Origin of the sequence: Leifsonia shinshuensis (genome assembly GCF_014217625.1) — a bacterium.
Classification (GTDB): domain Bacteria; phylum Actinomycetota; class Actinomycetes; order Actinomycetales; family Microbacteriaceae; genus Leifsonia; species Leifsonia shinshuensis_A.
In genome coordinates this window covers 2,365,787-2,419,984 of the sequence record NZ_CP043641.1, presented here as the reverse complement: position 1 = coordinate 2,419,984, position 54,198 = coordinate 2,365,787, and the positions used below count along the sequence as shown (strand labels likewise).

Sequence of the window (54,198 nt, the reverse complement as noted above, 5' to 3'; positions counted from 1 at the left end):
GAGACGCCCCCTAACTGCGTGCTCGGCGCCGGTGACCCTCCCAGCGTAACGGCAGAGTAGACGGTACAGTGGACCCCGTTTCGGCGCGCCGAATCCGCACCGCGCGAGCACAGGATTCCGGGGCTGCCCCGTGCCGCGGCCCGCTGGCTATCATGTGCGCCATGAGCACGAAGAGCAGGCAAGCACCGCACCAGGAGGAGACGCTGCACCTCGGTGCCCACCGCGGGATGTGGGGTGCGTTCGCGGGGTTGATCACAGCGGTCCTGATCGCGTACCCGCTGTCGGCGAGCGTCGCCTTCGCCACGCATCCGGCGACGCAGAAGCTGTTCGGGGAGCGGTTGGCGTCCGCGTCTCAGGCGGGGTTCCAGGCGTTCTGGTGGATCATCGCGCTCGGCTGCCTGGCCCTGCCGTTCATCGTCGGGTTCGGGATCGCGAGGATGTCGGGCCGCACCCTCGTCATCATCGGCGGCATCGTCGTCGTATTCCTCATCCTCGTGCTGGTGATGGGGCAGCTGTTCCTGTTCTGAGCGAGCCCCGCGGCGGCCTCAGAGGTCGACTTCGCCCAGGTCCTCCGCGTTGAGGTCGTCCGGGCTTCCCATGACCGCGGGCACGCACTCCGAGAACGCGTAGCGGAGCAGCACGGGCCACTCGCTGGCGTCCACCAGGTCGAAGACGTCGACCACCGCCGCGCCCCCGATGTGGGAGGGCACGCGCAGTTCGAACGGGGGCTCGCTCGTGCGCTCGAACTCGATCTCGTACGCGACGTCGCCGCGCTCGAGGACGGCCAGCACGATCTCCATGCCTTCCGTCCTACCCGTTTCGGCGCGAGGGCAGAACCCCTTCACCGGCGTGTGTCGGTCTTCGTCGTCGACGCGAAGGCCCGGCTGGCGGTGACCGTGACGCGCCCCGCTACAGGTCGAGGAGCCCCCGCCGGAACCCCTCCGCCACCGCAGCGGCCCGGTCGCCGACGCCGAGCTTCGCGTAGATGCTGAGCAGGTGCGTCTTCACCGTCGCCTCGCTGAGGTGGAGGCGTTCCCCGGCCACGCGGTTGGTGGCGCCGTCCGCGACCAGCGCCAGCACCTCCAGCTCCCGCGGCGACAGCAGGTTCGCCTCCGGTGTCCGCACCCGGCCGACGAGCCGGGACGCGACGGACGGAGCGAGCACCGCGTCTCCGACCGCCGCGGCGCGGATCGCGCGCAGCAGATCCTCCCGCGGCGCGTCCTTCAGCAGGTAGCCGGTCGCCCCGGCTTCGATCGCGGGCAGCACGTCCGAGTCGCCGTCGAAGGTGGTGAGGACGACCACGCGGCTCGGGAGGCCGAGCCTGGTCAGCTCGCGGATCGCGGTCACGCCGTCCATGCCGCGCATCCGCAGGTCCATGAGCACGACGTCCGGGAGCAGCACCCGGGCGAGCCGCACCGCCTCGGCGCCGTCGGACGCCTCGCCCACGACCTCCACGTCGGGGTCGGAGGCCACCATGCCGACGATGCCGTCCCTGACCACGGGATGGTCGTCGACGACCAGGAGGCGCACGATGCCCTGCGCCGCGTTCACGCCGGCACCTCCGCGCGGATCGCCGTGCCGTGGCCCGGCCGTGACTCGACGACGAGTCCGCCCGCCACCGACTCGATGCGCTCGCGCATGGCGAGGAGGCCGTAGCCGCCGTCCTCCGGGCGGTCCGGTGCGCCCACCCGGGCCGCCGGGTCGAAGCCGCGGCCGTCGTCCCGCACCTCCAGCCGGGTGCCGGCGCCGTCGGTCCGGAGCGTCAGCCGCACCCCGTGGGCGCCGGCATGACGCTCGACGTTGGCGAGCGCCTCCTGCGCGGTCCGCAGCAGCGCGACCTCCACATCGGTGGACAGCGCGCTCGCGTCGCCGGTCGTCGTGACCTCGGCAGGGATGCCGGTGCGCTCCGACCACGTACGCGCCAGCTGCGCGATCGCCTCCGGAAGCCGCATCGCGTCGAGGGCCGCCGGCCGCAGGGCGCGCACCGAGCGACGAGCTTCGGCGAGGCCGTCGCGGGCGAGGGCGAGGGCGGCGTCCGTGTGCCGGGTGCGGCCGGCCTCGTCGGGCGCCTGCTCAGCGGCCTGGAGCTGCGTCACGATCCCGGCGAATCCCTGCGCGAGCGTGTCGTGGATCTCGCGCGCCAGCCGCGAGCGCTCGACCTCCGTCGCCGTCAGCTTCACCTGCCGTTCGGCGAGCCGGAGCGACCAGGACAGCCCGCACATCGCGACGACGTTGAGCAGGAGGATGCCGACGGTCCCGACGATCCCCGCCGGGTCGAACCGTAGTGTCGAGCTCTGCGCCAGCCCCGCGACGACCGCGGTCGCTCCGACCGCGAGCAGCTCCCACGGCCACGGCACGATCGAATACGCGAACGTGAACGTCGCGATGGTCAGGAACCCGAACCAGCTGTCCTGGAGCACGAGCGCCAGGTTGAGCGCGATGAGCCCGGTCATGAACACCGCGACCGTGGCCGGCCGCTCGCGGAGGCGCGCCGGCAGCCGTCGGAAGACCACGATCCACACCGCCATCGCCGCGGAGAGGATGAGCGTGGGCGCGAGCGCCGCCCAGTCGCCCCACTGCACGCCGAGGGTGAAGGCGACCAGCACCGCCAGCACGACGTACGGCGTGACCGTGAGGACGGTCCTCCAGCGCGGATCGATCACGTTCAGACCCTACGCGTTCGCGGCTTTCGCGGGGAACAGCGCTCGCGTGCGCGGCAGGTTCACGATGATCGCGACCGGCAGCACGAGTGCGCCGCAGACGGCCTGCTCCAGCCGCACCCAGTCCGGCAGGAAGCCAGGGATGGACACGATGACGACGATCGCGACCAGCACGATCGGCGCGATGATCCGCACCCGCAGAAGCGCGTTGCGCGAGCCGCGGGAGGCGGAGACCCCGAACACGAGCAGCAGCACGGCGCTGGCGAGCACGAACGACCCGCGGATCCAGATGGCGATGTCGGCGCCGATCCCGGCGGCGGCGAGCACCGCGAGGAAGCCGAGCAGGGCGGCGCTGAGCGCGAGGAAGCAGCCCAGCAGGATGAGCACCGGGCGGAGGGCCGCGCGGCGGGCCGTGTCGAGCACGGCGGCGGTGAAGGTGGTGGTCTCGGTCATGTTCCCAGCCTCGTCGGGAGGGACGGGACGCTGGATCGACCGAACGGTTGCCTGCGGGCGCCGATCGGTTGGTGGCTCCGTCGGCCACCGCCGCAACGTCTACGCGCACTGAGCTCCCGAGCCGCGCCGGTTGCCTCCGCCCTCCACCGGGTGTAGACGGGGTACGACACCTCGCCGACAAGGAGGAGCAAGCATGTCTTCGATCGTGGTGCAGTCGTTCGTCACCCTCGACGGTGTCGTCCAGGGGCCGGGCGGTCCAGAGGAGGACACGGAGGGAGGGTTCCAGCACGGCGGCTGGCAGTTCGACTACGACGACGACGGCACGGTCGCCGAGTGGGAGAAGAACACCGAGGCGCTGCTGCTCGGCCGGCGGACGTACGAGCTGTTCGCGGGGTCGTGGGGCGTCTGGCCGGAGGACGCCGAGGGGTTCCAGGGCGAGCTCACCCGGCGGTACAACCGCATCCCGAAGTATGTCGCCTCGCGCTCGCTGACCGAGGTCGGCTGGAAGAACTCCTACCTGCTCGGGCCCGACGTGCCGGGCGCCGTCGAGCGGCTGCGCGGCGAGGCAGGCGGGGAGATCCGGGTGTGGGGGAGCACGGAGCTGATCCGCACGCTCGCCGAGCACGACCAGATCGACGAGTACCGGCTGCTGGTGCACCCGCTCGTGCTCGGCGTCGGCAAGAAGCTCTTCGGCGACGGGTTCCCCTACACCCGCTTCGCGCTCGAGGAGTCACGGTCCACGTCGTCCGGCATCGTCATCAACGTCTACCGCCGCGCCGCCGCCTGAGCCGGATCGCTCACAGTGCGTCGAGCGCCGCCGTCATCCGGCGGAACACGTGCGACCGCCAGCCGCCGTTCATGATCTGGAACGCGCGCGCCTGGGCCGGGTCGTCGAGGTCGAAGCCGGACTGCGTCAGCAGCAGGCGCGTGCCGTCGCCCTCCGGGACCAGCTCCCACGTCACGACGGTCTCCAGCGCCGTGCCCGCGCTGGCCCACGACATCCGCAGCCGGCGGCCGGGATCCACCTCCAGCACCTCGCAGTCCACCAGGCCGGAGAAGCCGGTCTGCGGCACCGGCTCGGTCGTGAAGGCGAACCGCGTGCCCACGACCGGCGCGAACCCGTCGTGAGGCATGAGCCAGTCGGCGAGGAGGTCGGGCTCGCTCAGCACCCGCCAGACCTTCGCGGGCGGGTGGGGGAGGAATTCGTCGAACTCGAACGTCGTCAGGTCGGTCATGGTTTGTCCGTCTCAAGGGTCTCGGAGGGGAGGTCGGAAGCATCCGGCGAGGCGTCGTCCGCGAGTGCGTCCAGCGTCGCGTGCAAACGCCGCATCCGCCCACGCCAGAACCGCTCGTGCGGCGCGAGCCAGTCGCGCAGCTCGGTCCACGGCTCGGGCGCCAGTGCGTAGAACACCTGCCGTCCGGCGGTCCGTTCGACGACGAGGCCGGCGTCGCGCAGCGCCCGCAGGTGCTCCGACACCGACGGCCGGCTCATGGCGAACCTGGCTGCGATGTCGCCCGCGCTGAGTTCGCCGTCGAGCAGGAGGTCGAGGATGTCGCGCCGGGTCGGGTTCGCGAGCGCGCCGAAGAGGCGGTCGGTCGCCGAGTCCTTCGCACGGGTGGGCATGTCAGCCCTGCTGGAGCAGCACGAACCCGTTGCCGTCCGGGTCCGCGAACTGGGACTGCACGCCCCAGCCGACCTGCTCGGGCTCGGTGACCTCCACCGAGGCGGCGCGGAGAGCGGCCACCACCCCGGCGATGTCGTCGGTGTGCAGCACGATCCCGTGCTGCCAGCCCGGCCCGGCCTGACCGGGGAACGGCAGGTGCAGGGTGAAGTCGACGCTGCTGCCGGCCGGCGCGACCGAGAGCCAGCGGGCGCCCCCGTACGCGGCGTCGGCGCGAACTTCGAAGCCGAGCACGTCGCGGTAGAAGGCCAGGGAGCGCTCCTGGTCGGCGACGGGGATGGTGACGGTCTGGATGCGGACGGCGGGGATCGAAGCGGTCATGCCACGAGTATACGTAGGAAAAAACCTACAGATCAAGCGACGGCATCCGATCCGGCTCGGAGTGCGGTCCTAAGCTGACCGCATGGCCGGTGGAGCCCAGGACGACCGCAGTGTCGCAGAGCGCGTGTTCGCGATCGCCGACGCCTTCGAGCGCGGCGACGAGCTGACCCTCAGCGAGATCGCCCGCCGGGCCGGCCTCCCGGTGTCGACCACGCACCGGCTCCTGGCCGAGTGGGCGTCGTGGGGCGGGTTGGTCCGCGGGGACGACGGCCGCTACCGGGTGGGCATCAAGCTCTGGCGGCTGGGAGTCAGGCAGCCCACCGCGCGCAAGCTCCGGGAGGCCGCGCGGCCGTACCTCGACGACCTCCTGGAGGCCACGGGCGAGCACGTGCATCTGGCGGTCCGTGACGGCCTGGGCGCGGTGTATTTGGAGCGGCTGTCCGGGCCGGGGGCCGTGCGGATCATCAGCGATGTCGGCTCGCGGCTGCCGCTGCACGCGACGGGCGTCGGGCTCGTCCTGCTCGCGTACGCGCCGGAGGGCACGCTCGCGGAGGTACTGGCCGAGAACCCGCGGAAGTTCCAGGCGAACACGCTCACGGGCGAGAACGAACTGCGCGCGCGGCTGGCCGGCATCCGCGCGACCGGGATCTCCCGCTCGGTCGAGGAGCTCACCCAGGGCGCGTTCTCGGTCGCGGCGCCGGTGCGCGACGCGACGGGCGAGGTGGTCGCCGCGGTGTCGATCATCGCCCACGCCGAACGGGCGGCCGAGCCGCAGTTCCCGCTCGGCGTCCGCATGGCCGCGCGCGGCATCTCCGGGGTCCTCGGGCTGGACTACGAGTAGCCGCCGGGCGGAAGCCGGGCAGGCGCCGACCCGTAAGGGTGATCCTTTGGAGGAAAACCTTCCGTCCAGTGGAAACCGCCGTCGGGCGCCCGCCCGATTCGCCCAGGATGGGACGACCTTCCCACCGAAGCGAAAGGCGGAACATGCGAACCCAGGTCGCCATCATCGGGGCCGGGCCCGCGGGCCTCCTGCTCGGGCACATCCTCCGGCGAGCCGGGGTCGGCTTCGTGATCCTGGAGCAGAAGAGCCGGGAGTACGTGCTGGGCCGCGTACGCGCCGGCGTCCTGGAGCAGGGCTCCGTCGATGTGCTGCGCGACCTCGGCCTCGGCGCCGACCTCGCCGCCCGCGGGCTGACGCACCACGGCATCTACCTGCAGTACGAGGGGGAGCGCCACCACCTCGACTTCGTCGACCTCGTCGGGCGTACCGTCACCGTGTACGGCCAGCAGGCGCTCGTCCGTCATCTGCTCGCGGAGCACGACCGTCTCGGCTCCGACGTCCGGTTCGAGGTGGAGGGCGTCGCGCCGCACGCCATCGACACGGACGCTCCGTACCTCACGCACAGCGGCGGGGAGCGCGTCGACTGCGACATCGTCGTCGGCGCCGACGGCTACCACGGCGTCAGTCGCCCGGCCATCCCGGGCGTGCAGGCGCTCGAACGCAGCTACCCCTACGCCTGGCTCGGCATCCTCGCCGACGTCGCGCCCTCCACCGACGACCTGATCTATGCGCTGCACCCGGACGGCTTCGCGATGCACTCGATGCGCTCGCCGGAGGTCTCCCGCCTCTACCTCCAGGTCGACCCGGGCGAGTCGGCGGACGACTGGCCGGACGAGCGGATCTGGGAGGCGCTGCAGACCCGCCTCGGCATCCCCGGCTGGACGCTGACCGAGGGCACGATCAGCGAGAAGTCGATCACGCCCATGCGCAGCTTCGTGGCCTCCACGCTCGAGCACGGGAGGCTGTTCCTCGCCGGCGACGCCGGCCACATCGTCCCGCCGACCGGCGCGAAAGGCCTCAACTCAGCGATCGCCGACGTCGCCCTCCTCGGCCGCTCGCTCGTGGCGCACTTCGCCGGCGACGACGCCCTCCTGAAGCGCTACAGCGGCGCCGCCCTCGCCCGGCAGTGGAAGGTGCAGCAGTTCTCCCAGTGGATGACCGAGATGCTCCACGTCCACCGGGAGGTCCCCGACGAGGCGGCCCGCGCCTTCCGCTACCGCAGCCAGCTCGGCCAGCTGGAGTACACCACCGGATCGCGTCACGCGCAGGCGGCCCTCGCCGAGCAGTACGCGGGCCTCCCCTTCTGAGGTATGAGATGAGCGACGACACGACACAGAACCAGATCACCGCGGAGATCGCGGCCGCGCACGCCGCTGCTGCGGCAGCGGGCCCGCTCCCGGCGCACCCGCTGCGCGACTTCGGTCCGTACCGCAGCTCCCGGCTGCGGCACCCGACCCACGAGCTGGTGCGCGCCGACCCGGAGGAGATCGAGCTGGTCTCGCCCGCGTTCGGGCACACCGACGTCGCGGCCGAGGAGAGCGACCTCACCATCCAGCACAGTGGCGAGCCGCTCGGCGAGCGGATCATCGTGACCGGTCGGGTGCTCGACGGCGAGGGCAGACCGGTGCGCAACCAGCTCGTGGAGGTCTGGCAGGCGAACTCGTCCGGTCGTTACGTGCACAAGCGCGACCAGCATCCCGCTCCGCTCGACCCCAACTTCACCGGGGTGGGCCGCGCGATCACGGGCGACGACGGCTCGTACCGGTTCGTCACGATCAAGCCCGGCCCCTACCCGTGGCGGAACCATCGCAACGCCTGGCGGCCCGCGCACATCCACTTCTCGCTGTTCGGGTCGGCGTTCACGCAGCGGCTGGTGACGCAGATGTACTTCCCGAGCGACCCGCTGTTCGCGCTCGATCCGATCTACCAGTCGATCGCCGACCCGGCCGCGCGCGAGCGGCTGATCGCCACGTACGATCACGACGTGAGCGAGCCGGAGTGGGCGCTCGGGTACCGGTGGGACATCGTGCTGACCGGTGGACAGGCGACCTGGATGGAGCCGGAGGAGGGCGAGCATGCCTGAGACGCAGAAGCAGTATCTTCAGACCCCGTCGCAGACGGTCGGGCCGTTCTTCGGCTACGCGCTGCCCTACGACGGCGGCCCCGAGGTCGCGTCGCCGTGGCAGGCGGGCACGATCCGCCTGCACGGCACGGTCTTCGACGGCGACGGCGAGCCCGTCCCCGACGCGATCCTGGAGGTCTGGGGCGCCGACGCCGACGGAACGCCCATCGCCCGGCAGGGCAGCCTCCAGCGCGACGGGTACACGGTCACCGGTTTCGGGCGAGCGGCCGTCGACCGGGCAGGGCACTACTCGTTCACGACGGTCCGCCCCGGGGCGGCGCCGGGGCGCGCGCCGTACCTGCTGGTGACCGTGTTCGCGCGCGGCCTCCTGCACCACCTCTTCACGCGCGCCTACCTCGAAGACGGCGACCCGTTCCTGGCCTCCGTGCCGGAGGACCGCCGGAGCACGCTGCTCGCCACCCCGGACGGCGACGACAGCTTCCGCTTCGACATCCGCCTCCAGGGCGACGGCGAGACCGTCTTCCTCGACTTCGTGGGGGACGGGCGTGGCTGAACCCTTCGACTGGGGTCTCCTCGAGCCGGCCGGTGCAGTGGGTGTTCCGGCCGGCGATGATCGTGTGCTGGCCGCCATGGTCGCGGTCGAGGAGGCCCTGGCCGGAGCCTGGGACGAACTGGACGGGACCGCCGGCCGGCCCGGGCGCCGCGCGCTCACGTTCGACGCCGGGGCGATCGACCGGGACCGGCTGGCCGCGGGCGCGCGCAAGGCCGGAGTGCCCATCATCGCCCTCGTCGAGCAGCTTCGCGAGCAGGCGGGCGAGGATGCGGGACGGGTGCATCGCGGCGCGACCAGTCAGGACATCGTGGACTCGGCGCTCGTGCTGGTGTCCCGGGACTGCCTGTCGCGCGCGCGAGACGCACTGGCCGCCGCGGCCGCGGAGCTCGCGGACCGTGCGATCCGCTCGCGCGCGACCCCGCTGCTGGCGCGCACGCTGACCCAGCCGGCCGAGCCGACCACGCTCGGGGCGTCCGTCGCCTCCTGGCTGGACGCCGTGGTGTCGGCCCTGGAGGTCGTCGACCGCCTCGACTTCCCTGTCCAGCTCGGCGGCGCGGTCGGGACGGGAGCCGCATTCGCACGACTCGCCGATCGCGACGACGCTCCGCAGACCCTCCGCGCCGGACTCGCCGCCCGGTTGGGCCTCACCGACCCGGGTCGCGCCTGGCACACCGACCGCGGACCCGTGCTCGCGATCGCAGACGCCTCCGCGCGCGTGGCCGCGGTCGGGGGCCGGATCGGCCGCGACCTCGGCCTCGCAGCGCGGGACGGTGTGCTCCTCCCCGCGACCGGCGGCGGCTCCTCCGCGATGCCGCACAAGCAGAACCCGGTGGACGCCGTCCTCCTGACCGCGAACGGCCTCCGTGCCCCCGGGCTCCTCACCACCGTCCACGCCGCGGCGCTCAGCTCGGACGCGCGTCCGGCGGGGGAGTGGCACGCCGAATGGCAGGCCTGGCGCGGGCTGCTCCGCATCGCCGTCGAGAGCGCGGACGTGCTCGCGCACGCGGTCGCCGACCTGGTGGTGACCGACGGCGTCGGGCACGGCGTGCAGGCTGACGCCGTCGACCTGGCCGCCGCGTGGGCCGTCGTGGACGCCGCCGTCGCCCGCTACCAGGCCCATGTCGCATCCGACCGAGAGGTGAACCGATGACCATCCCGCGTCTGCGCGGCTCGATGACCGCGGCCTCCCCGTCCGCGTCCGCGCCGCGCCTCCTGGTGCTGCTGCCCTCGCTCGGCACGACCACCGAGCTGTGGGACGGCATCGTCGCGCGGTTGTCCGGTGGACACGAGTCCCCGCGGATCCTGCGCGTCGACCTCCCCGGACACGGCGCGTCGCCCGCCACGCGCGAGCCGTTCACGATCGCGGAGGTCGCCGCGGCGGTCCTGGCCCTCGTGGACGATGTCGGCGGTGGCGCGTTCGACATCGCCGGCGACTCGCTCGGCGGCGCGGTCGCGCTGGAGGTGGCCCTCGCCGCTCCCGAGCGCGTGCGCAGCCTCGCGATGTTCTGCTCCGGTGCGCGCATCGGCACGCCGGAGGGCTGGGCCGACCGCGCCGCGCAGATCCGCGCGTCCGGCACCGCCTCCGTGGTGGCCGGGAGCGCGCAGCGCTGGTTCGCGCCCGGGTACCTGGCCGCGCACCCCGACGGTCCGGGCGGCCACGCGCTGAAGACGCTGCTCGACGTGGACGACGAGTCGTACGCGCTGTGCTGCGAAGCGCTCGGCCGGTTCGACCGCCGTGACGCGCTCACGGACGTGCACGTCTCTGCGCTCCTCGCCGCCGGCGCGCACGACCAGGTGACCACCTCGGCCTTAATGGCGGAGGACGCCGCTGCGCTCCCGGACGCGCGGTTCGTGGAGCTGGCGCACGCCGCGCACCTCGTCCCGCTCGAGGACCCCGCCGAGACCGCCGCCCTGCTGACGGTGCTGCTCGCGGGCCGCGATGCCGACGCCGACGCGGCGTTCGAACGCGGCATGGCCGTGCGGAGGGCGGTGCTCGGCGACGCCCATGTCGACCGCGCCACGGCGGCGATCACCCCGGAGACCGCCGACTTCCAGGACTTCATCACCCGCTACGCGTGGGGCGAGGTCTGGGCGCGGCCGCACCTCACCCGGCCGGAGCGGTCGATCGCGACCCTGGCCAGCCTGGTGACCGGCGGCCACGAGAACGAGCTGCGCATGCACGTGCGCGCCGCCCTGCGCAACGGCCTGACCCGCACGCAGATCGCGGAGGTCATCCACCACACCGCGCTGTACGCCGGCCTGCCCGCGGCGAACGGCGCGCTCGCGATCATGCGCGAGGTCTTCGCCGAGGAGAGCACCGCCGAGACGAGCAACACCGAGGAGAACGATGGATAAGACGTACGCCACTGCCGCCGAGGCGGTCGCGGACATCCCGGACGGCGCCTCGCTCGCCGTCGGCGGGTTCGGCCTCTCCGGCGTGCCGATCGTGACGATCCGGGCGCTGCTGGCGCGCGGCGTCGGAGGCCTGGAGGTCGTCTCGAACAACTGCGGCGTCGACGGCTGGGGTCTCGGCGAACTGCTCGCCGCCGGCCGCATCCGCCGCGTGATCGCCAGCTACATCGGCGAGAACAAGGAGTTCGCCCGCCAGTACCTCGGCGGCGAGGTGGAGGTCGAGCTGACCCCGCAGGGCACACTGGCCGAGCGGCTGCGCGCCGGCGGCGTCGGCATCCCGGCCTTCTACACGGCGACCGGCGCCGGCACAGCGGTGTCGGACGGCGGCATGCCGATCCGGTACGCGGCCGACGGCTCGGTGGCGGAGGCGAGCGAGCCGAAGGAGCTGCGCCCGTTCGACGTGTTCGGCCGCAGCCGCGAGTACGTGCTGGAGACCGCGATCCGCACCGACTACGGCCTGGTGCGCGCCGCGGTCGGCGACCGGCACGGCAACCTCCGCTTCGAGAAGTCGACCCGGAACTTCAACCCGCTGGCCGGGATGGCCGGCCGCGTCACCATCGCCGAGGTGGACGAGCTGGTCGAGCCGGGCGTGCTCGGTCCCGACGACATCCACCTGCCCGGGATCTATGTGGACCGGGTGATCGCGCTGACCCCGGAGCAGTCGGCGGACCTCCCCATCGAGAAGGTCACCGTGCGCACCCGACCGGAAGGAGCCTGACCATGCCCCGCAGCCGCGACGAGATGGCCGCTCGCGCCGCCCTCGAACTGGAGGACGGCTCGTACGTGAACCTGGGCATCGGCCTCCCCACGCTCATCCCCAACCATCTGCCCGACGGGGTGCACGTGGTACTGCATTCCGAGAACGGCATATTGGGCGTCGGCCCGTACCCGTGGGAGGGCGAGCAGGACCCGAAGCTGATCAACGCGGGCAAGGAGACGGTCACCGTCCTGCCCGGCGCGAGTTACTTCGACTCGGCAGCGAGCTTCGGGATGATCCGCGGCGGCCGCATCGCCACCGCCGTGCTCGGGGCCATGCAGGTGTCGGCATCCGGCGACATCGCCAACTGGGCCGTCCCCGGCAAGATGGTCAAGGGGATGGGCGGGGCGATGGACCTCGTCAACGGCGCCGAGCGCGTCATCGTGGTGATGGAGCACGTCGCCAAGGACGGCTCCGCCAAGCTGGTCGAGCAGTGCACCCTCCCGCTGACCGGCCGCGGCTGCGTCGACCGGATCATCACCGACCTCGCCGTCCTCGACGTGACCGACGACGGGCTCGTGCTGCGAGAGGTCGCGCCGGGAGTGACCGTCGACGAGGTGGTGGCCGCGACGGGGGCCCCGCTGAGCATCCCGGCCGCGGTGACCGCGGGAACGGAGAGCGCGCATGCCTGAGCTGCGCGAGGTCGTGATCTGTTCGCCGCTCCGCACCCCGGTCGGCCGGATGGGCGGCGCGCTCGCCCCCGTGTCCGCACTGGCCCTGGCCGAGACGGTGCTGCGCGCCGTCCTCGACCGCACCGGCATCGACCCGGCCGCGGTGGAGGGCGTGATCGGGTCGCAGGGCTATCCCACGATGGAGGCCCCCGCCTTCGGCCGCGTCGCCGCGCTGAACGCCGGCTTCCCGGTCACGACGACCGGCTACCAGCTCGACCGGCGCTGCGGCTCCGGCCTCCAGGCCGTGATCAACGCCGCGATGGAGGTGCAGACCGGCGCGAGCGACGTGCTGGTCGCGCTCGGGGCCGAGTCGATGTCGAACGCTCCTCTTTATACGGAGCAGGGCCGCCGCGGCCTCCCGCCCGGCGGCCTGATGCTGCACGACGCCCTGGCGCGCGGTCGCGAGACGGTGGGCGGGCGCAACTTCCCGACCCCGGAGGGCAACGTCGGCTCGGCCGAGACGCTGCGCCGCGCATACGGCATCCCGCGCGCGGCGCAGGACGAGCTCGCGCTGCGCTCGCACCAGCGCGCCGTCGCCGCGCAGCAGGCCGGCGCGTTCGACGCCGAACTGGTCCCTGTGACCGTGCCAGGACGGAAGGGCGAGGTGGTCGTGGACCGCGACGAGCATCCACGCGCCGACACCACGCTGGAGGCACTCGCCGGCCTCCGCCCCATCCTCGGCCGCACCGACCCGGACGCGACCGTCACCGCCGGCAACTCCAGCGGTCAGAACGACGCCGCGGCCGCCGCGATCGTCACGACCCCCGAGCACGCCGCAGCCCTGGGGCTGACTCCTGTGCTGCGCTTGCGCTCGTGGGCCGTCGCCGGCAACGACCCGGCCGTGTTCGGTGTCGCGCCCGTCCCCGCTGCGGACAAAGCCTTGGAGCGCGCCGGCGTCACCTGGTCCGACATCGACCTGATCGAGCTCAACGAGGCCTTCGCCGTGCAGGTGCTCGCGTGCCTGGCCGACTGGGGCATCGACGCGGAGGACCCGCGGCTCAACCCGCGCGGCAGCGGCATCTCGATCGGGCATCCTATCGGGGCCACCGGCTTGCGGATGCTGGCGACGCTCGCCCACGAGCTCCCCGCCCTCGACGGCACGCTCGCGGTCGAGACCATGTGCATCGGCGGAGGCCAGGGGCTGGCCGCGGTCTTCGAACGGATCTGACCGACCGCCTTCGCCCCTCGACGGGGGCGGTGCGAGCGGATGCCGCGGCGCGTAGGGTGAGGTGGGCTGCGTCACTGGAGCACGACAGCCCGGGGGAGGTGCGATGACGCAGGACGATGCGGTCGCGGTGGCGATCCGTGGTCTGCACAAGCGGTTCGGGGCGAAGGCGGCGGTCGACGGGATCGACCTCGACGTGCCCTCCGGCAGCTTCTACGGGCTCGTCGGACCGAACGGAGCGGGCAAGACCACGACGCTGAACATGGTCACCGGCCTGTTGCGGCCCGACGCCGGGCAGGTGCTCATCCACGGCGTCGACATGTGGCGCGACCCGCTGGCGGGCAAGGCGCTCGTCGGCGTGCTCTCGGACGGCGTCCGGCTGTTCGACCGGCTCACCGGTGAGCAGCTGGTCGAGTACGCGGGCCTCCTGAGCGGCATGGACCGTCCCACAGCGATCGAGCGCACCCACGACCTCCTGAACCTGCTCGACCTGTCGTCCGCCGGTGGGACGCTCGTGGTCGACTACTCCGCCGGCATGACGAAGAAGATCGCGCTGGCCGCGGCGATGGTGCACGCCCCGCGCGTGCTCGTGCTGGACGAGCCCTTCGAGTCGGTCGATCCGGTGTCGGCGGCGAACATCCGCGACATCCTGCACGGCTACGTCCGGGGCGGCGGAACGGTCATCGTCTCCTCGCACGTCATGGACCTGGTCGAGCGGATGTGCGACCACGTCGCCGTGATCACCGACGGCCACGTCGTCGCATCCGGCACCGTGGACGAGGTGCGCGCCGGCTCCACGTTGGAGGACCGCTTCGTCGCGCTGGTCGGCGGCCGCCGCGTCGGGGAGGGGCCGGAGTGGTTGCGACACTCGTAAGGCTGAGGCTGCTCGTCCTCCGCAATTCGTTCCGCCGCAGCACATCGCAGCTCGTCGCCGTGATCATCGGCGGCGTGTACGCGCTCATCGCGCTCGTGGTCGTGCTGGGCGGCCTCGTCTTGCTGGGCTTGGCGCCGACGGAGGTGACCCGCACCGTCGTCGTCATCGCCGGCTCGGCCGCCGTGCTCGGCTGGGCGGTCTTCCCGCTGCTGCTCTCCGGGATCGAGCAGACCCTCGACCCGGCCAAGCTCGCCGTCTATCCGATCCCGCTGCGCCCGCTCATGCTCGGGATGCTGCTGAGCGCGGCCGTCGGCGTCGCCGGAGCGGCGACCACCCTCGCGTCGCTGGCGACCTCGCTGAGCTGGATCCGGCTCCCGGGGGTCGCCCTGGTCGCGCTGCTGACGGGTGTCCTCGGCGCCGCGACCTGCATCGTCGTGTCCCGCGCCGTCACCTCGGTGTCGAGCGGGCTGTCCGGCGGCCGGCGGTTCCGGGAGGCCAGCGGGCTGCTCATCCTCATCCCGCTCATCCTCGCCGGGCCGATCGTCATCGGCATCACGCGGGGCCTGCGCTCGTCGTCCGACGCGCTGCCCGCCATCGCGGACGGCCTGTCCTGGTCGCCGCTCGGGGCAGTCTGGGCGGTGCCGTCGCAGCTCGCCCTCGGCGACCCGCTCGGCGCGCTGGCACGGTTCCTGATCGCTGTGGCGACCTTCGTCGTGCTGTGGCTGGTCTGGCGCTGGGGGCTCGCCCGCTCGCTGACCACCCCGGCGCGCGCATCGTCGCGGGTGAGGGCGCAGGGGAAACTGGGCTGGTTCGGCATCCTGCCGGGGACGCAGTCCGGGGCGATCGCCGCGCGCTGCCTCACGTACTGGTTCCGCGACCCGCGCTACCTCCGCCAGCTGCTCGTCATCCCGCTTATGCCCGTGCTGTTCTGGTTCTACTCGAGCCTCAACCACTCGTCGGTGCTCCCGGTGATCGGGGCACCCGTCGTGGCGTTCTCGCTCGGCATCGGGATGATCGCCGACGTCTCGTACGACTCGACGGCGTTCGCGCTGCACGTCGCGAAGGCCGTGCCCGGTCGCGCGGACCGGTGGGGCCGAGCTGCGGCGCTGCTCGCGTTCGCGGTGCCGGCGATCGTGATCGTCGCGGTCTTCGGGGCGGCCGTCGGCGGCGCTTGGCACATCCTCCCCGGTCTGATCGGGCTGTCGCTCGGGATCCTGCTCACCGGATCCGCGGTGTGCGCCGTGACGTCGGCCCGGTTGGTGTTCCCGGTGCCGGAGCCGGGAGACAACCCGTTCCGGTCCCGGCCGGGCGCCAACATCTCGCTGATCGGACCGACCTTCGCCGCCTGGGGTGTGATCGCGGTGCTGTGCCTGCCCGAGATCGTGCTGTTCATCGTCGGCCTGGCGACCGGCGACGCGCTCTGGCTCTGGGCGGCGCTCGTCGTCGGCGTCGCGCTGGGCGGCGTGCTGGTGGCTGTCGGCGTGCGGATCGGCGGCAGCATCCTCGACGCGCGGGCGCCCGAGCTGCTGCTGCAGCTGAGGAAGGACGCCTGACCATGGCCGGGCTCACCGTCGAGCGCGTCGTGGCGGCGCCGCCCGAACGGGTCTGGCGTTCGTTCACCGACCCGGTCGAGCTCTCGGCGTGGTTCTGGCCGCCGAGGCTGCAGCCGCAGGCGCGCATCGACGCGACGCCGGGAGGCGCACTGCGCATCCGCTCCGACGTCGCGGACCTCGGGATCAGCGGAACCGTGACCGCGGTCGAGGAGGGCCGGCTGCTGGCCACGACCTGGCGGTGGGACGGCGAGGACGACGAGACGGCCGTCACGATCGAGCTGGCGCCGGGGGTCGAGGGCACCCGCGTCACCGTCCGGCACGACGGCTTCGTCACGGAGCACGCAGTCGAGGAGCACGTCACGGGATGGAACGACTGCCTCGACCGGCTGGTGGCGACGGCCTGAGCCGACCCCTAAGCTGGCCGCATGGGCAGCATCGCAGTGCACGAGTTCGTCTCCCTCGACGGCGTCTTCGAAGACCCCAGCTGGACGGCCGAGTACGGCTTCGATCCCGACATGGGCGAGGACTTGGCGCGCATCACCGGGGCGTCGGAGCGCATCCTCCTCGGGCGCCGCACCTTCGAGATGTTCGCCCCGGCCTGGTTGGCGCGCACCACCGCCGAGGACCCGGGCGCCGACTTCTTCAACAACACGGAGAAGCTGGTGGTCAGCTCGACGCTGGACGACGCGGGCGCGGAGGCCACCTGGGCCAACTCGCGGTCGCTCGGCGGCTACGACGCCGACCGGGTCCGGGAGGTCAAGGACAGCGTGAGCGGCGGCCTCTACATCAGCGGCAGCGGCTCGCTCGTGCGGGCCCTGATCGCGGACGGACTGGTCGACGCCCTGCACCTGTTCGTGTACCCGGTCGTCCGCGGCACAGGCGCGCGGCTCTTCCCGGAGGGCACTCCTGAGGCCAAGCTGCGGCTGCGGCAGTACGACGCCTACGCGAATGGAGTCCTCCACCTCCTGTACTCGCCGGCCTGATCTCCACAGATCACGAAAGCGGTCACGAACTGACCGCAGCACCGGTTAGCGTCATATCCGGCGGTGAACATCGTCTCCTCACGGGAGCGGATGTCGCCGGTCCGCGCTAGCGTTAGCGCTGTACGGGGGTTTCGCACAGTGCCGTGTCGGCGGGGGCCGGCGGCTGCGTGCGCCCGTCATAACTCCACCAGACCAGAACCAGGAATCACCGTGACTCTTCTTCGCTTGGCGCTGCGGTTCATCCGCCCGTATTGGGGCGCCGTCGCGGCCGTGGTCGTCCTGCAACTCATCGCGACCATCGCCGCTCTGTACCTGCCGACGCTCAACGCCGACATCATCGACAAGGGTGTCGTCAAGGGCGACACGAACTTCATCTGGTCCACCGGCGGCATGATGCTCGTCGTCTGCTTCGTGCAGGTCGCCGCGGCCATCACGGCGACGTACTTCGGGGCGCGCGCCTCGATGTCGCTGGGCCGCGACGTCCGGCGCTCGTTCTACCGCAAGGTCGACTCTCTGCCGGCGCTCGACCTCGCGAAGTGGGGCATGCCGACGCTCATCACGCGCAACACCAACGACGTCCAGCAGGTGCAGATGCTCGTGCTGATGACGCTCAACTTCATGGTGTCGACGCCGATCATGTGCATCGCGGGCATCATCCTCGCCGTGCAGGTCGACGCCGGGCTGTCCTGGCTCATCTGGGTGTCGGTGGCCGTGCTGTTCGTCGTCGTCGGCATCCTGGTCTGGCTGCTGCTGCCGATGTTCCGCGTCATGCAGGACCGCATCGACGGCGTCAACGGCGTCATCCGCGAGCAGATTGTCGGCATTCGCGTCATCCGCGCCTTCGTCCGCGAGAAGTTCGAGACCGCGCGCTACGACGACGCGAACGCTGCCCTCACCCGCATCTCGGTCAAGGTCGGCAACGTCTTCGTGCTGATGTTCCCGCTCATCATGCTCATCCTCAACGTCGCGACGGTCGCCGTGCTCTGGTTCGGCGGCCACCGGGTCGACGCGGGCGACATCCAGATCGGCGCGCTCACCGCGTTCCTGCAGTACCTGCTGCAGATCCTGGTCGCGGTGATGATGGGCGTCTTCATGGCCATGATGATCCCGCGCGCGATGGTCTGCGCCGAGCGCATCGAGGAGGTGCTGAGCGCGGCGCCGTCCACCGGCGCGGGCGCCGGCGGCGGCGTCCCGAGCGACGGCCGGGTGGAGGTCGCCGGGGTCACGTTCGGCTACCCCGGAGCCGAGAAGCCCGTGCTGAGCGATGTGAGCTTCACCGCGGAGCCCGGGCGGGTGACCGCGATCGTCGGCTCGACCGGATCCGGCAAGACGACCCTGGTCTCCGTCATCGCCGACCTGTTCACCCCGCAGAGCGGGCACGTGCGCATCGGCGGCGTCCCCGTCGACTCGCTGAGCCGGGAGCAGCTGTCCGGCGTGCTCGGGCTCGTGCCGCAGAAGCCGTACCTCTTCTCGGGAACGGTCGCCAGCAACCTGCGGTTCGGCCGGCCGGACGCCACCGATGACGAGCTCTGGGAGGCCCTGCGCGTCGCCCAGGCCGAGGACTTCGTCCGCGCCAAGGAGCACGGCCTCGACGAGCGCATCGCCCAGGGCGGCACCAACGTCTCCGGCGGGCAGCGCCAGCGGCTCTGCATCGCCCGCGCGCTGGTGGCAGAGCCCCGGGTCCTGCTGTTCGACGACTCGTTCTCCGCGCTCGACGTCGCGACCGATGCCCGGTTGCGGAGCGCTCTGGCACAGTCCACGGGCGACGCCACCGTGATCGTGGTGGCGCAGCGCGTCTCCACGATCCGGGAGGCCGATCAGATCATCGTGCTCGACGATGGCAGAATCGTCGGACGCGGCACCCACGACGAGTTGCTGGAGACGAGCGAGACCTATCGCGAGATCGTCGAGTCCCAGCTGAGCCTGGAGGTGGCCTGAGATGGCGCGTCCGAAGAAGAACCGCACCGGCGCGACGGGCCGCACGCGCGCCGAGCAGGACGGCGTCCTGACCGAGGCCGGCGTCCAGACGGCGATCGACGAGCTCGAGCTCGAATACGAGTACGAGCCGACGGAGGCCGACGGCGACATGTTCGGCGGCGCGCCCGCCAAGAAGGCCGAGAACTTCTGGCCGTCGTTCAAGCGGCTCCTCGGGCTGCTCAAGCCCGAGTGGCTCGCGATGTCGTTCGTGACCCTGCTCGTCGTGATCTCGGTGGCGCTCATCGTGATCGCGCCGAAGGTCCTCGGTCAGGCGACCGACGTGATCTTCAACGGGTTCCTCGGCAGCCAGCTCCCGAAGGGCGCGACGCTCGACCAGGTGATCCAGGGGCTGCGCTCGCAGGGCAACACCCAGTTCGCCGACGTGCTGGCGGGAACGAACGTCGTGCCTGGGCAGGGCATCGACTTCACCGCCCTCGGCCGCCTGCTGATGATCGTGCTGGCGATGTACCTGGTGGCGTCGCTGCTGCAGTGGTGGCAGGGCTACATCCTCAACGGCCTGGTGATGCGGGTGATCTACCGCCTGCGCGCCGACGTCGAGAACAAGCTCAACCGGCTCCCGCTCAGCTACTTCGACACCCGGCAGCGCGGTGACCTGATGTCGCGCGTGACCAACGACGTCGACAACATCCAGACGGCCTTGCAGCAGGCGTTCTCGCAGCTCATCCAATCGGTGCTGACCGTCATCGGCATCGGCATCATGATGTTCATCGTCTCGTGGCAGCTCGCGTTGATCGCGCTCATCTCGATCCCGCTCTCCGGCGTGATCGCGGGCGTCATCGGCACGCGGTCGCAGAAGCTGTTCAAGCAGCAGTGGAGCTCGACCGGCGCGCTCAACGGGCACATCGAGGAGTCGTACTCGGGCCTCGACCTGGTGCGCGCGTTCGGCCGTGACGCCGTGATGCTCGAGGAGTTCGACAAGCGCAACGAGAAGCTCTGGAAGGCGACGGTCGGCGCCCAGTTCGTGTCCGGCATGATCATGCCGGCGATGAACTTCGTCTCCTACCTGTCGTACGTGCTGATCGCGGTCGTCGGCGGCCTCCGGGTCGCCTCCGGCCAGATGACGATCGGCGACGCGACCGCGTTCATCCAGTACTCGCGGGAGTTCTCGCAGCCGATCGGCCAGATCGCAGGCATGGCGAACATGCTGCAGTCCGGCGTCGCGTCGGCGGAGCGCACCTTCGAATTCCTCGACGCGGAGGAGCAGTCGGCCGACGTCGAGACGCGGCACCTGCCCGAGCGGGCGGATGGCCGCGTGGAGCTCGAGGGCGTGGACTTCTCCTACGACCCCGAGACCGAGCTGATCCGCGACCTGTCGCTGTCGGTCGCACCAGGGCACACGGTCGCGATCGTCGGGCCGACCGGCGCGGGCAAGACCACGCTGGTCAACCTGATCATGCGGTTCTACGAGCTGAACGGCGGCACCATCCGCCTCGACGGCATCGACACGACGGACCTCTCCCGCGCCGAGCTGCGCGGCCAGGTCGGCATGGTGCTGCAGGACGCCTGGCTGTTCTCCGGCACGATCCGCGAGAACATCCGCTACGGCCGGCTCGACGCGACGGACGAGGAGGTCGTGGAGGCCGCCAAGGCGACGATGGTCGACCGGTTCGTCCGCCAGCTCCCGGACGGCTACGACACCACGATCGAGGCGGACGGCAGCAACGTCTCCGCCGGAGAGCGCCAGCTGCTCACGATCGCGCGCGCCTTCATCGCGAACCCGTCGCTGCTCATCCTGGACGAGGCCACCTCGTCGGTGGACACCCGCACCGAGCTGCTGGTGCAGCATGCGATGGCCGCGCTGCGGAGCGACCGCACGTCGTTCGTGATCGCGCACCGGCTCTCCACGATCCGCGACGCGCACACCATCCTGGTGATGGAGCAGGGTCGCATCGTGGAGCAGGGCGACCACGCGACGCTTCTGGCGAAGAAGGGCGCGTACTACGAGCTGTACATGACGCAGTTCAAGGGCGCCGCCGCCGAGCAGGAGACCGAGACCGACGCGGAGTCCGAGGAGGTCCCCACCGCGTAGTCGCGCGGCGCGTACTCCTGATTGTTCGAAAAGTGAACGAGTTGAACGAGTGCGGGAGCCGGTCGTAGAACGTCAGTATGACGATCGACTCCCGCGCCGCGCTCCCGCCCGGTCCGACCTACGACTACGGCGGCCACAGTGTGCGGATCGAGCCGGAGCCGGGCGGGGTCACCCGCTGGCGGGTGATGGACGACGACGGCTATCTAGGGGTCATCGCCACGGCGGATCCCGTCAAGGGAGAGCCGGAGGTCCACTTCGCCGTGCATTTCGCGGGCGAGGAGGACATCCCGCCCACGAAGATCGTCCCGCTGTGGACGACCGCCGTCGAGTTCCTCATCGACGCGGGCGAGCCGCAACGCCCGCCGCTGACCTGAACCGGGGCGACGCGAGCAGGTGTGCGGGCGGCGTCGGGGTTGAGCGTCCGCCCGCACACCACCACGAAAACACTGTGCAGTGTCTCCGTCGACACGATTGACAGTCGCGAACGGCCGTGCCCGGACACGACTCGGCCCCGGCGCACGGGGCACCGGGGCCGGGGAAGCGGGCGCCGCTGGAGCGCCGGCTTCGGGCAGTCGCGAAGGCTCGCTAGGCGAGGGCGCCGATCGCGAAGCTCACTGCGCCCTGGTCGTCGACCTGGGCGTCGAGCACCTTGTCGTCGAGCGCGACAGCGGCGCCCGGCTCGAGGAAGAGTCGTGCGCCGTCGGACTCGACCACCTGGTCGGCGGGCTCCGGCTCGGGCGTCACTGCGGCGGCGAACGCGGTGTTCTGCGGGTTGCTGCTGCTGATGCGCAGCCCGGCGTCGTCCTGCGGCGCCTGATCCGTGAGGGTCTTGACGATCGTGCTGGCGTTCTCGGTCAGGGTGAGCACGTGCTCTCCTTTCGTTGTTCCTCCAGGAGTCGCCCACGGTCCCGCGGTCCGAGCGGGAGCGCAACCCCGCGTGCCGTCATTGCCAGGAAACGTCCACGCGGCACGGAGGAGGGGCGCAGGGCCGGTCGGCGCAGTGCCGGTCAGCGGAGGGCGTTCAGCAGTTCCCGGTTGAAGGCGGGCAGGTCGTCCGGCTTCCTGGACGACACCAGGGTGAACGGGCCGGAGTCGACCACGTTCTCCTCGTCGACCCAGGTGGCGCCCGCGTTGCGGTAGTCGGTCTGCAGGCTCGGCCAGCTCGTGAGCGTGCGCCCATCGACCACACCCGCCTCGATGAGCACCCAGCCGCCGTGGCAGATCACGGCGATCGGCTTGCCCGCGTCGGCGAACTCCTTCACCAGGGCGACAGCGCGCGGGAAGGTGCGCACCTGGTCCCCGTTGGCGACGCCGCCCGGCAGCACCAGCGCGTCGAAATCGTCCGCCGAGGCGTTGTCGAGGGTAAGGGCCACCGCGAACTCGTCCGCCGGCGTCAGATGGTTGAAGGCGCGCACCGTCCCGGCGTCCTTCGAGATGAGCGTCGCGCTCGCTCCCGCGTCGGTCACCGCCTTCCACGGCTCCGTCAACTCCGCCTGCTCGATCCCCTCCGGGCCGACCAGGAATGCCACGCGCTTGTCGTCGTAGGCCATTTCGTCTCCTTTCGTCACCCCCCACCTCTACGCCGGGGCCGGGGGAGAATGAACCCATGGCGAACATCCCCCAGGTCGTGCTCAACGACGGCAACCGCATCCCGCAGCTCGGTTTCGGCGTCTACAAGATCCCGGAGGCCGAGACGGTGGACGCCGTGCTGACCGCGCTGGAGGCCGGGTACCGTCACATCGACACCGCGACGTTCTACGAGAACGAGCGCGCGGTCGGCGAGGCGGTGCGGCGCAGCGGGCTGCCGCGCGACGAGGTGTTCGTGACGACGAAGGTGTGGTGGACGGACAACGGCTACGACTCGACGCTGCGCTCGTTCGACGCCAGCCTGGACCGCCTCGGCTTCGACGCGGTCGACCTGTTCCTCATCCACTGGCCGGCGCCGAAGCACGACAAGTACGTGGTCACCTGGCGGGCTCTCGAGCGCCTGAAGGCCGAGGGCAGGGCCCGCTCGATCGGCGTCGCCAACTTCCACACCCACCACCTCGACCGGCTCGCCGCCGAGACGGACACGGTGCCCGCCGTGAACCAGGTCGAGCTGCACCCGTGGCTGCCGCAGCGGGAGGTCCGCGAGTACGACGCGGCGCACGGGATCGTGACCGAGGCGTGGTCGCCGCTCGCGCGCGGCCGGGTGCTGGAGGACCCGGTGCTGGCCGGTCTCGCCGCGAAGCACGGCGTGACGCCCGCGCAGGTCGTCATCCGCTGGCAGCTCCAGCTCGGCAACGTCGTCATCCCGAAGTCGTCCACGCCGGACCGCATCCGCGCCAACCTCGACGTCTTCGACTTCGACCTCGACGCCGACGACCTCACCGCGATCGCCGCCCTCGAGTCCGGCGAACGCACCGGCAAAGACCCCGACCACCTCGGCTGACCCGTCGCCACCGGAGGACTTCCACCCTCCGCACCCCCGAAATCGCAGCCAACGGAGGACATCCACCCTCCGCGCGCCCCGACCTCCTCCGTACCCCCGGCCCCGCCGTCGCGAACGGAGGACATCCACCCTCCCTAACGCGCGATCTCCTCCGTTAGCTGCGGATATGCGGCGTGTCGGCCCGGATCTCCTCCGTTGCCGCGCGCCTACTCGTAGCTCGGGTGCGCCCCCACCACGTCCAGCAGCCACGCCAGCGAGAACGCGCGCTCCCGCCAGGCCGCGTACCGGCCCGACACGCCGCCGTGCCCGGCCGCCATCTCGGTCTTGAGCAGCGCGTCCGCGCCGACCTCCCGCAGCTTCGCCACCCACTTCGCTGGCTCCACGTACAGCACCCGGGTGTCGTTGAGGCTCGTGACGGCGAGGATGCGCGGGTACGTGCTGTGGTGGATGTTCTCCACCGGCGCGTACGACTTCATGTAGTAGTACACATCCTCGTCGTGCAGCGGGTCGCCCCACTCGTCCCACTCGATCACGGTCAGCGGCAGCGACGGGTCGAGGATCGTCGTCAGCGGATCCACGAACGGCACCTCGGCCAGCACCCCGGCGAACAGCCGCGGCGCGAGGTTGGCGACAGCGCCCATCAGCAGGCCGCCCGCACTCCCGCCCTGCGCCGCGAGCTGCGAGGGCGTCGTCCAGCCCTGGTCGACGAGGTGCCTACCCGCGGCCACGAAGTCGGTGAACGTGTTCTTCTTGTGCAGCTTCTTGCCGTGCTCGTACCACAGCCTCCCGAGCTCGCCGCCGCCGCGCACGTGCGCGATCGCGAACACCACGCCGCGGTCGAGGAGGCTGAGGCGCGGGATGCCGAACGACGGGTCCATGCTCGCCTCGTACGATCCGTACCCGTAGAGCACCAGCGGCGCCGGCTCGCCGGGCGTGACCAAGTCGCGGCGGTAGACGAGCGAGATCGGGATGCGCGTGCCGTCCTCGGCGGTCGCCCACTCCCTGCGCTGCTCGAACAGCTCCGGCTCGAACTCGCCGAGCACCGGCTGCTGCTTGCGCAGGGTGAGTTCGCGGGTGCGGACGTCGTAGTCGTACACGCTCGACGGGGTGACGAAGCTGCCGTAGCCGAGACGCAGGAACGGCTGCGTCCACTCCGGGTTGCCGCCCGCGCCCACGGTGAACAGCTCCTCGTCGAAGTGCAGCTCGTGGAGGATGTCGTCCACCTCGCCCACGACGCTGCCCTCCGTCGGGGCCGGGAGGCTCGCGACGGCGAGCCGGGTCATCCCCTCGCGGCGGTACTCCAGGGCGACGAAGTCGCGGAACGCGTCCACTCCTTCGATGCGCACGGCCGGGTCGTGGGGGAGCAGCGTCCGGCGCGGCCCCTGCGGGTCGTCGGCCTCGACGCTCACCAGCTCGAAGTTGACGGCGCCGTCGTTGTGCACGATCAGCAGCCGGTCGCGGCCGCCCGCGACGACGTGCTCGATGTCGTACTCGACGCCCTCCTTGCGGGGCCAGACCACCCGGAACTCGCCCGTCGGGTCACCCGCGTCCAGCAGCCAGCTCTCGCTGGTGATGTTGGACCCCGCCTCGATGACGAGGAACCGACGGCTGCGGGTGAGGCCCACGCCGATCCAGTACTTCTCGTCCGGCTCGTGGAACACCTGCGCGTCGACCTCGCCGTCCGGGCCCTGGCCGACCCGGTGTCGCCACACGGTGTCCGGCCGCCAGGCGTCGTCAACCGTCGTGTAGAAGAGGTACGCGCCGCTCGGGTCGAACAGCGCGCCGGCCCCGGTGCCGGCGATCTCGTCGGGGAACGTCTCACCGTCACCCGCGAGCGACCGCACCCGGATCGTGTACCGCTCGTCGCCCTCCGTGTCGACGCCGTAGAGCAGGCGCGTGCCGTCGGCGCTGATGTCGAAGCTGCCGAGCGCGTAGAAGTCGTGGCCCTCGGCCTCCGCGTTGTCGTCCAGGAGGATCTGCTCGCCCGGGAGGCCGCGCTGCTGCGCGTCCTCGTCCAGCGCCGGCGGCTCCCAGTCGTCGGGTCCGTCGATCGGCGCGCGGCAGTGGATGCCGTACTGCTTCCCCTCGACGGTGCGCGTGTAGTACCACCAGTCGCCCTCGCGGGTGGGCACGCTCAGATCGGTCTCACGCGTGCGCGACTTGATCTCGTCGAAGATCTGCTCGCGCAGCACGGCGAGCTTCTCGGTGCGCGCGTTCGTGTACGCGTTCTCCTCGTGGAGGTGCGCGACGACCGCGGGATCGTCCTTGTCGCGCAGCCACTCGTAGTCGTCCACGACCACGTCCCCGTGGTGGCTGCGCTCGGTCGGCTTCTTCGCGGTGATCGGCGGGGTGAGCATCCCACCAGGCTACCCAACGGGGGCGGCCGCGGGGGTGGTGGGGGTGGTGGGCCCGAGGGCGACGGCGACGGCGAGGAGGGACGAGCAGATGCGCTCCAGGTCGGCCGGGGCGCCGAGGCTCCGCCGGGCCTGGCCGATCGCATCCCGGAGGCGCGCCCGCGACTCGGGGTCGCGCGGGCGGCGCGGTGCGCGGAGGCGGGCGTCCAGCGCGCCGCCCAGTGCGACCGCAGCGTCGATGCAGTGGATGGGCTGCACGCGCCCGCGTGTGCCGAGGAGGCGGCGCGCCCGGTGGGCGGGAGCCAGCTCCTCCACGCGGGCGAGAGCGGTGTGGAAATCGGCGATACGGGTGGCGCGGTCGGGCGGAGGTGGGGAAGCGGTTGCGGATGAGGCGGTGGCCGCATCCCCCTGTGTCTCGGCATCCGCCGCCAACGCCGCGGTCAGCGCGACGAGCAGCTCGGACAGGCGCCGTCTCAGCACATCCGTCGATCGGACGGGGAGGACGAACCATGCCGCCGCCACTCCGAGCAGCGCGCCGACCACGATGGCGGCCATGCGCTCGGCGAGCATCCCGGCCTCACCGGTGAGGCCGCCCTGGAGCAGCGGGGAGACCCCGAACAGGTCCTGGAGGAGGGTGAGGACGAGCGTGACCGTCAGCGCCCAGTAGGCGTAACTGTAGGCGCGCAGCCCGGTGCCGACGAAGAGCGCAGCGAAGATCACGACGACCGCGGCGAACCCGCCCGCGCTCGGCACGGCGAGCGCGAGTCCGACGGCGACGATCGACCCGCCGAGTGCTCCGACGACGCGGAGCACGCTCTTGTGGAGGACGTCTCCGCGGCCCCGGTTGCCCGCGTTGACGATGTAGGCGGTGAGGACGACCCACATCGAGTGCGCCGGGAAGACCAGCCAGCCGACGACGAAGGCGGTGGACAGAGCGGACGCGAGCTGGAGGGCCATGCGGGTGCTGGCGGGGAGGCGCTTGCGCGGCCGGGGGGAGTTGCCTGGCTGGGAGCCCGCAGGAGGCGCCGCAGCTCTGCGTGCGTCCGATCCCCGCTGCGCAGGAGCGGCGCGAACGAGCACGAGCACCTCGCGCGCCAGCCCGACCCAGAGCACGGCGACCACGCCGCCGAGCAGTGCGAGCAGGGCGGAGGCCCAGACGGGAACGTCCGCCGCCGGTGCGACGGGCACCACGAGCATCGCCGTGAGCGGGAGCGCTGCCAGCGCGCCGAGCCGTGCCGCACGCGGACCGAACCGGCGCAGCCACACGGGCACGCTCATCCCCGCGACGAACACCGCGGCACCGACCACGGGAGCAGAGGCGAGGAGCCAGCCGACCCCGGCGGCTCCCACTCCGATGACGGGCAGCAGCAGCGCCGAGCGGGCGAATTCCGCGCGGCCGGTGAATTCCCGGCGTCCGAGGCTGAGCGCGACGACGGTGGACAGGACGGCGGCGGAGCCGGCGCCTCCTCCGACGAGCGGGGCGAGCACCCAGACGGTGGCGCATGCACCCGCGGCGGCGGCGGTGGTCACGAGCGCCGCGAGGCCCGTGCGGAGGTGGGTCACGGTGACATCCTGGCACCGCTGAGCCCGCTGCGGACGAACGCCCCTACCGCGCCGCGGTGAACGCGAGCAGCCCGGCCCCCACCCGTCCGGCGTCGCCGCCGAGTCCGCTGCGGACGATCTCCGGCCGCTCCCGCCACGCGAGTCCCGCCGACACGGCGTGCTCCAGCGGGCCGAACAGCGCGTCCCCGGCGTGCGAGACGCCGCCGCCGAGCACGATCACCTTCGGGTCGAGCAGGAGGGTGAGGATGGTGAGGCCCTGCGCGAGCACGGCCACGGCCTCGCCCCAGACGCGGTCGGCCAGCGGGTCGCTGCCGAGGCGCGCCACGATGCGGCGCGTGCTGAGCGGCGAGCCTCCGGCCTCCCGGTAGCGGCGCGCGACGCCGGCTCCGGACATGTAGACCTCCAGGCAGCCGCGCTGGCCGCACGTGCACGGCTCGCCCCCGGGGATGACCGGGATGTGCCCGAACTCGCCCGCGGCGCCCGTCGCGCCCGTGATGGTCCCGCCCGCCGTCACGAGCGCCGCGGCGACGCCGGTGCCGATCGGCACGAGGACGAAGTCGTCCGAGCCCTGGGCCGCCCCGAAGGTCCGCTCCGCCAGGCCGGCCGCGCGGACGTCGTGCCCGACGGCGACCGGGAGTCGCAGCTCGCGCTGCAGGATGTCGAGCAGCGGGACGTCGCGCCAGTCCAGGTTGGACGCGTAGTGGACGATCCCGTGCTGCTCGTCCAGCATCCCGGGGGTCGCGACGCCCGCGCCGACGACCTCGGCGTCGCCGGCGATGCCCCGGAGGTCGTGGAAGAGCGTCACGAGCGCGTCGAGGATGTCGCTTCCGGGCGTCGGGCGCGTCAGCTCGGCGACCACGGCGCCGCCCTCGGCCACGACGGCGCCCTTCATCGCCGTGCCGCCGAGGTCGACGGCGAGGGCGACCGGAGACGTGGACGCCCCGGAGGTGGGGGCCAGGGCGTGAGCAGCGCTGGATTCGAATGAGGTGTCTGCGGCGATATCGACGTCGGTGCTCATGCCGCCACCCCGCGGACGGCGTCGACGGCAGCCGCGACGATCGCGCTCGACGTCACCTCGCGCTCTCCCGTGTCGTACCTGCTCGTGGCCTGCGACCCGCTCGCCACCGTCGTCACCGCTCGCAGATGCACTTCGCGCACGCCGCTCCGGCGCACCAGCTCCGCCGCGTTGACCGGCCGCACGCCGCCCCCGGCCAGGACGGCGATCCGGTCGCCGGCCTGAGCCACCAGCGCCGCCAGCGCGTCGGCGCCCTCGACGGCGGAAGGTGAACCGCCCGACGTGAGAACCCGAGCGACGCCCAGCCCCACCAGCACCTCCAGCGCCTCCGCACGATCCGGCACCTGGTCGAACGCCTTGTGGAAGGTCACCGGCGCCTCCCCGCACGCCGCCACGAGAGCGGCGGTCGCGCCGGCGTCCACCGAGCCGTCGGGACGCAGCGCGCCGACCGCGAACCCCACCGCGACGCCGTTCGGGTTCGGCAGCGCCCGCACCGCGTGGATGTCCGCGACCATCGCCGCGAGCTCGTCCGCGTCGAACACGAAGTCGCCGGCCCGCTGGCGGATGAGGACAGTGACGCCCATCCGCGACGACAGACGCAGCGCGGCCGCCACCGTGCCGATGGACGGGGTCAGGCCGCCGTCGCTCAGCGCACTGCACAGCTCGATCCGGTCGGCGCCGGCGGCCTCGGCCAGGCGGACTCCGGCGAGGTCCTCCAGGCAGACCTCGACCAGCACTCCGCTCACGCGACGCGCTCCAGCGCAGCCGCCAGGTCGGTCCCGACCTCGATCCGCCCGACCTGAACGCCGCCGCCGAGCACCGGGAGGTCGACCAGCGTGGCAGCGCCCGACACGTCCGTGCCCAGGGCCTCCAGCACCCGGAGGGCGATCAGCGTCGTGGCGCGCGGGCTGCCGTCCACGATCTTCATCGCGACCGCGGTCCCGTCGGCGGCGGCCACCCCGATCACACCCTCCGCGCCGCCCTTGGCCAGCGCGCCGGGGACCGTCTCCATGAGCGTCGAGTTCTGGTGCCCGCTGCCGCCCACATAGAACGGGTGCTCGCGCATCGCGTCGGCGACGGCGCGCTCCGGCGTGCCGGGCGCCGCGGTGACCAGCCGGCCGAACGAGCGGGCGACACCGCGCACCGTCGTCTCGAACAGCGGCGCGCCGCAGCCGTCGATCGCATCGTGTCCCACCGGCACCCCGGTCAGCTCGGCCATCGTCTCCCGGACATGCCGCTGCACGGGGTGGGACGGGTCCAGGTAGCCGTCGGTCGGCCAGCCGTTCACAGCCGCGGCCAGCAGCATCGCGGCGTGCTTGCCTGAGCAGTTCATCCGGATGCGGGTGCGCGACTCTCCTGCGCGGATCATCCGCTCGAAGGTGCCCTCGTCCTCCGGCCGGTCGACCGGGCAGCCCAGCGCCGACTCGTCGACGCCCGCGGCCGCGAGGATGTCGCGGACGACCCGCACGTGCTCGTCCTCCCCGGTGTGGCTGCCCGCGGCGATCGCCAGCGACGGACCGGCGAGCGGCGCGCCGGCGGTGAGGCACGCGAGCGCCTGCAGCGGCTTCACCGTGCTGCGCGGCAGCACGACCGCGTCCGGGTCGCCGAGCTCCAGCAGCGTCCCGCCGTCCGGGTCGAGGGCGACGAGGCTGCCGAAGTGGCGGCTCTCGATCAGCCCGGAGCGGCGCACGGCGGCGAGCTCGGCGAGCCCGTGGACGGGGGAGGCGGTGCTAGACATGGGTCTCTTCCTGGTGCTGAGCCGCCGGCAGCGCCGGAAGCACGGGTTGTGCGGAGGCGCGCCGCCGCGGACCGCGCTGCAGGCGGGAGGCGAACGCCGAGAGGCTGCCGTTGACGACCAGGTAGATGACCGTCACGGCGACGTAGGTGGGGATAAGCAGGTGCAGGTACGACGCGAGCACCTGGCCGCGGTAGAGCAGCTCGGTGAACGCGACGATGTAGCCGAGCGAGGTGTCCTTCAGGAGGCTGACGAACTGCGTCACCAGCGACGGCGCGACGTTCCGCGCGGCCTGCGGGAGCACCACGAAGCGCATCGCCTGGCCGGGTCGCATCCCGAGGCTGAGCGCGGCCTCGCGCTGACCGCGGGGGAGGCTCAGGATGCCGGCACGCACGATCTCCGCGAAGACCGCCGAGTTGGCGATCGTCAGCGGGACGACCAGCTTCCACAGCACCGGCAGGTTGACGCCGAGCTGCGGGAGGCCGAACAGCATGAGGTAGATCACCAGCAACACCGGAACGGTGCGGGCGACCTCGATGTAGAACCCGCACAGCCACCGGACGACGCGCAGCCGGCTGATCCGGCCGAGCGCGAGGAGGACCCCGAGGAAGCCGCCGAGCACGGCGACGATCGCGGCGGCCTCCAGGGTCCCGAGCAGCCCGACCAGCAGGTAGTTCCAGATCGGCCACTCGGTGAACGGCGCCCATCGTTCGGGCGCGAGCTGCCCGTGCGACGCGAACTGCCAGAGTCCGTAGCCGAGCAGCCCGGCGATCGCGAGGACGCTCAGGACGGTGCCGACCAGGATGTTGCGGCGCCCGCGCGGACCGGGGACGTCGTACATGAACGCCGCGGCATATGCCCGGCGCGGACGCGATCGGCGCGCGGACGGGCGCGGAGCCGGACGGTCGGGGATGAGCTGTGCGGTCATCGGGCGATCGCCACCTTCCGCTCCACCCAGCCGGCGGTCAGGCCGATGGCCAGCGCGATGGCCATGTAGAGGATGCCCGCGCCGGAGAAGATCAGGATGGGCTGCGCCGCGACGAGGTTGATCTTGTTCACCTCGGCGGTCAGCTCCACGACACCCACCGCGGCGGCGAGGGCGGTGTTCATCGCGAGAGCGATCATCACGTTGCCGATCGGCTGCACCACCGCGCGCAGCGCCTGCGGGATGACGACCAGCCGCAGCGACTGGCCGAGGGTGAAGCCGAGGGCACGGGAGGCCTCCACCTGCCCGACCGGGACGGTGTTGACCCCCGAGCGCACGGCCTCTGCGACGTAGGCGGCCTCGTAGACGGTGAGCACGATGATCGCGGTCGGCGTCAGCGGCAGCAGGAGGCCGGCGTCCGGCAGCGCGAACACGGCGAGCAGCAGCAGGGCCAGCAGTGGCACGTTGATGAAGAACTGCACGTAGAGGAAGGCCGCAGCGCGCAGCACCGGGATCGGGCTCACGCGCGCGATCGTGACAAGCACGCCGAGCACGATCGAGCCGACGCCGGCCACGACCGCCATCATCAGCGTCGTGCCGAGGGCCTGCAGCAGCGGCCCGAGGTTGTCGATCAGGGGATTCATCGCTCGCTCACTCGTGAGGGGGAGTCGTGGGGCGGGCGGAGCCGGAGGACCGGCTCCGCCCGGGGGTCCCCCGGCTCATCGCCGGGGAACTCTGGGCCGGGTCAGGAACCCGGGACCGAGCCGATCTCCGGCGGGGTCGGGATGGCCGAGTCGGTCACGGTGCCGAGCGTGGTCTTCCACGCCTGGCCCCACTGGCCGCCCTTCTGGATGGTCTTCAGCCAGGTGTTGACGAACGTCTTGAAGTCGCTGTCGCCGTGCGGGAGGCCGATGCCGTAGGGCTCCTTGGTGAACGGCTGGCCGACCACCTTGATCTGCTTCTCGCTGGCGGCGTCGCTGGCGAGCAGGGTGTAGTCCTGCACGTAGGCGTCGCCGCGGCCCTGGATGAGCGCCTGGACGGCGGCCGGGTCGGTGCCGAACGCGGTGACCGTGGCCTTCGGTGCGATCTTCGGCACCTCGGTGACGGCCGGCGTGTTCGCGCCGACGATCACGTTCTTGCCGTCGAGGTCCTTCTCGCTCTTGATCGACTTGTTGTCGCTCTTGACGGCGACCGACAGGCCGGACTCGAAGTACGGGCCGGCGAAGTCGACCTGCGTCGCGCGCTGCTCGGTGATCGTGTACGTGTTGAAGACGACGTCGACCGTGCCGTTCTGCAGCATCGCCTCCCGGGTCTCCGACGCCGGCGGCACGATCTCCACGTTCGGCTTGCCGAGGATGTAGATCGCCAGCAGCTTGGCCAGGTCGGCGTCGAAGCCGGTGACCTTGCTCGGGTCGGTCGGGTCCTGCTGCGAGAGCAGCGGGGCGTCGAGCGCCTCGGCGACGATGAGCTTGCCGCGCTTCTTGATCTTCTCCATCGTGGAGCCGGGGATGATCGCGGCGGCCTTGGCGACGGGGGCGCCGGAGAAGACCGAGTCGGTCTTGGCCGTGGAGCCGGCTCCGTCGCCGGGGAGGGCCGAGGTGCCGGAGGAGCAGGCGGTGACGGCGAGCGTCACGGCCGCGAGCAGGGCGCCGGCGAAGGCGGCCCGGCGGCGGGTCGTGCGGGTAGAGCTGCGGGTCATTGCATCCCTTTCTTGTTCGGACGTTTCGTGTTCGGACGTGCTGTGGAACGTTGGTGCTGCGGCGTCAGTGCGAGAGCACGGAGGCCAGGAACGACTTCGCCCGCTCGGTGCGGGGCGAGTCGAAGAACTCGGCGGGCGTCGCCTGCTCGACGATCTGCCCGTGGTCCATGAAGACGACGCGGTCGGCGGCGCGGCGGGCGAAGCCCATCTCGTGCGTGACGACGATCATGGTCATCCCCTCGCGGGCCAGGGAGGTCATCACATCGAGCACCTCGCCGACCATCTCGGGGTCGAGCGCGCTGGTCGGCTCGTCGAAGAGCATCACCTTGGGCTGCATGGCGAGCGCGCGGGCGATGGCGGCGCGCTGCTGCTGGCCGCCGGAGAGCTGCGCCGGGTGGCTGCCGGCCTTGTCGGCGATGCCCACCCGGTCGAGCAGTTCGAGGGCCTGGCGCTCGGCCTCCGCCTTCTTGAGCTTGCGCACCTTGACCGGCGCGAGCGCGACGTTGTCGAGCACGGTGCGGTGCGCGAAGAGGTTGAAGGACTGGAACACCATGCCGACCTCGGCGCGGAGGCGGGCCAGCTCGGCGCCCTCCTGCGGGAGCAGTTCGCCGTCGACGCGGATCTCGCCGCCGTCGATGGTCTCCAGCCGGTTGATCGAGCGGCAGAGCGTGGACTTCCCGGAGCCGGAGGGCCCGACCACGACGACCACCTCGCGGGGAGCCACGTCGAGGTCGATCGAGCGGAGGACGTGCAGGTCGCCGAAGTGCTTGTCGACGCCGCGCAGGCTCACCATCGGGCGAGCGTTCGGTGTTTCCATCGGTTCCTCGTATCGTCATCGGTCGGGATGCGATGAGCGTACTAAGTAAGTCATGTTCTTGCAATTTCGAATTTGGTTGATTCGAAATCGAAGAAAGTGGGTACAGTATCCTCAACCGAGACCTGCACGCGACGGATGCGTGCGAACAGGGGGATGCGCTGAAATGAGCGGCACGCACACCGCGGCACCCGGGAACGCACCGGCGACGCCGGGCGGCATCCTCCACCTCGTCCGTTCGGGCCGCGCCGGCTCCCGGGCCGACATCGCCCGTCACACCGGCCTGTCGCCGTCGACCGTCGCGCAGCGGGTCGACGCCCTGCTCTCCGCCGGCTTCCTCCGCGAGGCGGGGGAGGGCGTCTCGCACGGCGGCCGCCGCCCGCGGGCGCTGGAGGTCGACGCCAGCTCGGGCGTCGTCGCCGCCGCGGACCTCGGCTCGCACCACGCCACCTTCGGGCTCTTCGACCTGTCCGGGCGGCTGCTGGCCTCCCGCACCGCGCCCATGGAGATCGCCGCAGGGCCGGACCACGTCCTCGGCTGGATCGCCGCGAGCGCGGAGGAGCTGCGCGCGCAGCACGCCGCGCCCGGCCAGGAGCTGCGCGGCATCGGCATCGGGATGCCCGGCCCGGTCGACTCCACGACCGGCCGGATGGTCTCGCCGTCGCGGATGCCCGGCTGGAACGGCCTGGACGTCGCCGCCGCGCTGGCCTCCCGCACCGGGCTGACCGTCGCGGTGGACAACGACGCCAACCTGATGGCGCTCGGGGAGTTCGACGCGACCGCGCACACTCCGGACGCGCTCGCGGGCGACGGCCAGCTCGTCTTCGTCAAGGCCGGGTCGAGCATCGGCTGCGGGATCGTCGCGTTCGGCGGCGTATACCGCGGCCACCACGGCATGGCCGGCGACATCAGCCACGTCACCGTGCCCGGCGCCCCCGAGGTGTTGTGCTCGTGCGGCCGCGTCGGTTGCCTCGACGCCGTCGCCGGAGGCGCCGCGATCGTCCAGGCCCTGCGCCGGGACGGCGTGGACGTGGCCGACACCCGCGACGTCGTCGCCCTCGCCAGGGACGCCCACCCGCTCGCGACGCTCATGCTGCGGGAGGCGGGCCTGCGCACCGGAGGTGTGCTCGCGACGATCATGAACTTCTTCAACCCGCAGCGCCTGGTGCTCGGCGGCATCCTCGGCGAGGCGGAGGCGTTCGTCGCCGGCGTCCGCTCGGCCATCTACTCCGACTGCCTGCCGATGATCACCGACCAGCTCGACATCGCGGTCAGCGTGGCGAAGCAGGAGGCCGGCATCCGGGGTGCGGGACGGCTCGTCCTCGACGCGCTGTTCGACCCGGCGCAGGTCGACAGCGCGGTGCGATGAGCGACGCGCCCGCCACGGGCCACGGCGCGATCGTCGTCGGCGCCGGCCGGATGGGCCGCGCGCATGCGGAGGCCTGGGCCGCGTGCGGCGTCCCGGTCCGCTGGGTGGTGTCGCCCCGCAGGCGTCCCGATCTCGCTGCTCCGGGCGCACGCTGGGCGACCTCCCTCGATGAGGCGCTGGACGATCCCGGCGCCGATCTGGTCTCGATCTGCACGCCGACCCCCACCCACACGGACCTCGCCGTTCAGGCGCTCGCCGCGGGCAGGAGCGTGCTGCTCGAGAAGCCGATCGCGCTCACGATCGCCGACGCCGAACGGGTCGCCGACGCTGCGGCGCGCGCGCCCGGTGTCCTCATGGTCGCCCATGTCGTGCGGTTCTTCCCGGGCTATGCGGCGCTGGCCGAACGCGTCGCGGCCGGCTCGGTCGGGCGTCCGCGCGCCGTGCTCGCCTCGCGGCTGTCGGCCGCTCCGGCCTGGGCGGAGTGGCTGGCCGATGAGACCCGCTCCGGCGGGATGATCGTGGACTTCGCCATCCACGACGTCGACCAGGCGAACGCGTACCTCGGCGACCCCGTCGCAGTCACGGCGGTCCGCACGCCGGGCGACGGTTTCGGAGCCCCGGCCGCGATCACGGTCGAGTACGCGTCGGGAGGCGTGGCGCAGCTTCTCGCGGTCGCCGACCTCCCGGCCGGCGCGGCCTTCCGCACCACGCTGGAGGTCGTCGGCGACGGAGGAACGGACACCGTGGCCGACGTCCCCGGCGACGCCTTCGCGGCCCAGGCCCGCTACTTCCTGGAGTGCGTCGAGCGCGGTGCGGAGCCGGCCCGATCGCCGGTGGCCGCCGCGATCGAGGCGCTGCGGGTCTGCCTGGCCGCCAGGGAGTCCGCGCAGGCGGGCGCGCGGGTCGTTCTCGACCGCCGCGACGCCTGAGCGGCCCGCCCGCCCCGCGCCCCACGGGTAAGGTGGGCCCGTGAGCGAGACATGGTGGAAGTCGGCGGTCGTCTATCAGATCTATCCGCGCAGTTTCGCGGACAGCGACGGCGACGGCATCGGCGACCTGCGCGGCGTCATCCAGCACCTCGACCACCTGCAGGAGCTCGGCGTCGACGTGGTGTGGCTCTCGCCCATCTACGCGTCCCCGCACGACGACAACGGCTACGACATCAGCGACTATCGCGCGATCGACCCGCTGTTCGGGACGTTCGGCGACTTCGACGAGCTGCTGGCCGGTCTCCACGCGCGCGGCATCAAGCTCGTCATGGACCTCGTGGTCAACCACACCTCCGACGAGCACCCGTGGTTCATCGAGTCGGCCTCCTCGCTCGACAACCCGAAACGCGACTGGTACTGGTGGCGCCCCGCGCGCGACGGCCGGGAGCCCGGCGAGCAAGGGGCAGAGCCGAACAACTGGGGGTCGTTCTTCTCCGGCCCCGCCTGGCAGCTCGACCCCGCTACCGGCGAGTACTACCTCCACCTCTTCTCGCGCAAGCAGCCCGACCTCAACTGGGAGAACCCGGAGGTCCGCGAGGCCGTCTACGACATGATGAACTGGTGGCTCGACCGCGGCGTCGACGGGTTCAGGATGGACGTGATCAACTTCATCTCGAAGGTGGTCGACCTCCCCGACGGCGAGGTCCCGCCCGGGAAGCTGTACGGCGAGGGCTACCCGTTCTTCGGGCAGGGGCCGCGCATCCACGAGTTCCTGCACGAGATGCACGAGCGGGTCTTCGCCGGCCGCGCCGATCGCATCCTGACCGTGGGGGAGATGCCGGGCGTCTCGGTGGAGGAGGCGCGGCTGTTCACCGACCCCGCGCGCGACGAGCTCGACATGGTGTTCCAGTTCGAGCACGTCGACCTCGACCACGGGCCTGGCGGCAAGTGGGACGACCGCCCGGCGAGCGTCCTCGACCTCAAGCGCAACCTCGCCAAGTGGCAGGAGGGCCTCGCCGCGGCCGGCTGGAACAGCCTGTACTGGAACAACCACGACCAGCCCCGCGTGGTCAGCCGGTTCGGCGACGACCGGCCGGAGCACCGCGTCGCCTCGGCGAAGGCGCTCGGCACGGTCCTGCACCTGATGCGCGGAACGCCCTACGTCTACCAGGGTGAGGAGCTCGGGATGGCGAACGTGCCCTTCGAGTCCATCGACGACTTCCGCGACATCGAGACGCTCAACCACTACGCGGAGGCCGTCGACATCCAGGGCCAGGACGCCGGCGTGGTCATGGCCGCGCTGCGCCGCACCAGCCGCGACAACGCCCGCACGCCGATGCAGTGGTCGGCCGCGCCCGCCGCCGGCTTCACCACGGGCACGCCGTGGATCGAAGCCAACCCGGACTACGTGCTGGTGAACGCCGCGGCCGAGGTCCCGGCGCCGGACTCGGTGTTCGCCCACTACCGGCGTCTGATCGACCTCCGGCATCGGTCGGCCGTGGTCGCCGACGGCGACTTCACGCTGGTGCTGGCCGACCATCCGCAGATCTTCGCGTACGTGCGGGAGCTGAACGGCCGGAGGCTGCTCGTCCTCGTCAACCTGACGAGCGAGCCGGCTCCGTACGACCCGTCGGAGCTCGACGGATGGGCGGGTGCGAACCTCGTGCTCGGCAACCTCGACGACTCGGCCGCGCGCGGTGTGTCCGGTTCGCTCGAGCCCTGGGAGGCGCTGGTCTTCGAGCGGGCCTGACCCCGCGGGTCCGTCCGACTGGTCTCATCCCGGGGTTGTGCTCCCGGCGCCGTGAGGTGTGTGATGGGCGACAAACGTCGCCCGACGCGGCGGCGGGAGCGGGAGTGGCGCGCCATGGGGAACTACGTCGCGAGAGCCGAGGTGGACGTCCGCGCGCCTCGACGGGAGGTCTGGAACCTGCTGACGTCGAGCGGCTCCCATCCCGAGATCCTGTTCGGGGCGGAGGTCGTCTCCGACTGGAGGCTCGGCTCGCGCATCGTCTGGCGCGGCGAGTGGCAGGGGAAGTCGTTCGAGGACCACGGCCGGGTGATCGAGCTGGACGACCGGGAGGAGCCCTGGCGGATCGTGCTGACCCACTTCAGCCCGCTGAGCGGCCTGCCGGACGTGCCGGAGAACTATCACGCGCTGCACTTCGAGCTCGATGCGACGCCGGAGGGCACCCACGTCACGCTCGATCAGGACAACAATCCGACCGTGGAGGCCGCACGGCACTCCCGTGACAACTGGATCGCCATGCTCGAGGGCGTCAAGGAGGTCGCCGAGCGCTCAGCGGAGCGCCGGCCGGCCTGACGGTCAGCCGTTGCCGCCGCCGCCCTTTCCGCCGCCCTTGCCCGGCGGCCCCGGGTTGGGGGCGGGCGCCGGCGGGGCCGGCGCCTTCGGTGCGGCCGGTGAGGCGGGCGCCTTCGGAGCCGCGGGGGCTCCGAGGTACTTCGCCGGAGGCGCCGGGAACGCTGCGCCGCCGTAGTCCTTGTCGAGGGCGGTCTGGATGCGTTTGACGATCGCGAACTTGACGTCGCCGCCGCCGATACCCTGGAAGGACTGGCTTCGGAGGGCGACGCCGCCCGAGATGTTGCCCACCCAGGTGGCCTGAGCGATCTTCGTCGTGGACGTCACCAGCCAGTTCTCGACCGAGTTGTCCGTCGTTCCGGTCTTGCCGAAGATCGGAACCCCGTCGTTCGGGTTGGCCGAGGCCGCCGTCCCGCCTCCGCGCAGCACACCCTGGAGCGCGTAGATCGCGGCGGCGGCGACTCCCGGGTCGATCGGGGTCGTCGAGCACTGGGTTTTCGGCACGGCGTGCTCGACGCCGTCGTTGGTGACGATCTTGTCGATCGCGACCGGGCTGCAGGCCTTGCCGTTGTTCGCGATGCCGGCGTACGCCGTCGCCATCGTGATCGGGGCGATGTAGTTGGTGCCGAGCACGGAGGAGGGGTTGGCCCGGAACGGGTTGGTCGCCTCGTCGGCGCCGTGGACGCCGAGGTCCTGCGCGCGCTCCTTGATGCCGCAGAGGTCCAGCTTGGTGGCCATCATCGCGAAGATCGAGTTGATGGAGGCCGCGGTCGCCTGCATGACCGTGGTAGAGGTCACCGTCTCGCCTTCGTCGTTGGCGACGGGCCACGGCGCCCCGCCGATGTCGTTGCACGGGTCGCTCTCGTGGAAGGCGGTCTGCGGGAAGAGGTGCTGCGTCCCGTTCACCACCTCGTTGAGGGTGTGACCCTCCTTCAGCCATTCGAGAAGGTCGAACGCCTTGTACGACGATCCGGTCTGGAAGCCCTCCGAGCCTCCGTAGTCGTAGTCCGTGTTGTAGTTGACGGCCGTCGTCCCCGCGGCCGGGGCCGCCGTGTTGTCGTACTGCCTGTTCTGCACCATCGTGACGATCCGGCCGGTGCCGACCTCGACAGAGACGTTGGACGACCCGAGGTCGAGGTTGGGGCTGGTGGCCGGGATGTACGCCGACACCGCCTGCTGCGCCTGCGACTGGAGGTCGAGGTTGAGCGTCGTGTAGATCTTGAGGCCGCCGCGCGTCAGGAAGCTGGAGCGGTCGTCGGCGGTCTTGCCGAATATCGTGCTCTGCTCGATGGTGCGCTCGACGTAGTCGCAGAAGAACGCCGCGTTGAACTGCTGCGCCGTCATGCAGCCGTTCTGCATCTGGCTGATCTTGGGCTCGACCTTGGTCGCCTTCGCGGCGTCGTGCTCCTCTTTGGTGATCTTGCCGTTCACCAGCATGCGGTCGAGCACGTAGTTGCGCCTCGCGAGGGTCTGCGCGTAGCCGTTCGCCGCACCGTTGACCTTGTTGTCCGGCTGGTCGATGCGCAGGTTGTCCGGGTTGTTCAGGATGGCGATGAGCGTCGCGGCCTGGGGGAGCGTGATGTCCTTGGCCGACACCCCGAAGTAGTACTCGGCCGCCGACTGCACGCCGTAGACGCGGCCTCCGAACAGAGCGATGTTGAGGTAGCTCTGCAGGATGTCGTTCTTCGAGTACTCCTTCTCGAGCCCGATCGCGTAGCGCATCTCCTTCAGCTTGCGCACCGGGTCGACCGCCGTCGCGTCGCTGTAGCAGGCCTGGTAGGCCTTGTACTGCTTCTTCTGGACCGCGTCCGTCGCGGTCGGGTCTGGCTGCTTGTTCTCGCAGCGCTGCACCAGGATGTTCTTGACGTACTGCTGCGTGATGGACGAGCCGCCCTGCACCGACTTGTGCAGCGCGGTGAGCACCGCGCCGCGGATCGTGCCGGTGACGTCGACGCCGCCGTGTTCATAGAAGCGCGGGTCCTCCGTCGCGATCGCCGCGTCCTTGAGATTCTGGGAGATGGCGTCCCAGCCGACCTCCACGCGGTTCTGCGAGTAGAAGCTCGCGATCGGCACCGGCTTGCCGCCGGAGTTCGCGTACATCGTGGAGGCCTGCGCCAGCGGCTCCACCTTCATGTACTCGGGGAGGCCGTCGAAGACGTTGATGGTCGAGTCGGCGGCCGACCCGGTCAGTGCGACGGCCGGCGTGACGGCGGCGGCGGCGAGGAGCCCGGCGACACCGCTCAGTGCCACGAATCCGAGCAGCGCGGGCGCCCACTTCCATCTTCTGCGTCCGTCAGCCGTCATGCGCGCCATAATACGCGCGCGCCTTGTCGGGTCCCCGAGGGTCCGCCCGCGTTGTGGAGAACTTCTTCAGGAATGCAAAATGTGCAGGACGGGTCCGTCACTCCTCGCCGCGCAGCTTGTCGCAGAGGGCGGCGAGCTGCTCCAGCTCGTCGGTGTCCAGCCGCGTGCCGACGCGTTGCGCGATGGAGCGCATGTGGTCGAAGGCGACCCGCCGGAACATGTCGAACCCGGTGTCGGTCATGCGGATGATGGTGCCGCGCGCGTCGGACGGTTCGGGACCTTTGACGACGAGCCCGCGGTCAACCAGCCGGTCGATGAGCCTGCTCACACTCGGCTGGGTGAGGAGGACGTGCTTGTTGAGGTCCCGGAGCCGGAGCGAGCGATCGGGCTGGCGGGAGAGGTTGAAGAGCACGTCGTACTCGTTGAACGAGATATCCCTGGTCGGGAACTCGGCGGCGAGCGTCCGCATGACGGCGACCTGCGCGCGGAACAGCGACTCCCACGCCGAGACCGCGGTCGTCCTGGATCGCTTGGCCGGACCGGCCGCAGTCGTGCCCGTGCTCATGACGCCACCCCTTCGCGCTCGAGTGTCAATGCGTTCGCATCTTCTCATCATGCGCCGACAGCGCTCATCCGTGCCAGCACGGCATTCGGGCCTCCTGTCGTCGTCGGAGAACCTGTCGGCGCCCCGCCGAGCGCGGCGGATAGGGTGAACGAATGTCGTCGGCGCTGCGCTGTTTCCAACCCGGTGAACGAATAGCGATTCGCGAGGTCCGTGCGGGGCGTGTCTGGACATCACGGCCGGTGACGGTCGTCCACGACTCCGCGGATCAATTCGTCAGCTACCTGGAACCGGGCACGATCATCGACTATCCGGTGGGCGTAGAGCACGGGCGACGCACATTCGCGATGTGGCTCTCGGGGGAGTGGGAACTCGCCGGCCGCGAGTTCCTCGCTCCCGGAATGCTTCGTATCGCACCCTCGGGTCAGCCGTTCGAAGTGTTCGCACCGTGGTCCGCAGAGCGCGGCGTCCTTTCGTGGTACGTGAATTTCCAGGAGCCGCTGACACGCACACCCTCGGGTTTCGAAACGATGGACGAGACGCTCGACCTCGAGGTGACGGCGGATCTATCGTCCTGGCGCCGGAAAGACGAAGACGAACTCGAACTGGCGGTGGAGATGGGCGTGTACAGCGACGCCGACGCGCAGCGTATCCGTGCGGCATGCCTGGCAGTGGAGTCGGGCCTCCGCTCGGGAGCTGTGCCGTGGGACCTCAGCTGGCGGGACTGGCGACCGCCGGAGCCGGGCTCGAACCCACCCGCGACTTAAAAGATTGAGGGCCGGCCGCAGAGGCTAGCGGCCGGCCCTCTCCCTTGCACCAAGAGTGTCCTGCAATCACATTCCGCGATGGCTGCCACAGCAAACAACCATTGCTCTTGAACTATATAACGAAGAGGTAACGGGTGCTAGTTATCAAGTCGTTATTTTTGCTGCGAATTGTCTATGGGGCGGTTATCCCCTCGCTGAGGGTGGACAGGTCGGTCTGAAAGGACTGCTTGACCCCTCACTCGATCCCGAATACTCTAATCAAAGTATTCGGAGGTGAGCATGACCAAACGCGCGGTGTCGAACCCCCTGGCGCTGGCCGTCCTGGCCTGCCTCTGGGAGAAGCCGATGTACCCGTACGAGATGACGACGACCATGCGGGAGCGCGGCAAAGAGGACAGCATCCGGCTCAACTTCGGCTCCCTCTACGCCGTCATCAAGTCGCTGGAGAAGCACGGCTTCGTCCGGGTGGCGCAGACCGAGCGGGAGGGGAACCGGCCCGAGCGCGTCGTCTACGAGATCACCGAGGCCGGCCGCGCGGAGGCCGACGACTGGATGCGGGAGCTCATCGCCTTCCCGGTCAAGGAGTATCCCGCCATCGAGACCGGGCTGTCGTTGCTGCCCATGCTCTCCCCGGAGGTCGCCGCCGACCTGCTGGAGCGCCGGCGCGATCTGCTGGACGCCGAGCTCGTCGAGCGCGCCCGCGTGTACGAGCGCTCGCTCGCGCTCCCGCTGCCCGAGCTGTTCATGATCGAGTCCCGGTACCGCGTCGCGATCATGGAGGCCGAACGCGCGTTCGTCGCCGACCTCGCCGCGCGCATCCGCGACCGGTCCCTCGGCGGGGTCGACTGGTGGGAGCGGCTCTGGGAGCTGTTCGGCCAGGGCCACGACATGGCGGAGATCCGCGACCGGATCGCCGCAGGAGATTTCGGACGGGAGGTGGCCGACCTGCTGGGCTGACAGAACGATGGCCGGAGAGCGGCAACTCTCCGGCCATCCACACCTTCGATTCGTTCCTTGCGGAACCTGCGTCAACAGTCACCGAGGGCTTTCTCCATGATATGCCCGCCGCGGTGGCTGCCCGAGATGAAAGGAAGCCACCCGTGGCATCACAGAACGGCTCGGCGATCGCCGCCGAGCACCTCGTCAAGTCCTACAGCGGAGGCCGGGGCAAGCCCGCCGTCCGCGCCGTCGACGACCTCGGTTTCGAGGTCGCCTCCGGCACCGTCTTCGGACTCCTCGGCCCCAATGGAGCCGGCAAGTCCACCACCATGAAGATCCTGTCGACGCTGACGCGCGCCGACGCCGGCTCGGCCTTCGTCGCCGGCATCGACGTGAGCCGCAACCCCGGCCGCGTGCGCCGCGCGATCGGTTTCGTCGCCCAGAAGCCGGTGTCCGACCCCAACGACACCGGCGCCGAGAACCTCGTCCTCGCCGGCCGCCTCCAGGGGATGACCGGCCGCGACGCGAAGGCCCGTGCGCGCGAGCTGCTCGACCGGTTCGGGCTCACCGAGCACGCCTCGCGCTCGGTGCGGACGTACTCCGGCGGCATGGCACGGAAGCTCGACGTCGCGATCGGTCTCATGCACCGCCCGGAGGTGCTCTTCCTGGACGAGCCGACCACCGGCCTCGACCCGGAGGCGCGCGCCGAGCTGTGGGCCGAGCTGGAGCGGATGACCGGGGCCGAGAACCTCACGGTGCTGCTCACCACGCACTACCTGGACGAGGCCGACCGCCTGGCCGACCGGCTCGCGATCGTCGACCACGGCCGCATCGTCACGGGCGGCACCCCGGAGGAGCTGAAGAACGGCCTCCGCGGCGACGCCGTCATCGTGGAGCTGTCGCCGGACGCCGACCCGTTCGCCGCCCTCACCGCGCTCGAACGAGTGGACGCCCTCCGCGAGGTCGGCGGCGACGGCCGGACGCTCCGTGCCCGCGCGGACAACGGAGCGGCGACCCTCCCGGCCGCCCTCGCCGCCCTGGAGGCCGCGGCCGTCGCCGTCGCCTCCGCCACGGTCGCCCGGCCCAGCCTGGACGACGTCTACCTGCGGCACACCGGCCGCACCTTCACGCGGGCGCAGGAGTCCGCCGAGCACGTTCTGGAGTCCGCATCATGACCGCCATCGCCGTTCCCGCCCGCGCCGCGCGCCGCCCCGGCCCGACGTTCCTCACCCACACCCTGCTGCTCACGGGCCGCCAGCTGCGCTGGGCGATGCGGATGCCGGCGTTCCTGGTCATGAACCTGGTGCAGCCGGTGATCTGGCTGCTCCTGTTCGGGCAGCTCTTCAAATCCGTCACCGAGATCCCCGGCTTCGGCGTCGGCCAGAGCTACCTCGAGTACCTGACGCCAGGAGTGGTGATGATGCTCGCGCTGTTCGGGAGCGCGTGGTCGGGCACGGTCTACATCCAGGACATGGACCGCGGCGTGATGGACCGCTTCCTCACCTCGCCCACCAACCGCGGCGCCATGATCGTCTCGACGCTCGTGTACCAGTCGATCCTCGCCGTGGTGCAGTCGCTCATCGTGGTGGGGATCGCGTTCTGGGCGGGCGCACGCTTCGACGGCGGCCTCGGCGGGATGATGCTGCTCCTGCTCGGCGTGGTCCTGCTGACCGCGGTGTTCTGCTCGTTCTCGAACGCGGTGGCCCTGCTGGCGCGCGACCAGACCGCGCTGATCGGCATCTCGCAGCTCATCACGCTGCCGCTGATGTTCCTCAGCTCGGCGATCATGAACACCGAGCTGTCGCCGGAGTGGGTGCGGAACGCCGCCGCCTACAACCCGTTCGAGTGGGCGGTGATCGTGGGCAGGGAGGCGCTCAGCGCGAACCCCGACTGGGCGAGCCTGTGGGGGCACGCGGGCCTGCTCGCGGCGCTCGCCGTGGTGATGGCGGCACTCGCGACGAGCGCGTTCAGGGTGTACCAGCGCTCGGCGTGACAGCGGTCGGCCGTCGGGTGCGCAGCCTCTGCGCATCCGGCGGCCGGCGCCTCAGAACAGGTCGGGAGACGGCGCGCTCGCGTGGCGGATCGACACGTCCGCGTGGCGGTCGAAGCGGTAGCCGACGCCGCGGACGGTGCGCACGATGTCCTCGTAGCGCGCCAGCTTCGCGCGCAGGCGGCGGACGTGGACGTCGATGGTGCGCTCGTTCGGGATCTCGTCCTCGTCGGCGTTCGACCAAAGCGAGGAGATCAGCTCGGCGCGCTCGATGGTGCGGCCCTCGCGCAGCACCAGGTACTGCAGCAGCTCGAACTCCTTGTAGGTGAGCGAGACGGTCTGGTTGTCGAGGATGAGGCGCTTGCGGGAGATGTCGACCACGACGCCGGAGGAGGCGCGGTCCTCGTCCTCGTCGACCGTCGCCACGTGGCGGTGCTTGGCGATCGCGGCCGGGTCCTGCAGGGCGAGGCGGACCACGTCCACGTCGCGCCCGCCGGCGCCGGCCGGGGCCAGGGCGACGGCGGCGTAGGTCTCGGAGGCCGGGGCGAGCTCGGCGGTCAGCTGCTTGAGGGCTTCGACGATGCGGCCGAGATCGGTGCCGGAGGCCGCGGCCTTCAGCTCGTCGATGCCGACGTAGAGGACGAAGCCGCGGGCCTCTGTCCCCTCGGGGACAGCGCGGAGGCGCGGTGCCGGAGCGGCAGCGGCGGTCGGGGCGACGGAAGTGGAGGGACGGAGGGTGTCGACGGTTGCGAGAGACATGGGAGGGGAGTCCTTCGGTGATGATGATGCGTCCGGACCCGGGTGCGGCTGTTCCTCGAGGATGAGAGGAGGATGCGCCGGAGACGGGTTTTCCGGTGTGACGAGGTGTCCCTGTTCAGAAAGGGACTGATGCGCGGGTGCGTTCGTGTGGCGCGCCCGGGGAGCTGTACCCGGAGCCGACGCTCGTCTGCGTCGGAGGGAGACCGCTCGGCGAAAGGGTCGTCAGATTAGCGACACATTCGGCAACACATGACCGAGTCGCGGCCGGGCATCATCATGCCGGCATCCCCAGGGGCCTCGAAGGAGGTCAGGGTGCGCGAGTTGTCAGTCATGTTGAGAAGTAAACCGTCCCGTGACACGTCGTGTCAAATCGTTACGGATTGTTGCAGAGGCTTCGGAGACTCTACACAGTGCCGTACAAACGGTCTCCAGCGTCGCCGAGACCGGGCACAATGTATCCGTTCTCGTTCAACCGCTCGTCCAGGGCGCCGAGCACGATGGTGACATCGCGGCCCTGGGTCGCCTTCTCCAGGGCCTCCAGGCCCTCGGGCGCGGCGAGGATGCAGATGGCCGTGACATCGACGGCGTTGCGGCTGAACAGGAAGTCGATCGCGGCGCCCAGCGAGCCTCCGGTCGCCAGCATCGGGTCGAGCACGAAGCACTGCCGGTCGGAGAGGTCCATCGGGAGGCGCTCGGCGTACGTGGTCGGCTCGAGGGTCTCCTCGTTGCGCGCCATGCCCAGGAAGCCGACCTCGGCGGTCGGCATCAGCCGGACCATGCCCTCCAGCATCCCGAGGCCCGCGCGCAGGATCGGCACGACGAGCGGACGCGGCTGGCTGAGCGTGACGCCCATGGTGGTGGTCACCGGGGTCTGGATCTCGACGGGCTCGACGCGCACGGCGCGGGTGGCCTCGTACGCCAGCAGGGTGACGAGTTCCTCGGTCAGCGCCCGGAAGACAGGCGACGGGGTCTCCTTGTTGCGGAGCACGGAGAGCTTGTGGGTGATCAGGGGGTGGTCCGCTACGTGCACTCGCATAGGCTCAAGGCTAGCCGAACCCGCCTCCGACGAGGACCCCAGCCAGGAGCAACCGTGACCCTTCCCGTGCCCGCCGACTACGAGCGGTGGATGCGCCGTGCCGTCGCCGACGCGCGGCTCGCCTTCGACACCGGGGACGTGCCGGTTGCGGCGCTCGTGCTGGACGAGGACGGCGAGGTCATCGGAACGGGACGCAACGAGCGCGAGCTGCACCGCGACCCGACCGCGCACGCCGAGGTCCTGGCGCTTCGAGCGGCCGCGGCGACCCGCAGCGACTGGCATCTGGAGGGCTGCACGCTCGTCGTGACGCTGGAGCCGTGCGTGATGTGCGCCGGAGCCGTGCTGGCCGCGCGCGTCCCGACCGTGGTGTTCGGGGCGTGGGACGAGAAGGCCGGAGCCGCTGGCTCGGTCTACGACGTGCTGCGCGACCGGAGGCTCAACCACCAGGTGTCGGTGTACCCGGGCGTGCTCGCCGAGGAGTGCGCCGACCTGCTGCTCGACTTCTTCCGCGCGAAGCGCTGACGGGCGGGGGCTAGCGCGGCAGCGCCTCCAGCCACTCCGAGAACGCGGCGCGGGAGGCCTCCTGCATCCGGGCGGAGTACTGCGCCCGGTCCTCGCGCATCGCCTCCGGGTCGATCGCGTGCTCGTCCAATTCGTTGTACCCGTCCGCGACCCACTTCTCGTGCATCTCGTCGGTCACCTCGGGATGGAACTGGACCGCCAGCGCGAAGCCGCCGATCGCGAACGCCTCGTTCGAGTAGTCGCTGGACGACGCCAGTCGCGTCGCCCGCTCCGGCAGCTCGAACGTGTCGCCGTGCCACTCCACCACGGGCACGCCGTCGAAGTGCCGGATCGGCGACGTCGCCCCGGCCTCCGTCGGCTCAACGCGGCGGAAACCGATCTGCATGGTGTCGCCCTTGTAGACGCGCTCGCCGAGGGCGCCGGCCATGAGCTGCGCGCCCAGGCACACGCCGAGCGTCGGCCGCTCCGCGTCGAGACGCGCGCGCAGCAGGTCCTGTTCGGCGGAGAGGAACGGGAACTGCTCGGTCTGGTACGCGCCCATCTCGCCGCCGAGCACGACGACGAGGTCCGCGTCCTGCGGGTCGAGGGCGGACACGTCCTCCGTCGTCACGTCGACGATGCGCAGGTCGTAGCCGTGCTCCACGAGCACGGGACCGATGTTGCCGAGGTGGATGGACGGGTCGTGCTGCAGGATCAGCGCGGTGCGGGTCACTCGAGTCCTTTGACGATGATGGTGTCGGTGGCGGGGTGCTGCTCGTTGGGGTCGACCCAGACGTCCGGCTCGATGTAGATGACCCGTGCGACGGGGACGGCGTCGCGGATCCGGCGCTCGATCGTGTCGATCGCGGCCGAGACCTCCAGCATGTTCTGCTCGCCCGCGACGGCGAGCTTGGCTCCCACGAGCAGTTCGTCCGGCCCCAGGTAGAGCGTGCGCATGTGGATGATGCGCTCGACCTCGTCGCCGGCGAGGATCGCCTTCTCGATGGCGGCGACGTCGACGTCGGAGGCGCCCTCGCCGACCAGCAGGCTCTTGGTCTCGATGCCGAGCACGATCGCGACCGCGACCAGCAGGAGGCCGATCAGGACGGTTCCGATGCCGTCCCAGACGCCGTTGCCGGTGATGATCGTGAGCCCGACGCCGATCAGCGCGAAGACCAGACCGGTGAGCGCCGCCACGTCCTCCAGCAGCACGACCGGCAGCTCGGGGGCCTTCGCGCGCCGGATGAACTGCGGCCACGACATCCCCTTGCGGAGCGGGTTCGACTCGTGGACGGCCGTGCGCAGCGAGAACGACTCGAGGCCGATCGCGATGAAGAGCACCAGCAGCGGCAGCCACCAGTTCTCCAGCGGGTGCGGATGCGTCAGCTTCTCCACGCCCTCGTACAGCGAGAAGACGCCGCCGACCGAGAACAGGATGATCGAGACGACGAACGCGTAGACGTAGCGCTCCCGGCCGTAGCCGAAGGGGTGCTCCTTGTCGGCCTTCTTCTTGGCCTGGCGTCCGCCGAGCAGCAGGAGCAGCTGGTTGCCGGAGTCGGCGACCGAGTGCACGCCCTCCGCGAGCATCGAGGACGACCCGGAGAACGCCCACGCGATGAACTTGGTCAGGGCGATCCCGAGGTTGGCGGCGAAGGCCGCGACGATCGCCCTGGTGCCACCTTCTGCGCTCATGACCTCATCCTAGGATGGGCCCATGAGCGACACGAAGAACGTCACGCTGCCCACCATCGCGATGCTCGGAGCGGGCTCGATGGGGCGCGCCATCCTCTCCGGGCTGACCGCGCCGGGAGTGAAGGTCGACGGCGGCATCCGGGTCACCAACCGGTCGAAGAAGCGCGCCGCCGAGCTCGCCGGTGTGCCGGGCGTCACCGCCTTCGCGACCGAGGAGGACGGCGACGCCAACCGCGCGGCGGTCGACGGCGCCGAGCTCGTGATCGTCGCCGTGAAGCCGGGGATGGTGCCCGACCTGCTGCGCGAGATCGCCGACTCGCTGACGCCCGGCGCCATCGTGGTCAGCGTGGCGGCCGGCGTCACGATCGCGAAATTCGAGTCGCTGCTGCCGAAGTCCGTGACCGTCGTCCGCTCGATGCCGAACACGCCGGCGGTCGTGGGCAAGGCCGTCACCGGCATCAGCCCCGGCACCCGCACCGAGCCCGACGACCTCGCGCTGGTGCGCGCGCTGTTCGAGACCGTCGGGGAGGTAGTGGAGGTGCCGGAGTCGCAGCTCGACGCGCTCAGCACCATCTCCGGCTCCGGCCCGGCGTACGTGTTCTTCCTGGTGGAGGCGCTGACCGCTGCGGCGATCGGAAAGGGCTTCACGCCCGAGCAGGCCCGCACGCTGGTCAACGGCACGTTCCTCGGCGCCTCCGAGCTGCTGGTCTCCTCCGGTGAGGATCCCGCCGAGCTCCGCCGCCGCGTCACCAGCCCGAACGGCACCACCGAGCGCGCGATCGGCGTGCTGGCGGAGGCCGACCTCCCCGAGCTGTTCGCGCGCGCGACCGACGCCGCCCTGGCCCGGGCGCGCGAGCTCGCCGGCGAGTAACCGGCCGATTACGAGTCGAGCGCCGCGAAGCGCTCGATATCGCCGGAGGTGCCGGAGACGATGATGAGGTCGTGGTTGGAGACCACCGTGTCCGCCGTCGCGTAGGTGAACGGCTTGCCCGGGCTCTTCACCCCGACGACGGTGATGTTGTGCTTGGTCCGCACGCCCGACTCGGTGAGGTTCAGCCCCCGGATCGGCTTCGGCGGGTACATCTTCACCAGCGCGAAGTCGTCGTCGAACTCGATGAAGTCGAGCATCCGACCTGACACCAGGTGCGCGACGCGCTCGCCGGCCTCCGCCTCCGGGTAGATCACGTGGTTGGCGCCGATCCGCTCCAGGATCTTGCCGTGCGACTGCGAGATGGCCTTCGCCCAGATCTGCGGCACGTGGAGGTCGACCAGATTCGCCGTGATCAGCACGCTCGCCTCGATCGACGACCCGACGGCGACCACCGCGATGGAGAAGTCCTCTGCGCCGATCTGGCGGAGCGTCTCGATCGAGCGGGCGTCCGCCTGCACCGTGTGGGTGACGCGGTCGGCCCACTTCTGCACCAGCCCGGCGTCGGTGTCGATCGCCAGGACCTCCCGGCCCAGCCGGTCGAGCTGCCCCGCCGTCGCCGCGCCGAACCGGCCGAGGCCGATCACGAGGACGGGCGCGTTGTGCTTGATCCGGTCAACCAACGAGCGGCCTCTCCTCGGGGTTCTGGTAGAGCTGCTTGCGCTGGCTCTGCGCCAGCGCCGCGGCGAGAGTCACTGTACCAACGCGGCCGCAGAACATCGTGGCCGCCATCACGTAGACGCCGGGGTCGGGCAGATGCTCCGTGAGGCCGGTCGACAGGCCGCAGGTCGCGAACGCGGAGATGACGTCGAAGAGCACGTGGTCCAGCGGCGCCTTCGTGATCTGCAGGATGAGGATGCTCGACACCGCCACGATCGTCGCGCCCCACAGCGCGACCGCGACCGACAGCCGCAGCACGTCGATCGGGATGCGGCGCTTGAACGCGTCCATCGACTCCACACCGCGGGCCTCGGCGAACGCCGCGAGGAACAGCACCGCGAGCGTCGTGACCTTGATGCCGCCCGCGGTGGAAGCCGACCCGCCGCCGATGAACATCAGCATGTCGGTCACCAGCAGGCTCGACCCGTGCAGGTCGGAGATCGGGATGGTGGAGAAGCCTCCCGAGCGGCTCATCGTCGACAGGAAGAAGGACTGGAACACCGTGTGCCCGGCGTCCAGGTGGCCGAACGTCTTCGGGTTGTCGTATTCGAGCACGATGTAGAGCACCGCGCCCGCGACCAGCAGGATCACCGAGGTCAGCAGGGTGAGCTTGACGTGGATGGACCAGCGCCGTCGCCGCTTGCGCAGGTTGGAGGCCAGCGCCAGGATCACCGGGAAGCCGATCGCGCCGAGGAACACGCCGATCATCAGCGCGCCGAGGAACCAGTAGTCCTCCACGAACGGCGTCAGGCCCTCGGTGTTCGGCGCGAAACCGGTGTTGGTGAAGGCCATGGCCGAGTAGTACAGGCTCTCCCAGATCGACGTGCCGACGTCCATCCCGGCGATCAGCATCCGCGGGAACAGCAGGAGGGCGACGCCGCCCTCGATGACGACCATGCTGATCGCGACGGTGCGCAGCAGCTTGCCGACGTCGCCGAGCCGCACCGCCTGGCCCTCGGCGACCGGGCCGGCGTGGATCCGCAGCGGGTTGCTGTCGCTGGCGGCCATCAGCTTCGCGCGCAGCCCCAGGCGGCGCGAGACGATCATCCCGAGGATGCTCGCCATCGTGAGCACGCCGACCGCTCCGACCTGCACGCCGATGTAGACGAGCAGGTGGCCGAACACCGACCAGTGCGTCGCCATGTCGACCGTCGAGAGGCCGGTCACGCAGATGACGGATACGGCGGTGAACAGCGAGTCGGCCAGGCCGGTCCACGTGCCGGACGCCGAGGAGACCGGCAGCGAGAACAGCAGGGTGAAGACGAGGATCAGGAGGGTGAAGACGAGGATCGCGAACCGCGACGGACTCCGCTGGGCGAAGCCGTTCAGCGCCGCCCGGACACGTCCCCCCGCGGCAGCGGGCCCGCGCCGAACCGGCTGCGTCGTGCGCATCGTCCGTTCCTCCCGACAGCTTCGGATCGACAGCTTCGGACATGGTACTCCGACACCCGTACGACTAGCCTGGTGCAATGGCCGACATCTTCGACGTGATCGCCGACCCGACTCGGCGCGACATCCTCAAAGTGCTGCTCGACCGCAACTCGGATGACGCGCGCCCCGCCGGGGAGATCTCGGTCTCGGAGATCGTGGCCACGCTGGAGCTCAGCCAGCCCACCGTGTCCAAGCATTTGAAGGTGCTGCGCGAGGCCTCGCTGGTGTCGGTCCGCGAGGAGGGACAGCACCGGTACTACCGGATCGACCCGACGCCACTGGAGGCCGTGGAGGACTGGATCATCCCGTTCACCGCTTCGGACGTCGACCTGTCCGCCTACTCGGTGCAGCTCGCCGACGAGACCCGCGAGTTCGCCAGCACGGTGGGCAAGGTGCTCGCGGACACCCGGCGCCGGGTGGAGCGCGTCACTCCGAAGAAGTGGCGCAGGGACTAGAGTTCCCTAGTTCCCCGTCGTCACGACCCGAGTACGATGACGGGCAAGAAAGGGACACCGCATGGCTCACGATGGAGGCTCGAACGCTCTTCGCGAGGTGCGCTTCCTGACGGTCGCCGAGGTGGCCGACATGATGCGCGTCTCCCGGATGACCGTCTACCGGCTCGTCCACTCCGGTGAGCTTCCGGCGATCCGTTTCGGCCGGTCGTTCCGCGTTCCGGAGTCCGCCGTGGCGCAGACGCTGGAGGCCGTGCGGCCGCATCTGGACGGCGGCGTCGCGGACTCGGCGTGAAGTCGGGTAGACTGTCTCCTTGTGTCGCCGCGTACTCCGCGGCAAACCCCTAACTTTGTGAGGTCTACGTGGGTTCCGTTATCAAGAAGCGTCGCAAGCGTATGGCGAAGAAGAAGCACCGCAAGCTTCTTCGCAAGACGCGCCACCAGCGTCGCAACAAGAAGTAGACCTCAGCGTCTGCTGCTCGAGCGCCGGTCCGTGAGGTCCGGCGCTTTCTGCTGTCCGCATGCGGGCTAGGCTGGATGCCGTGTCCACCGTCACCGTCACGCTCATCGGCAAGCCGGGCTGTCACCTGTGCGACGACGCACGGGAGGCGATCCGCTCGGTGATCGACGGCCTCCCCGCCGGCGCCCCCGAGGTGCGCGTGGAGGAGCTCAGCATCCTGGAGGACGCCGGGCTGCACGAGCGCTACGTGGAGGACATCCCGGTCGTGCTCGTGGACGGCCGGCAGCACACTTACTGGCGCGTCGACCAGGCGCGCCTGCGCACCGCCCTGCTGGAGGAGGACCGTTGACCCTGCGTCACGTCGTCATGTGGAAGCTCGCGTCGACCGTGGAGGCGGAGCGCGCCGACCAGGCCGCCCGCATCAAGGCCGGGCTGGAGTCGCTGCCCGCGGTCGTCCCGGAGATCCAGCGCTTCGAGGTGGGGCTCAACTCCCTGCCGGCGAATGAGTTCGACATCGTGCTCGTGAGCGACTTCGCGGACGAGGCCGCCCTGCAGCGCTACGTCGAGCACCCCGAGCACGAGAAGGTCGCCGCGTACATCCGGTCGGTGGTCTCCGGCCGGGCCGCCGTCGACGCCGAGTACTGAGCCCGAACGCACGTGTGCCCGGCGCCTGAGACAGGCGCCGGGCACGGACGTGCGGGTCCGGATCAGACCACGGGGCTCTCTTCGATGTCCTCGTCGCTGCGGCGGTAGTCCGAGAGGAACTGCGCGAGCGTCGGCGCGAACAGAGCGCGCACCAGGTCACCGGCCTTGTCGCCGTCGTGCGCCTTGGCGGCGTCGTGGATCTCCGTGACGCGGGCGGGCAGCTCGTCGGTGTCGAACGGGCGCTTCCACACGGCGACATAGCGCAGCACCTGCGGGCTCAGGCCCTCGCTGATCGCGAGCAGCACGTCGTTGCCGCTGTTGCGCTCGAACTCCACGAAGAAGTCGTTCACCGCGCGGCCGAGGGCCGGGAGGTTGTTCGACTTGGCGGCCTTGCGGATCTCCTTGACCGCCTTGTCCTGACGGCCGAGCGCGGCGTTGTCGAGGTTCGGGACCGAGGTGCGGGCCGCGTACTCGTGCAGGAGCCCTGTCGTGTAGATCGCCTCGTCGATGGCGCGGAGGTCGATGGGCGCGACGCGCGTGTAGCGGTTCGGCGCCATCTCGACCAGGCCGATGTCGGCCAGCTTCATCAGCGCCTCGCGGATCGGCGTGCGGGAGACGCCGAGCCAGGCCGTGAGCTTTTCGTCCAGCAGGGTCTCGCCCGGCTCGAGGGTGCCGTCGAGGATGCCCTCGTAGAGGCGGTTGTAGACGACATCGCGCAGGAGCTGGCGCTCGACGGGTGCGGAGTCTTTGACGGGGAGCGGCATCAGCGCCCCTCCTTCCCAGAGAGTGCGGCCTTCGTTCCGAACTCGTCCACCACGGTGACGAGCCCCTTGTTCCAGAAGTCGGACACGCCAGCGGCGGCCTTGGCGCCGTTGCCGGCGACGGC

General features: G+C 71.0%; 62 protein-coding genes (1 of these 62 running past the window's edge). 34 read left to right on the top strand and 28 right to left on the bottom strand.

What is annotated here, in order from left to right:
- Window positions 1-161: 161 nt before the first annotated feature.
- Entirely contained in the window at window positions 162-527 is a 366-nt protein-coding gene (locus F1C12_RS11555; protein ID WP_185275156.1) for a hypothetical protein, read from the top strand.
- A gap of 18 nt (window positions 528-545) precedes the next feature.
- On the opposite strand, the gene F1C12_RS11550 is transcribed toward F1C12_RS11555, so the two are convergent.
- The 4 genes from F1C12_RS11550 to F1C12_RS11535 all read right to left on the bottom strand — a co-directional run bounded on the left by F1C12_RS11550 (window position 546) and on the right by F1C12_RS11535 (window position 3,113).
- Window positions 546-800 (bottom strand): hypothetical protein, encoded by a 255-nt coding sequence (locus tag F1C12_RS11550; RefSeq protein ID WP_185275155.1) that lies wholly within the window; start codon window positions 798-800, stop codon window positions 546-548.
- Window positions 801-909: 109 nt separating this feature from the next.
- Entirely contained in the window at window positions 910-1,551 is a 642-nt protein-coding gene (locus F1C12_RS11545; protein ID WP_445626109.1) for a response regulator, read from the bottom strand.
- Window positions 1,548-2,663, bottom strand: a complete 1,116-nt coding sequence (locus F1C12_RS11540) for a sensor histidine kinase (protein WP_219732608.1) — start codon at window positions 2,661-2,663, stop codon at window positions 1,548-1,550. Before F1C12_RS11540 ends, F1C12_RS11545 begins: the two co-directional genes overlap by 4 nt.
- Window positions 2,664-2,672: 9 nt before the next feature.
- Window positions 2,673-3,113 carry a hypothetical protein gene (locus F1C12_RS11535; protein WP_185275154.1) on the bottom strand — a complete coding sequence of 147 codons (441 nt, stop codon included), beginning with the start codon at window positions 3,111-3,113 and terminating at the stop codon, window positions 2,673-2,675.
- 193 nt (window positions 3,114-3,306) lie between these two features.
- Here F1C12_RS11535 and F1C12_RS11530 point away from each other — a divergent pair, with 193 nt between their 5' ends.
- Window positions 3,307-3,900 (top strand): dihydrofolate reductase family protein, encoded by a 594-nt coding sequence (locus F1C12_RS11530; RefSeq protein ID WP_185275153.1) that lies wholly within the window; start codon window positions 3,307-3,309, stop codon window positions 3,898-3,900.
- A gap of 10 nt (window positions 3,901-3,910) precedes the next feature.
- On the opposite strand, the gene F1C12_RS11525 is transcribed toward F1C12_RS11530, so the two are convergent.
- The 3 genes from F1C12_RS11525 to F1C12_RS11515 are packed head-to-tail and all read right to left on the bottom strand — an operon-like array spanning window position 3,911 to window position 5,116.
- Window positions 3,911-4,348, bottom strand: a complete 438-nt coding sequence (locus F1C12_RS11525; protein WP_185275152.1) for an SRPBCC family protein — start codon at window positions 4,346-4,348, stop codon at window positions 3,911-3,913.
- Window positions 4,345-4,737 carry an ArsR/SmtB family transcription factor gene (locus F1C12_RS11520; RefSeq protein ID WP_185275151.1) on the bottom strand — a complete coding sequence of 131 codons (393 nt, stop codon included), beginning with the start codon at window positions 4,735-4,737 and terminating at the stop codon, window positions 4,345-4,347. The genes F1C12_RS11525 and F1C12_RS11520 overlap by 4 nt, the downstream gene beginning before the upstream one ends.
- Window position 4,738: 1 nt before the next feature.
- Window positions 4,739-5,116: a VOC family protein gene (locus F1C12_RS11515; protein ID WP_185275150.1), complete on the bottom strand. Its 378-nt coding sequence runs from the start codon at window positions 5,114-5,116 to the stop codon at window positions 4,739-4,741.
- Window positions 5,117-5,198: 82 nt separating this feature from the next.
- Between F1C12_RS11515 and F1C12_RS11510 the strand changes: the two genes are divergently transcribed.
- The 16 genes from F1C12_RS11510 (at window position 5,199) to F1C12_RS11435 (ending at window position 21,409) form a co-directional block, all read left to right on the top strand.
- Window positions 5,199-5,957, top strand: coding sequence for an IclR family transcriptional regulator (locus F1C12_RS11510; RefSeq protein ID WP_185275149.1), 759 nt, complete (start codon window positions 5,199-5,201; stop codon window positions 5,955-5,957).
- A 143-nt stretch (window positions 5,958-6,100) separates the two neighbouring features.
- Complete coding sequence (locus tag F1C12_RS11505) at window positions 6,101-7,264, top strand: 4-hydroxybenzoate 3-monooxygenase (protein ID WP_185275148.1); 1,164 nt, start codon at window positions 6,101-6,103, stop codon at window positions 7,262-7,264.
- Window positions 7,265-7,272: 8 nt separating this feature from the next.
- A complete protein-coding gene (gene pcaH, locus F1C12_RS11500) occupies window positions 7,273-8,040 on the top strand; it encodes a protocatechuate 3,4-dioxygenase subunit beta (RefSeq protein WP_185275147.1) in 768 nt (255 codons plus the stop codon).
- Entirely contained in the window at window positions 8,033-8,593 is a 561-nt protein-coding gene (gene pcaG, locus F1C12_RS11495; RefSeq protein WP_185275146.1) for a protocatechuate 3,4-dioxygenase subunit alpha, read from the top strand. The genes pcaH and pcaG overlap by 8 nt, the downstream gene beginning before the upstream one ends.
- Window positions 8,586-9,743, top strand: a complete 1,158-nt coding sequence (locus F1C12_RS11490) for a lyase family protein (protein ID WP_185275145.1) — start codon at window positions 8,586-8,588, stop codon at window positions 9,741-9,743. Before pcaG ends, F1C12_RS11490 begins: the two co-directional genes overlap by 8 nt.
- Window positions 9,740-10,948: a bifunctional 3-oxoadipate enol-lactonase/4-carboxymuconolactone decarboxylase PcaDC gene (gene pcaDC / locus F1C12_RS22710; RefSeq protein WP_185275144.1), complete on the top strand. Its 1,209-nt coding sequence runs from the start codon at window positions 9,740-9,742 to the stop codon at window positions 10,946-10,948. The genes F1C12_RS11490 and pcaDC overlap by 4 nt, the downstream gene beginning before the upstream one ends.
- The gene (locus F1C12_RS11480) at window positions 10,941-11,723 is read left to right on the top strand and encodes a CoA transferase subunit A (protein WP_185275143.1); all 783 of its coding nucleotides are present in this window, start codon (window positions 10,941-10,943) and stop codon (window positions 11,721-11,723) included. Before pcaDC ends, F1C12_RS11480 begins: the two co-directional genes overlap by 8 nt.
- A 2-nt stretch (window positions 11,724-11,725) precedes the next feature.
- Window positions 11,726-12,394, top strand: a complete 669-nt coding sequence (locus F1C12_RS11475) for a CoA transferase subunit B (RefSeq protein WP_185275142.1) — start codon at window positions 11,726-11,728, stop codon at window positions 12,392-12,394.
- Window positions 12,387-13,601, top strand: coding sequence for an acetyl-CoA C-acetyltransferase (locus tag F1C12_RS11470; RefSeq protein WP_258045855.1), 1,215 nt, complete (start codon window positions 12,387-12,389; stop codon window positions 13,599-13,601). Before F1C12_RS11475 ends, F1C12_RS11470 begins: the two co-directional genes overlap by 8 nt.
- Before the next feature lie 103 nt (window positions 13,602-13,704).
- Window positions 13,705-14,472 (top strand): ABC transporter ATP-binding protein, encoded by a 768-nt coding sequence (locus F1C12_RS11465; RefSeq protein WP_185275141.1) that lies wholly within the window; start codon window positions 13,705-13,707, stop codon window positions 14,470-14,472.
- Window positions 14,454-16,025, top strand: a complete 1,572-nt coding sequence (locus F1C12_RS11460; protein WP_185275140.1) for a transporter — start codon at window positions 14,454-14,456, stop codon at window positions 16,023-16,025. Before F1C12_RS11465 ends, F1C12_RS11460 begins: the two co-directional genes overlap by 19 nt.
- Window positions 16,026-16,027: 2 nt before the next feature.
- Window positions 16,028-16,429: an SRPBCC family protein gene (locus F1C12_RS11455; RefSeq protein WP_185275139.1), complete on the top strand. Its 402-nt coding sequence runs from the start codon at window positions 16,028-16,030 to the stop codon at window positions 16,427-16,429.
- A 21-nt stretch (window positions 16,430-16,450) separates the two neighbouring features.
- On the top strand, window positions 16,451-17,008 hold the full coding sequence (locus F1C12_RS11450) for a dihydrofolate reductase family protein (RefSeq protein WP_185275138.1): 558 nt from the start codon (window positions 16,451-16,453) through the stop codon (window positions 17,006-17,008).
- A gap of 210 nt (window positions 17,009-17,218) precedes the next feature.
- Window positions 17,219-18,946 (top strand): ABC transporter ATP-binding protein, encoded by a 1,728-nt coding sequence (locus F1C12_RS11445; RefSeq protein WP_185275137.1) that lies wholly within the window; start codon window positions 17,219-17,221, stop codon window positions 18,944-18,946.
- Window positions 18,947-19,094: 148 nt separating this feature from the next.
- A complete protein-coding gene (locus F1C12_RS11440) occupies window positions 19,095-21,035 on the top strand; it encodes an ABC transporter ATP-binding protein (RefSeq protein WP_185278922.1) in 1,941 nt (646 codons plus the stop codon).
- A gap of 77 nt (window positions 21,036-21,112) precedes the next feature.
- On the top strand, window positions 21,113-21,409 hold the full coding sequence (locus F1C12_RS11435; protein WP_185275136.1) for a hypothetical protein: 297 nt from the start codon (window positions 21,113-21,115) through the stop codon (window positions 21,407-21,409).
- Window positions 21,410-21,620: 211 nt separating this feature from the next.
- On the opposite strand, the gene F1C12_RS11430 is transcribed toward F1C12_RS11435, so the two are convergent.
- Together F1C12_RS11430 and F1C12_RS11425 are read right to left on the bottom strand one after the other, a co-directional pair.
- Window positions 21,621-21,902, bottom strand: coding sequence for a Fe-S cluster assembly protein HesB (locus F1C12_RS11430; RefSeq protein ID WP_185275135.1), 282 nt, complete (start codon window positions 21,900-21,902; stop codon window positions 21,621-21,623).
- Window positions 21,903-22,042: 140 nt separating this feature from the next.
- Entirely contained in the window at window positions 22,043-22,585 is a 543-nt protein-coding gene (locus F1C12_RS11425) for a type 1 glutamine amidotransferase domain-containing protein (RefSeq protein ID WP_185275134.1), read from the bottom strand.
- 56 nt (window positions 22,586-22,641) lie between these two features.
- Between F1C12_RS11425 and F1C12_RS11420 the strand changes: the two genes are divergently transcribed.
- Window positions 22,642-23,466, top strand: coding sequence for an aldo/keto reductase (locus F1C12_RS11420; RefSeq protein ID WP_185275133.1), 825 nt, complete (start codon window positions 22,642-22,644; stop codon window positions 23,464-23,466).
- Window positions 23,467-23,672: 206 nt separating this feature from the next.
- On the opposite strand, the gene F1C12_RS11415 is transcribed toward F1C12_RS11420, so the two are convergent.
- From F1C12_RS11415 to F1C12_RS11375, 9 genes are all read right to left on the bottom strand, one after another.
- Complete coding sequence (locus tag F1C12_RS11415; RefSeq protein ID WP_185275132.1) at window positions 23,673-25,823, bottom strand: S9 family peptidase; 2,151 nt, start codon at window positions 25,821-25,823, stop codon at window positions 23,673-23,675.
- A 9-nt stretch (window positions 25,824-25,832) separates the two neighbouring features.
- Window positions 25,833-27,383, bottom strand: a complete 1,551-nt coding sequence (locus F1C12_RS11410; protein WP_185275131.1) for an FUSC family protein — start codon at window positions 27,381-27,383, stop codon at window positions 25,833-25,835.
- Window positions 27,384-27,426: 43 nt separating this feature from the next.
- Window positions 27,427-28,401 carry an ROK family protein gene (locus F1C12_RS11405; RefSeq protein WP_185275130.1) on the bottom strand — a complete coding sequence of 325 codons (975 nt, stop codon included), beginning with the start codon at window positions 28,399-28,401 and terminating at the stop codon, window positions 27,427-27,429.
- A complete protein-coding gene (locus F1C12_RS11400) occupies window positions 28,398-29,144 on the bottom strand; it encodes a copper homeostasis protein CutC (RefSeq protein WP_258045854.1) in 747 nt (248 codons plus the stop codon). The genes F1C12_RS11405 and F1C12_RS11400 overlap by 4 nt, the downstream gene beginning before the upstream one ends.
- Window positions 29,141-30,136, bottom strand: a complete 996-nt coding sequence (locus F1C12_RS11395) for an asparaginase (RefSeq protein WP_185275129.1) — start codon at window positions 30,134-30,136, stop codon at window positions 29,141-29,143. Before F1C12_RS11395 ends, F1C12_RS11400 begins: the two co-directional genes overlap by 4 nt.
- Complete coding sequence (locus F1C12_RS11390) at window positions 30,129-31,061, bottom strand: amino acid ABC transporter permease (RefSeq protein ID WP_185275128.1); 933 nt, start codon at window positions 31,059-31,061, stop codon at window positions 30,129-30,131. Before F1C12_RS11390 ends, F1C12_RS11395 begins: the two co-directional genes overlap by 8 nt.
- Window positions 31,058-31,702, bottom strand: coding sequence for an amino acid ABC transporter permease (locus tag F1C12_RS11385; protein WP_185275127.1), 645 nt, complete (start codon window positions 31,700-31,702; stop codon window positions 31,058-31,060). The genes F1C12_RS11390 and F1C12_RS11385 overlap by 4 nt, the downstream gene beginning before the upstream one ends.
- Window positions 31,703-31,803: 101 nt before the next feature.
- Window positions 31,804-32,757, bottom strand: a complete 954-nt coding sequence (locus F1C12_RS11380) for a glutamate ABC transporter substrate-binding protein (RefSeq protein WP_185275126.1) — start codon at window positions 32,755-32,757, stop codon at window positions 31,804-31,806.
- A 64-nt stretch (window positions 32,758-32,821) separates the two neighbouring features.
- Window positions 32,822-33,574, bottom strand: a complete 753-nt coding sequence (locus F1C12_RS11375) for an amino acid ABC transporter ATP-binding protein (protein ID WP_308457984.1) — start codon at window positions 33,572-33,574, stop codon at window positions 32,822-32,824.
- 163 nt (window positions 33,575-33,737) lie between these two features.
- Here F1C12_RS11375 and F1C12_RS11370 point away from each other — a divergent pair, with 163 nt between their 5' ends.
- The 4 genes from F1C12_RS11370 (at window position 33,738) to F1C12_RS11355 (ending at window position 38,189) form a co-directional block, all read left to right on the top strand.
- A complete protein-coding gene (locus F1C12_RS11370) occupies window positions 33,738-34,940 on the top strand; it encodes an ROK family transcriptional regulator (protein ID WP_185275125.1) in 1,203 nt (400 codons plus the stop codon).
- Window positions 34,937-35,869: a Gfo/Idh/MocA family protein gene (locus F1C12_RS11365; protein WP_185275124.1), complete on the top strand. Its 933-nt coding sequence runs from the start codon at window positions 34,937-34,939 to the stop codon at window positions 35,867-35,869. Before F1C12_RS11370 ends, F1C12_RS11365 begins: the two co-directional genes overlap by 4 nt.
- A 40-nt stretch (window positions 35,870-35,909) precedes the next feature.
- Complete coding sequence (locus F1C12_RS11360) at window positions 35,910-37,619, top strand: glycoside hydrolase family 13 protein (protein WP_185275123.1); 1,710 nt, start codon at window positions 35,910-35,912, stop codon at window positions 37,617-37,619.
- A 63-nt stretch (window positions 37,620-37,682) separates the two neighbouring features.
- The gene (locus F1C12_RS11355; protein ID WP_258045853.1) at window positions 37,683-38,189 is read left to right on the top strand and encodes an SRPBCC family protein; all 507 of its coding nucleotides are present in this window, start codon (window positions 37,683-37,685) and stop codon (window positions 38,187-38,189) included.
- Window positions 38,190-38,192: 3 nt separating this feature from the next.
- Here F1C12_RS11355 and F1C12_RS11350 read toward each other — a convergent pair whose 3' ends face one another.
- Both F1C12_RS11350 and F1C12_RS11345 read right to left on the bottom strand, forming a co-directional pair.
- Window positions 38,193-40,490 (bottom strand): transglycosylase domain-containing protein, encoded by a 2,298-nt coding sequence (locus tag F1C12_RS11350; RefSeq protein ID WP_258045852.1) that lies wholly within the window; start codon window positions 40,488-40,490, stop codon window positions 38,193-38,195.
- A gap of 97 nt (window positions 40,491-40,587) precedes the next feature.
- On the bottom strand, window positions 40,588-41,055 hold the full coding sequence (locus F1C12_RS11345; RefSeq protein ID WP_185275121.1) for a MarR family winged helix-turn-helix transcriptional regulator: 468 nt from the start codon (window positions 41,053-41,055) through the stop codon (window positions 40,588-40,590).
- Window positions 41,056-41,207: 152 nt separating this feature from the next.
- Between F1C12_RS11345 and F1C12_RS11340 the strand changes: the two genes are divergently transcribed.
- The 4 genes from F1C12_RS11340 to F1C12_RS11325 all read left to right on the top strand — a co-directional run bounded on the left by F1C12_RS11340 (window position 41,208) and on the right by F1C12_RS11325 (window position 44,751).
- Window positions 41,208-41,819 (top strand): DUF402 domain-containing protein, encoded by a 612-nt coding sequence (locus F1C12_RS11340; protein ID WP_185275120.1) that lies wholly within the window; start codon window positions 41,208-41,210, stop codon window positions 41,817-41,819.
- A 279-nt stretch (window positions 41,820-42,098) separates the two neighbouring features.
- Entirely contained in the window at window positions 42,099-42,776 is a 678-nt protein-coding gene (locus F1C12_RS11335) for a PadR family transcriptional regulator (RefSeq protein ID WP_185275119.1), read from the top strand.
- Window positions 42,777-42,919: 143 nt separating this feature from the next.
- Entirely contained in the window at window positions 42,920-43,933 is a 1,014-nt protein-coding gene (locus F1C12_RS11330; protein ID WP_219732607.1) for an ABC transporter ATP-binding protein, read from the top strand.
- Window positions 43,930-44,751, top strand: a complete 822-nt coding sequence (locus tag F1C12_RS11325) for an ABC transporter permease (protein ID WP_185275117.1) — start codon at window positions 43,930-43,932, stop codon at window positions 44,749-44,751. Before F1C12_RS11330 ends, F1C12_RS11325 begins: the two co-directional genes overlap by 4 nt.
- Before the next feature lie 51 nt (window positions 44,752-44,802).
- On the opposite strand, the gene F1C12_RS11320 is transcribed toward F1C12_RS11325, so the two are convergent.
- Together F1C12_RS11320 and upp are read right to left on the bottom strand one after the other, a co-directional pair.
- Window positions 44,803-45,507, bottom strand: coding sequence for a winged helix-turn-helix domain-containing protein (locus F1C12_RS11320; RefSeq protein WP_185275116.1), 705 nt, complete (start codon window positions 45,505-45,507; stop codon window positions 44,803-44,805).
- A gap of 403 nt (window positions 45,508-45,910) precedes the next feature.
- Window positions 45,911-46,543, bottom strand: coding sequence for a uracil phosphoribosyltransferase (gene upp / locus F1C12_RS11315; RefSeq protein WP_185275115.1), 633 nt, complete (start codon window positions 46,541-46,543; stop codon window positions 45,911-45,913).
- 54 nt (window positions 46,544-46,597) lie between these two features.
- Here upp and tadA point away from each other — a divergent pair, with 54 nt between their 5' ends.
- Window positions 46,598-47,065, top strand: coding sequence for a tRNA adenosine(34) deaminase TadA (gene tadA, locus F1C12_RS11310; protein ID WP_258045851.1), 468 nt, complete (start codon window positions 46,598-46,600; stop codon window positions 47,063-47,065).
- 10 nt (window positions 47,066-47,075) lie between these two features.
- Here tadA and F1C12_RS11305 read toward each other — a convergent pair whose 3' ends face one another.
- Both F1C12_RS11305 and F1C12_RS11300 read right to left on the bottom strand, forming a co-directional pair.
- Window positions 47,076-47,777 (bottom strand): glutamine amidotransferase, encoded by a 702-nt coding sequence (locus F1C12_RS11305; protein ID WP_185275114.1) that lies wholly within the window; start codon window positions 47,775-47,777, stop codon window positions 47,076-47,078.
- The gene (locus F1C12_RS11300; RefSeq protein ID WP_185275113.1) at window positions 47,774-48,736 is read right to left on the bottom strand and encodes a cation diffusion facilitator family transporter; all 963 of its coding nucleotides are present in this window, start codon (window positions 48,734-48,736) and stop codon (window positions 47,774-47,776) included. The genes F1C12_RS11305 and F1C12_RS11300 overlap by 4 nt, the downstream gene beginning before the upstream one ends.
- Before the next feature lie 22 nt (window positions 48,737-48,758).
- On the opposite strand from F1C12_RS11300, the gene proC reads away from it, so the two are divergent.
- The gene (gene proC / locus F1C12_RS11295; protein WP_185275112.1) at window positions 48,759-49,607 is read left to right on the top strand and encodes a pyrroline-5-carboxylate reductase; all 849 of its coding nucleotides are present in this window, start codon (window positions 48,759-48,761) and stop codon (window positions 49,605-49,607) included.
- Window positions 49,608-49,615: 8 nt separating this feature from the next.
- On the opposite strand, the gene F1C12_RS11290 is transcribed toward proC, so the two are convergent.
- Window positions 49,616-50,287: a potassium channel family protein gene (locus F1C12_RS11290; protein WP_185275111.1), complete on the bottom strand. Its 672-nt coding sequence runs from the start codon at window positions 50,285-50,287 to the stop codon at window positions 49,616-49,618.
- On the bottom strand, window positions 50,280-51,716 hold the full coding sequence (locus F1C12_RS11285; RefSeq protein ID WP_185275110.1) for a TrkH family potassium uptake protein: 1,437 nt from the start codon (window positions 51,714-51,716) through the stop codon (window positions 50,280-50,282). Before F1C12_RS11285 ends, F1C12_RS11290 begins: the two co-directional genes overlap by 8 nt.
- Before the next feature lie 77 nt (window positions 51,717-51,793).
- Here F1C12_RS11285 and F1C12_RS11280 point away from each other — a divergent pair, with 77 nt between their 5' ends.
- The 5 genes from F1C12_RS11280 (at window position 51,794) to F1C12_RS11260 (ending at window position 53,312) form a co-directional block, all read left to right on the top strand.
- A complete protein-coding gene (locus F1C12_RS11280; protein WP_185275109.1) occupies window positions 51,794-52,210 on the top strand; it encodes an ArsR/SmtB family transcription factor in 417 nt (138 codons plus the stop codon).
- A 61-nt stretch (window positions 52,211-52,271) separates the two neighbouring features.
- Complete coding sequence (locus F1C12_RS11275) at window positions 52,272-52,502, top strand: helix-turn-helix domain-containing protein (RefSeq protein ID WP_185275108.1); 231 nt, start codon at window positions 52,272-52,274, stop codon at window positions 52,500-52,502.
- Between the two features lie 68 nt (window positions 52,503-52,570).
- A complete protein-coding gene (locus F1C12_RS11270) occupies window positions 52,571-52,669 on the top strand; it encodes a 30S ribosomal protein bS22 (protein WP_003792170.1) in 99 nt (32 codons plus the stop codon).
- An 80-nt stretch (window positions 52,670-52,749) separates the two neighbouring features.
- Entirely contained in the window at window positions 52,750-53,016 is a 267-nt protein-coding gene (locus F1C12_RS11265) for a glutaredoxin family protein (protein ID WP_219732606.1), read from the top strand.
- Window positions 53,013-53,312 (top strand): Dabb family protein, encoded by a 300-nt coding sequence (locus F1C12_RS11260; protein WP_185275106.1) that lies wholly within the window; start codon window positions 53,013-53,015, stop codon window positions 53,310-53,312. Before F1C12_RS11265 ends, F1C12_RS11260 begins: the two co-directional genes overlap by 4 nt.
- A 62-nt stretch (window positions 53,313-53,374) precedes the next feature.
- Here the strand turns inward: F1C12_RS11260 and F1C12_RS11255 are convergent, their stop codons facing one another.
- Complete coding sequence (locus F1C12_RS11255; protein ID WP_185275105.1) at window positions 53,375-54,076, bottom strand: GntR family transcriptional regulator; 702 nt, start codon at window positions 54,074-54,076, stop codon at window positions 53,375-53,377.
- Window positions 54,076-54,198 carry the 3' end of a GntR family transcriptional regulator gene (locus F1C12_RS11250; protein WP_185275104.1) on the bottom strand. 573 nt of this gene lie beyond the right edge of the window, so the window shows 123 of its 696 coding nt (coding positions 574-696); its start codon lies off the right edge, out of view; it ends in the stop codon at window positions 54,076-54,078. The genes F1C12_RS11255 and F1C12_RS11250 overlap by 1 nt, the downstream gene beginning before the upstream one ends.

Coding starts and splice junctions, on each gene's coding strand:
- pcaH (WP_185275147.1), top strand. CDS start 7,273: ATGAGCGACGACACGACACAGAACCAGATCACCGCGGAGATCGCGGCC.
- F1C12_RS11480 (WP_185275143.1), top strand. CDS start 10,941: ATGGATAAGACGTACGCCACTGCCGCCGAGGCGGTCGCGGACATCCCG.
- F1C12_RS11435 (WP_185275136.1), top strand. CDS start 21,113: ATGACGATCGACTCCCGCGCCGCGCTCCCGCCCGGTCCGACCTACGAC.
- F1C12_RS11420 (WP_185275133.1), top strand. CDS start 22,642: ATGGCGAACATCCCCCAGGTCGTGCTCAACGACGGCAACCGCATCCCG.
- F1C12_RS11355 (WP_258045853.1), top strand. CDS start 37,683: ATGGGCGACAAACGTCGCCCGACGCGGCGGCGGGAGCGGGAGTGGCGC.
- F1C12_RS11475 (WP_185275142.1), top strand. CDS start 11,726: ATGCCCCGCAGCCGCGACGAGATGGCCGCTCGCGCCGCCCTCGAACTG.
- F1C12_RS11415 (WP_185275132.1), bottom strand. CDS start 25,823: ATGCTCACCCCGCCGATCACCGCGAAGAAGCCGACCGAGCGCAGCCAC.
- F1C12_RS11365 (WP_185275124.1), top strand. CDS start 34,937: ATGAGCGACGCGCCCGCCACGGGCCACGGCGCGATCGTCGTCGGCGCC.
- F1C12_RS11350 (WP_258045852.1), bottom strand. CDS start 40,490: ATGACGGCTGACGGACGCAGAAGATGGAAGTGGGCGCCCGCGCTGCTC.
- F1C12_RS11530 (WP_185275153.1), top strand. CDS start 3,307: ATGTCTTCGATCGTGGTGCAGTCGTTCGTCACCCTCGACGGTGTCGTC.
- F1C12_RS11345 (WP_185275121.1), bottom strand. CDS start 41,055: ATGAGCACGGGCACGACTGCGGCCGGTCCGGCCAAGCGATCCAGGACG.
- F1C12_RS11515 (WP_185275150.1), bottom strand. CDS start 5,116: ATGACCGCTTCGATCCCCGCCGTCCGCATCCAGACCGTCACCATCCCC.
- F1C12_RS11395 (WP_185275129.1), bottom strand. CDS start 30,136: ATGTCTAGCACCGCCTCCCCCGTCCACGGGCTCGCCGAGCTCGCCGCC.
- F1C12_RS11510 (WP_185275149.1), top strand. CDS start 5,199: ATGGCCGGTGGAGCCCAGGACGACCGCAGTGTCGCAGAGCGCGTGTTC.
- F1C12_RS11470 (WP_258045855.1), top strand. CDS start 12,387: ATGCCTGAGCTGCGCGAGGTCGTGATCTGTTCGCCGCTCCGCACCCCG.
- F1C12_RS11390 (WP_185275128.1), bottom strand. CDS start 31,061: ATGACCGCACAGCTCATCCCCGACCGTCCGGCTCCGCGCCCGTCCGCG.
- F1C12_RS11340 (WP_185275120.1), top strand. CDS start 41,208: ATGTCGTCGGCGCTGCGCTGTTTCCAACCCGGTGAACGAATAGCGATT.
- F1C12_RS11255 (WP_185275105.1), bottom strand. CDS start 54,076: ATGCCGCTCCCCGTCAAAGACTCCGCACCCGTCGAGCGCCAGCTCCTG.
- proC (WP_185275112.1), top strand. CDS start 48,759: ATGAGCGACACGAAGAACGTCACGCTGCCCACCATCGCGATGCTCGGA.
- F1C12_RS11280 (WP_185275109.1), top strand. CDS start 51,794: ATGGCCGACATCTTCGACGTGATCGCCGACCCGACTCGGCGCGACATC.
- F1C12_RS11450 (WP_185275138.1), top strand. CDS start 16,451: ATGGGCAGCATCGCAGTGCACGAGTTCGTCTCCCTCGACGGCGTCTTC.
- F1C12_RS11440 (WP_185278922.1), top strand. CDS start 19,095: ATGTTCGGCGGCGCGCCCGCCAAGAAGGCCGAGAACTTCTGGCCGTCG.
- F1C12_RS11555 (WP_185275156.1), top strand. CDS start 162: ATGAGCACGAAGAGCAGGCAAGCACCGCACCAGGAGGAGACGCTGCAC.
- pcaG (WP_185275146.1), top strand. CDS start 8,033: ATGCCTGAGACGCAGAAGCAGTATCTTCAGACCCCGTCGCAGACGGTC.
- F1C12_RS11285 (WP_185275110.1), bottom strand. CDS start 51,716: ATGCGCACGACGCAGCCGGTTCGGCGCGGGCCCGCTGCCGCGGGGGGA.
- F1C12_RS11425 (WP_185275134.1), bottom strand. CDS start 22,585: ATGGCCTACGACGACAAGCGCGTGGCATTCCTGGTCGGCCCGGAGGGG.
- F1C12_RS11405 (WP_185275130.1), bottom strand. CDS start 28,401: ATGAGCACCGACGTCGATATCGCCGCAGACACCTCATTCGAATCCAGC.
- F1C12_RS11465 (WP_185275141.1), top strand. CDS start 13,705: ATGACGCAGGACGATGCGGTCGCGGTGGCGATCCGTGGTCTGCACAAG.
- upp (WP_185275115.1), bottom strand. CDS start 46,543: ATGCGAGTGCACGTAGCGGACCACCCCCTGATCACCCACAAGCTCTCC.
- F1C12_RS11375 (WP_308457984.1), bottom strand. CDS start 33,574: ATGGAAACACCGAACGCTCGCCCGATGGTGAGCCTGCGCGGCGTCGAC.
- F1C12_RS11275 (WP_185275108.1), top strand. CDS start 52,272: ATGGCTCACGATGGAGGCTCGAACGCTCTTCGCGAGGTGCGCTTCCTG.
- F1C12_RS11535 (WP_185275154.1), bottom strand. CDS start 3,113: ATGACCGAGACCACCACCTTCACCGCCGCCGTGCTCGACACGGCCCGC.
- F1C12_RS11550 (WP_185275155.1), bottom strand. CDS start 800: ATGGAGATCGTGCTGGCCGTCCTCGAGCGCGGCGACGTCGCGTACGAG.
- F1C12_RS11455 (WP_185275139.1), top strand. CDS start 16,028: ATGGCCGGGCTCACCGTCGAGCGCGTCGTGGCGGCGCCGCCCGAACGG.
- F1C12_RS11325 (WP_185275117.1), top strand. CDS start 43,930: ATGACCGCCATCGCCGTTCCCGCCCGCGCCGCGCGCCGCCCCGGCCCG.
- F1C12_RS11385 (WP_185275127.1), bottom strand. CDS start 31,702: ATGAATCCCCTGATCGACAACCTCGGGCCGCTGCTGCAGGCCCTCGGC.
- F1C12_RS11380 (WP_185275126.1), bottom strand. CDS start 32,757: ATGACCCGCAGCTCTACCCGCACGACCCGCCGCCGGGCCGCCTTCGCC.
- F1C12_RS11525 (WP_185275152.1), bottom strand. CDS start 4,348: ATGACCGACCTGACGACGTTCGAGTTCGACGAATTCCTCCCCCACCCG.
- pcaDC (WP_185275144.1), top strand. CDS start 9,740: ATGACCATCCCGCGTCTGCGCGGCTCGATGACCGCGGCCTCCCCGTCC.
- F1C12_RS11300 (WP_185275113.1), bottom strand. CDS start 48,736: ATGAGCGCAGAAGGTGGCACCAGGGCGATCGTCGCGGCCTTCGCCGCC.
- F1C12_RS11505 (WP_185275148.1), top strand. CDS start 6,101: ATGCGAACCCAGGTCGCCATCATCGGGGCCGGGCCCGCGGGCCTCCTG.
- F1C12_RS11320 (WP_185275116.1), bottom strand. CDS start 45,507: ATGTCTCTCGCAACCGTCGACACCCTCCGTCCCTCCACTTCCGTCGCC.
- F1C12_RS11335 (WP_185275119.1), top strand. CDS start 42,099: ATGACCAAACGCGCGGTGTCGAACCCCCTGGCGCTGGCCGTCCTGGCC.
- F1C12_RS11520 (WP_185275151.1), bottom strand. CDS start 4,737: ATGCCCACCCGTGCGAAGGACTCGGCGACCGACCGCCTCTTCGGCGCG.
- F1C12_RS11370 (WP_185275125.1), top strand. CDS start 33,738: ATGAGCGGCACGCACACCGCGGCACCCGGGAACGCACCGGCGACGCCG.